52 protein-coding genes (2 of these 52 cut by a window edge) are annotated in these 57,671 nt (G+C 67.3%); 17 read left to right on the top strand and 35 right to left on the bottom strand.

Annotation, left to right across the window (positions count from 1 at the left end):
• Window positions 1-813 carry the 5' portion of a replicative DNA helicase gene (gene dnaB / locus J2S35_RS05405; RefSeq protein ID WP_309850686.1) on the bottom strand. Its footprint begins 552 nt before the window's first position, so the window shows 813 of its 1,365 coding nt (coding positions 1-813); it begins with the start codon at window positions 811-813; its stop codon lies off the left edge, out of view.
• Between the two features lie 469 nt (window positions 814-1,282).
• Here dnaB and J2S35_RS05400 point away from each other — a divergent pair, with 469 nt between their 5' ends.
• Window positions 1,283-1,690: a VanZ family protein gene (locus J2S35_RS05400; protein WP_309850685.1), complete on the top strand. Its 408-nt coding sequence runs from the start codon at window positions 1,283-1,285 to the stop codon at window positions 1,688-1,690.
• A 478-nt stretch (window positions 1,691-2,168) separates the two neighbouring features.
• Here J2S35_RS05400 and rplI read toward each other — a convergent pair whose 3' ends face one another.
• The 4 genes from rplI to rpsF form a co-directional block, all read right to left on the bottom strand.
• Complete coding sequence (gene rplI / locus J2S35_RS05395) at window positions 2,169-2,618, bottom strand: 50S ribosomal protein L9 (RefSeq protein WP_309850683.1); 450 nt, start codon at window positions 2,616-2,618, stop codon at window positions 2,169-2,171.
• 20 nt (window positions 2,619-2,638) lie between these two features.
• Window positions 2,639-2,878, bottom strand: a complete 240-nt coding sequence (rpsR, locus tag J2S35_RS05390; protein WP_309850680.1) for a 30S ribosomal protein S18 — start codon at window positions 2,876-2,878, stop codon at window positions 2,639-2,641.
• Window positions 2,879-2,968: 90 nt separating this feature from the next.
• The gene (locus J2S35_RS05385) at window positions 2,969-3,526 is read right to left on the bottom strand and encodes a single-stranded DNA-binding protein (protein ID WP_309850677.1); all 558 of its coding nucleotides are present in this window, start codon (window positions 3,524-3,526) and stop codon (window positions 2,969-2,971) included.
• Window positions 3,527-3,560: 34 nt separating this feature from the next.
• Window positions 3,561-3,872 (bottom strand): 30S ribosomal protein S6, encoded by a 312-nt coding sequence (gene rpsF / locus J2S35_RS05380; protein ID WP_309850674.1) that lies wholly within the window; start codon window positions 3,870-3,872, stop codon window positions 3,561-3,563.
• Between the two features lie 205 nt (window positions 3,873-4,077).
• On the opposite strand from rpsF, the gene ppk2 reads away from it, so the two are divergent.
• Window positions 4,078-5,013 (top strand): polyphosphate kinase 2, encoded by a 936-nt coding sequence (ppk2, locus tag J2S35_RS05375; RefSeq protein ID WP_309850672.1) that lies wholly within the window; start codon window positions 4,078-4,080, stop codon window positions 5,011-5,013.
• A gap of 135 nt (window positions 5,014-5,148) precedes the next feature.
• Here ppk2 and J2S35_RS05370 read toward each other — a convergent pair whose 3' ends face one another.
• The 15 genes from J2S35_RS05370 to J2S35_RS05300 form a co-directional block, all read right to left on the bottom strand.
• Entirely contained in the window at window positions 5,149-5,406 is a 258-nt protein-coding gene (locus J2S35_RS05370) for a hypothetical protein (protein ID WP_309850669.1), read from the bottom strand.
• Between the two features lie 101 nt (window positions 5,407-5,507).
• Complete coding sequence (locus J2S35_RS05365; protein ID WP_309850667.1) at window positions 5,508-6,695, bottom strand: hypothetical protein; 1,188 nt, start codon at window positions 6,693-6,695, stop codon at window positions 5,508-5,510.
• A gap of 86 nt (window positions 6,696-6,781) precedes the next feature.
• The gene (locus tag J2S35_RS05360) at window positions 6,782-8,098 is read right to left on the bottom strand and encodes a M18 family aminopeptidase (RefSeq protein WP_309850666.1); all 1,317 of its coding nucleotides are present in this window, start codon (window positions 8,096-8,098) and stop codon (window positions 6,782-6,784) included.
• 75 nt (window positions 8,099-8,173) lie between these two features.
• A complete protein-coding gene (locus J2S35_RS05355; protein ID WP_309853056.1) occupies window positions 8,174-8,833 on the bottom strand; it encodes a response regulator transcription factor in 660 nt (219 codons plus the stop codon).
• Window positions 8,834-8,928: 95 nt separating this feature from the next.
• Window positions 8,929-10,206 (bottom strand): sensor histidine kinase, encoded by a 1,278-nt coding sequence (locus tag J2S35_RS05350; RefSeq protein ID WP_456151909.1) that lies wholly within the window; start codon window positions 10,204-10,206, stop codon window positions 8,929-8,931.
• A 59-nt stretch (window positions 10,207-10,265) separates the two neighbouring features.
• The gene (locus J2S35_RS05345; protein ID WP_309850662.1) at window positions 10,266-11,276 is read right to left on the bottom strand and encodes an ABC transporter permease; all 1,011 of its coding nucleotides are present in this window, start codon (window positions 11,274-11,276) and stop codon (window positions 10,266-10,268) included.
• A gap of 2 nt (window positions 11,277-11,278) precedes the next feature.
• Entirely contained in the window at window positions 11,279-12,208 is a 930-nt protein-coding gene (locus J2S35_RS05340) for an ABC transporter ATP-binding protein (RefSeq protein ID WP_309850660.1), read from the bottom strand.
• A 282-nt stretch (window positions 12,209-12,490) separates the two neighbouring features.
• Window positions 12,491-13,624 carry an ABC transporter permease gene (locus J2S35_RS05335; protein ID WP_309850658.1) on the bottom strand — a complete coding sequence of 378 codons (1,134 nt, stop codon included), beginning with the start codon at window positions 13,622-13,624 and terminating at the stop codon, window positions 12,491-12,493.
• Entirely contained in the window at window positions 13,611-14,291 is a 681-nt protein-coding gene (locus J2S35_RS05330) for an ABC transporter ATP-binding protein (protein WP_309850655.1), read from the bottom strand. Before J2S35_RS05330 ends, J2S35_RS05335 begins: the two co-directional genes overlap by 14 nt.
• Complete coding sequence (locus J2S35_RS05325; RefSeq protein WP_309850652.1) at window positions 14,284-15,426, bottom strand: hypothetical protein; 1,143 nt, start codon at window positions 15,424-15,426, stop codon at window positions 14,284-14,286. Before J2S35_RS05325 ends, J2S35_RS05330 begins: the two co-directional genes overlap by 8 nt.
• A gap of 115 nt (window positions 15,427-15,541) precedes the next feature.
• Entirely contained in the window at window positions 15,542-16,060 is a 519-nt protein-coding gene (locus tag J2S35_RS05320; RefSeq protein WP_309850650.1) for a hypothetical protein, read from the bottom strand.
• 375 nt (window positions 16,061-16,435) lie between these two features.
• Entirely contained in the window at window positions 16,436-16,789 is a 354-nt protein-coding gene (locus J2S35_RS05315; protein ID WP_309850649.1) for a hypothetical protein, read from the bottom strand.
• A gap of 883 nt (window positions 16,790-17,672) precedes the next feature.
• Window positions 17,673-18,902: an MFS transporter gene (locus tag J2S35_RS05310; protein WP_309850647.1), complete on the bottom strand. Its 1,230-nt coding sequence runs from the start codon at window positions 18,900-18,902 to the stop codon at window positions 17,673-17,675.
• A complete protein-coding gene (locus tag J2S35_RS05305; RefSeq protein WP_309850645.1) occupies window positions 18,899-19,546 on the bottom strand; it encodes a response regulator transcription factor in 648 nt (215 codons plus the stop codon). The genes J2S35_RS05310 and J2S35_RS05305 overlap by 4 nt, the downstream gene beginning before the upstream one ends.
• Window positions 19,547-19,581: 35 nt before the next feature.
• A complete protein-coding gene (locus J2S35_RS05300; protein WP_309850642.1) occupies window positions 19,582-20,850 on the bottom strand; it encodes a sensor histidine kinase in 1,269 nt (422 codons plus the stop codon).
• A gap of 269 nt (window positions 20,851-21,119) precedes the next feature.
• Between J2S35_RS05300 and J2S35_RS05295 the strand changes: the two genes are divergently transcribed.
• From J2S35_RS05295 to J2S35_RS05285, 3 genes are all read left to right on the top strand, one after another.
• The gene (locus J2S35_RS05295) at window positions 21,120-22,181 is read left to right on the top strand and encodes an ABC transporter permease (RefSeq protein WP_309850640.1); all 1,062 of its coding nucleotides are present in this window, start codon (window positions 21,120-21,122) and stop codon (window positions 22,179-22,181) included.
• Window positions 22,181-22,861, top strand: coding sequence for an ABC transporter ATP-binding protein (locus J2S35_RS05290; protein ID WP_309850638.1), 681 nt, complete (start codon window positions 22,181-22,183; stop codon window positions 22,859-22,861). The genes J2S35_RS05295 and J2S35_RS05290 overlap by 1 nt, the downstream gene beginning before the upstream one ends.
• A gap of 63 nt (window positions 22,862-22,924) precedes the next feature.
• The gene (locus J2S35_RS05285) at window positions 22,925-23,506 is read left to right on the top strand and encodes a hypothetical protein (RefSeq protein WP_309850634.1); all 582 of its coding nucleotides are present in this window, start codon (window positions 22,925-22,927) and stop codon (window positions 23,504-23,506) included.
• A 273-nt stretch (window positions 23,507-23,779) separates the two neighbouring features.
• On the opposite strand, the gene J2S35_RS05280 is transcribed toward J2S35_RS05285, so the two are convergent.
• The 7 genes from J2S35_RS05280 to J2S35_RS05250 form a co-directional block, all read right to left on the bottom strand.
• Complete coding sequence (locus J2S35_RS05280; RefSeq protein ID WP_309850632.1) at window positions 23,780-25,195, bottom strand: glycosyltransferase family 87 protein; 1,416 nt, start codon at window positions 25,193-25,195, stop codon at window positions 23,780-23,782.
• Window positions 25,195-26,418, bottom strand: coding sequence for a glycosyltransferase (locus J2S35_RS05275; protein ID WP_309853055.1), 1,224 nt, complete (start codon window positions 26,416-26,418; stop codon window positions 25,195-25,197). The genes J2S35_RS05280 and J2S35_RS05275 overlap by 1 nt, the downstream gene beginning before the upstream one ends.
• Before the next feature lie 154 nt (window positions 26,419-26,572).
• Window positions 26,573-26,731, bottom strand: a complete 159-nt coding sequence (locus tag J2S35_RS05270) for a hypothetical protein (protein WP_309850631.1) — start codon at window positions 26,729-26,731, stop codon at window positions 26,573-26,575.
• A gap of 352 nt (window positions 26,732-27,083) precedes the next feature.
• Window positions 27,084-27,212, bottom strand: a complete 129-nt coding sequence (locus tag J2S35_RS05265) for a hypothetical protein (RefSeq protein WP_309850628.1) — start codon at window positions 27,210-27,212, stop codon at window positions 27,084-27,086.
• 212 nt (window positions 27,213-27,424) lie between these two features.
• Window positions 27,425-27,862 (bottom strand): hypothetical protein, encoded by a 438-nt coding sequence (locus J2S35_RS05260; protein ID WP_309850625.1) that lies wholly within the window; start codon window positions 27,860-27,862, stop codon window positions 27,425-27,427.
• A 177-nt stretch (window positions 27,863-28,039) separates the two neighbouring features.
• Window positions 28,040-28,663: a histidine phosphatase family protein gene (locus J2S35_RS05255; protein WP_309850623.1), complete on the bottom strand. Its 624-nt coding sequence runs from the start codon at window positions 28,661-28,663 to the stop codon at window positions 28,040-28,042.
• On the bottom strand, window positions 28,660-30,180 hold the full coding sequence (locus J2S35_RS05250; RefSeq protein WP_309850621.1) for a CCA tRNA nucleotidyltransferase: 1,521 nt from the start codon (window positions 30,178-30,180) through the stop codon (window positions 28,660-28,662). Before J2S35_RS05250 ends, J2S35_RS05255 begins: the two co-directional genes overlap by 4 nt.
• 116 nt (window positions 30,181-30,296) lie before the next feature.
• Here J2S35_RS05250 and J2S35_RS05245 point away from each other — a divergent pair, with 116 nt between their 5' ends.
• The 5 genes from J2S35_RS05245 (at window position 30,297) to trxA (ending at window position 36,284) form a co-directional block, all read left to right on the top strand.
• Window positions 30,297-30,830, top strand: a complete 534-nt coding sequence (locus J2S35_RS05245; RefSeq protein ID WP_309850618.1) for an NUDIX hydrolase — start codon at window positions 30,297-30,299, stop codon at window positions 30,828-30,830.
• Between the two features lie 31 nt (window positions 30,831-30,861).
• Window positions 30,862-32,967 (top strand): murein biosynthesis integral membrane protein MurJ, encoded by a 2,106-nt coding sequence (gene murJ, locus J2S35_RS05240; protein ID WP_309850616.1) that lies wholly within the window; start codon window positions 30,862-30,864, stop codon window positions 32,965-32,967.
• A gap of 62 nt (window positions 32,968-33,029) precedes the next feature.
• A complete protein-coding gene (locus tag J2S35_RS05235) occupies window positions 33,030-34,865 on the top strand; it encodes a hypothetical protein (protein WP_309850613.1) in 1,836 nt (611 codons plus the stop codon).
• Window positions 34,866-34,954: 89 nt separating this feature from the next.
• Complete coding sequence (trxB, locus tag J2S35_RS05230) at window positions 34,955-35,917, top strand: thioredoxin-disulfide reductase (protein WP_309850610.1); 963 nt, start codon at window positions 34,955-34,957, stop codon at window positions 35,915-35,917.
• Between the two features lie 37 nt (window positions 35,918-35,954).
• Window positions 35,955-36,284, top strand: a complete 330-nt coding sequence (gene trxA, locus J2S35_RS05225; RefSeq protein WP_309850608.1) for a thioredoxin — start codon at window positions 35,955-35,957, stop codon at window positions 36,282-36,284.
• A 128-nt stretch (window positions 36,285-36,412) separates the two neighbouring features.
• Here trxA and J2S35_RS05220 read toward each other — a convergent pair whose 3' ends face one another.
• Complete coding sequence (locus J2S35_RS05220; RefSeq protein WP_309850606.1) at window positions 36,413-37,513, bottom strand: ParB/RepB/Spo0J family partition protein; 1,101 nt, start codon at window positions 37,511-37,513, stop codon at window positions 36,413-36,415.
• 3,251 nt (window positions 37,514-40,764) lie between these two features.
• On the opposite strand from J2S35_RS05220, the gene J2S35_RS05215 reads away from it, so the two are divergent.
• A complete protein-coding gene (locus J2S35_RS05215) occupies window positions 40,765-41,961 on the top strand; it encodes an IS110 family RNA-guided transposase (protein WP_309850603.1) in 1,197 nt (398 codons plus the stop codon).
• 3,129 nt (window positions 41,962-45,090) lie between these two features.
• Here J2S35_RS05215 and J2S35_RS05210 read toward each other — a convergent pair.
• The 7 genes from J2S35_RS05210 to rpmH all read right to left on the bottom strand — a co-directional run bounded on the left by J2S35_RS05210 (window position 45,091) and on the right by rpmH (window position 49,511).
• Window positions 45,091-45,993 carry a ParA family protein gene (locus tag J2S35_RS05210; protein WP_309850600.1) on the bottom strand — a complete coding sequence of 301 codons (903 nt, stop codon included), beginning with the start codon at window positions 45,991-45,993 and terminating at the stop codon, window positions 45,091-45,093.
• Window positions 45,994-46,158: 165 nt separating this feature from the next.
• Entirely contained in the window at window positions 46,159-46,914 is a 756-nt protein-coding gene (gene rsmG / locus J2S35_RS05205) for a 16S rRNA (guanine(527)-N(7))-methyltransferase RsmG (protein ID WP_309850597.1), read from the bottom strand.
• Window positions 46,911-47,645, bottom strand: a complete 735-nt coding sequence (locus tag J2S35_RS05200) for a Jag family protein (RefSeq protein ID WP_309850594.1) — start codon at window positions 47,643-47,645, stop codon at window positions 46,911-46,913. Before J2S35_RS05200 ends, rsmG begins: the two co-directional genes overlap by 4 nt.
• Complete coding sequence (gene yidC / locus J2S35_RS05195) at window positions 47,645-48,613, bottom strand: membrane protein insertase YidC (protein WP_309850591.1); 969 nt, start codon at window positions 48,611-48,613, stop codon at window positions 47,645-47,647. Before yidC ends, J2S35_RS05200 begins: the two co-directional genes overlap by 1 nt.
• On the bottom strand, window positions 48,614-48,979 hold the full coding sequence (gene yidD, locus J2S35_RS05190) for a membrane protein insertion efficiency factor YidD (protein WP_309850588.1): 366 nt from the start codon (window positions 48,977-48,979) through the stop codon (window positions 48,614-48,616).
• Window positions 48,976-49,332 (bottom strand): ribonuclease P protein component, encoded by a 357-nt coding sequence (gene rnpA / locus J2S35_RS05185; protein ID WP_309850585.1) that lies wholly within the window; start codon window positions 49,330-49,332, stop codon window positions 48,976-48,978. Before rnpA ends, yidD begins: the two co-directional genes overlap by 4 nt.
• A gap of 41 nt (window positions 49,333-49,373) precedes the next feature.
• Entirely contained in the window at window positions 49,374-49,511 is a 138-nt protein-coding gene (gene rpmH / locus J2S35_RS05180; RefSeq protein WP_309850582.1) for a 50S ribosomal protein L34, read from the bottom strand.
• Window positions 49,512-49,832: 321 nt separating this feature from the next.
• Between rpmH and dnaA the strand changes: the two genes are divergently transcribed.
• From dnaA to gyrB, 6 genes are all read left to right on the top strand, one after another.
• Entirely contained in the window at window positions 49,833-51,461 is a 1,629-nt protein-coding gene (dnaA, locus tag J2S35_RS05175; RefSeq protein WP_309850578.1) for a chromosomal replication initiator protein DnaA, read from the top strand.
• 443 nt (window positions 51,462-51,904) lie between these two features.
• Window positions 51,905-53,032: a DNA polymerase III subunit beta gene (gene dnaN / locus J2S35_RS05170; RefSeq protein WP_309850575.1), complete on the top strand. Its 1,128-nt coding sequence runs from the start codon at window positions 51,905-51,907 to the stop codon at window positions 53,030-53,032.
• Between the two features lie 80 nt (window positions 53,033-53,112).
• Window positions 53,113-53,994: a phosphogluconate dehydrogenase (NAD(+)-dependent, decarboxylating) gene (gene gnd, locus J2S35_RS05165; protein WP_309853052.1), complete on the top strand. Its 882-nt coding sequence runs from the start codon at window positions 53,113-53,115 to the stop codon at window positions 53,992-53,994.
• Between the two features lie 18 nt (window positions 53,995-54,012).
• Complete coding sequence (gene recF / locus J2S35_RS05160) at window positions 54,013-55,200, top strand: DNA replication/repair protein RecF (protein WP_309850573.1); 1,188 nt, start codon at window positions 54,013-54,015, stop codon at window positions 55,198-55,200.
• Window positions 55,197-55,787, top strand: a complete 591-nt coding sequence (locus J2S35_RS05155) for a DUF721 domain-containing protein (RefSeq protein ID WP_309850571.1) — start codon at window positions 55,197-55,199, stop codon at window positions 55,785-55,787. Before recF ends, J2S35_RS05155 begins: the two co-directional genes overlap by 4 nt.
• Window positions 55,788-56,013: 226 nt before the next feature.
• On the top strand, window positions 56,014-57,671 hold the 5' portion of the coding sequence (gyrB, locus tag J2S35_RS05150; RefSeq protein WP_309850569.1) for a DNA topoisomerase (ATP-hydrolyzing) subunit B. Its footprint extends 364 nt past the window's final position; the window shows 1,658 of its 2,022 coding nt (coding positions 1-1,658); the start codon lies at window positions 56,014-56,016; its stop codon lies beyond the right edge, outside the window.

Below are 57,671 nucleotides of genomic sequence, written 5' to 3'. Positions count from 1 at the left end.
TCCCTTGCGCAGGTCCTGGAGGGGGATGGAGGCCTCTGCGGAGAGGAGGCGCATGGCGATCTCGTTGCGCCCCATTTCGAGTGAGAAGAAGACCGTGGTCATGTTGTGGCGGATCGCGGCGGACCGCGCAAAGTCCAACGCGAACGTGGACTTGCCGACGGCGGGCCTGGCGGCGATGACGATCATCTGGCCGCCGTGCAGGCCGTGGGTCAGCTCGTCGAAGTCGTAGAACCCCGTGGGCACGCCGGAGACTTCCTCTCCGCGGGCGCCGGCCGCCTCGATTTCGTCGACCGCCCCCTCCATGAACTCGCTCAACCGGACGTAGTCCTCCGTCGAGCGCCGCTCGGCCACCTGGAAGACCTCTGCCTGCGCGCGGTTGACGATGTCCTCGACCTCGCCGTCCTGGCCGTAGCCCATCTGGACGATCTTGGTGCCGGCCTCCACAAGCTTGCGCAGGACAGACCGCTCGCGGACGATCTCCGCGTAGAAGTTGGCGTTGGCGGCCGTGGGGACGGACTGGATGAGCTCGTGGAGGTACGGGGCGCCGCCGATCTTCGAGAGCTCCCCCGTCTTCTGGAGCTGATCCGCCACGGTGATGGCGTCCGCAGGCATGCCGTGGCCGTAGAGGTCGATGATCGCGTCGAAGATCGACTCGTGCTTGGGCAGGTAGAAGTCATTGCCGCGGAGCACCTCAATGACGTCCGCGATGGCGTCCTGGGACAGGAGCATGCCGCCGAGCACCGAAATCTCCGCGTTGAGGTCCTGCGGCGGCTTCCGTACGGCTGAGGCGCCGCCTTCCCCATACTCGCTCATCGGTGCCCTCCGCTGCTCGCCTGAAAGCTCGGGGGCATGCCGCCCCTTCGCCGTGGATGTCCTCTCATTCTAGGGCGGCTGGCAGGCCCGAAGAGAGGCGTTCAGCCGAACGTGGATAACTCGACAGCCCCCATCTCAAGGGAGTTATCCACACTCGCCGAGGGCTGATTGTGCATATCGCGGCGTGTCGTGTGGGCAAGTCCGGGACGACAGTGTGGACAGCGGTGGGACAAGCCGAGAAATCCCCGTGATTCCGCGGTTCTTCGCCGTCTAACCATGTGGATAACGGCCGTGGCATTTACGCGGATTCCATGCCGTGTTCACCAGGAAACGCCCTCATCCCTCCGCATCGCCCCCCTTGCGCCCACGTTATCCCCACTTATCCACAGGTACTGTCCACAGGGCCTGTCCACAACTCCGCCCCGGCCCGACATCTCGCGGGTCTGGGCGTCCCGCATAGACTGGACCAATGCGCCATTTCCTCGCGAGCCGCTCTGTCTCCCAGCGAGTCATGCTGGTTTTCGGCCTCACGGCAGTGCTCCTGCAGCTCCGGTCCCTGTACGGGGAAGTCAACGGGAGCTCCCCCTTCCCGGGCCTGCCGGTGGACAAAGCCGTGCACTTCACGATCTTCGCGCTGCCCGTGTTCTTCCTCCTCCGGGCGGGCCTCAACCGTCTTGCGGTCCTGGGCGCGTTCGTCGTCCATGCGCCGCTCTCGGAAGTCCTCCAAGGGATGTTCTTCCCCGGCCGCTCGGCCGATCCTCTCGACGCGGTGGCGGACTTCGCCGGGATCGCCGTCGCTCTCCTGTCCGCCAGCTGGCTCTCCCGGCGCCAACAGCGCGAGGCGAGCGCCCCGCCGCCCCGCTCCCCCGGCGCATAGCGCCTCGCGCCCTCGCGCCCCCTCGGCGGCTCGGCCTCGACCACGACCTCCACCTCGGCCTCGGCCTCGGCCTCGGCGGCACGTGCGCTCATCTGATCTCGCCAGGCAACCCGAAGGCCACTCCCATCCGGGACTCACCCAAACCTCAGCCTCGCGCCATAGCGTGAAGAGCACGACGACGGCCCGCCGCGGTGGCCCCCCAGGTCTTCGCAAGGATCGCCTCACGGCATGATCCCCGCTGCGCGCCACGTCGAATCGCCCCGAGAGCCCGCGGCAAGACTGCGCCGCGGGCACCGGGGCCCGCCTCCCCCGCCGCATCGCCCTCATGACCCGTTGCGAGGCGGTTTTCGCACCAAGGACCGCCCATTTCCGTGCGAACATCACCCCGCAACGAGGGGGGGAGGGTTAACGAAAAGCGCCCCTCCTCCCCGAAGGGAGAAGGGGCGCCGCCGCAGCCTCGCGGCCGCGACTCGCTGCCTTACTTGGCGGCGATGACGTTGAGCTTGATCGTGGCAGACACGTCCGAGTGGAGACGGACGGTGGCCTCGTGGGTGCCGAGCGACTTGACGTCGTCGAGCTCCACGGAGCGCTTGTCGAGCGTGCCGAGACCAGCGGCCTCAACTGCTGCGACAACGTCGGATGCCTTGACCTTGCCGAAGAGGCGGCCGGACTCGCCCGCCTTCACGGAAAGGCTGATCGGGGCTTCCTGCAGCTTGGCCGCGAGAGCCTGTGCCTCCTCGAGGGACGCAACGGCGCGAGCCTCGCGAGCGGCGCGGAGCTGCTCGACCTGCTTCTCGCCGCCCTTGGTCCACAGGAGAGCGAAGCCGCGGGGCAGAAGGTAGTTACGGGCGTAACCGTTCTTCACCTCGACGATGTCGCCGGACGTGCCGAGACCCGTGACTTCCTGAGTCAGAATGAGCTTTGCCATAGTGGTTCTCTCCCTCTCCCTTAGCCGCGGCCTGCGCCGGAGTACGGCAGAAGGGCGACTTCGCGAGCGTTCTTGATCGCGAGGGCGATCTTGCGCTGCTCCTGGACCGTCACGCCAGTGACGCGGCGGGCACGGATCTTGCCGCGCTCGGAGATGAACTTGCGCAGAAGTGCGACGTCCTTGTAGTCGATGACGGTGACGTCAGCGGCCTTCAAGGGGTTGGACTTTGGTTTGGGCTTACGGAGTTCAGCCTTAGCCATCGTGGTGCTCCTCAATCGTGGTGGAGCCCGTGAAACTGTGTCCACGGGATGGTGGACGGGTGCCTCTCAGGCGCCCGTTTGAAAATGGTTTTAGAAGGGAGGCTCGGACATGTCCGGGCCACTGCCCCAGCCACCGGAGTTGTTGCCGGGGGCCGCCCAGGGATCCTGGGACTGCGGGGCCTGGGACTGCTGCTGGGGTGCGCCCCACGAGGAGCCGCCTCCCTGAGCCTGTCCGCCGCCCTGCTGCTGGCCGCCGCCGAACCCGCCGCCGCCGCCAGCGGACCGCTGGGTGCGCTTGACGGATGCGGAGGCGTAGCGGAGCGAGGGGCCGATTTCGTCGACATCAAGCTCCATCGACGTGCGGCGCTCGCCTTCCTTCGTTTCGTAGGAGCGGGACTTCAGCCGGCCCTGGGCGATGACGCGGGTGCCCTTCGTCAGGGTCTCCGCGACGTTCTCAGCGGCCTCGCGCCAGATGGATGCGCGGAGGAACAGGGTCTCCCCGTCCTTCCACTCGTTCGTCTGGCGGTCGAAGGTCCTCGGCGTCGACGCGATCGTGAAGTTCGCGACGGCAGAGCCCGAGGGGGTGAACCGAAGCTCGGGGTCCCCGGTGAGGTTGCCGATGACGGTGATTACAGTCTCGCCTGCCATGGAATGCTCCTACGTGTGTCGGTGAACGGGAAGATCAGGCCTGCTCGGCAGTGATCTTCTGGTCCTCCGGGCGGATGATCTTCGTGCGCATGATCATCTCAGACAGGGAGAGCTGGCGATCAAGCTCAGCAGCCGTTGCCGGCTCCGCGGTGAAGTTGACGACCACGTAGATGGCCTCGTTCTTCTTCTGGATGTCGTACGCGAGGCGACGGCGGCCCCAAACGTCGATCTTGTCCACAGTGCCGCCACCATTGGTGACGACGGTGAGGAACTTCTCGATCGTCGGCTGGACTGTGCGCTCGTCGACCTCGGGGTCGATCAGGGTCATGAGCTCGTATGCACGCATGTGAACCCACCTCCTTCGGGCTGAACGGTCGCGGTCTTTCCGCAACAGGAGGTTCATGGTGTGCTGGCGCTTCGCCCGCAGGCCATGGGACATGCGGGAGACGCGAACGCGCCGATCTCCAAGTCTATCAGGCGATCAGGGTTTGGCTCCCGTTCACCGGTGGCTCCTAGGCTGGGCTCAACACCGGAGACCAGGAGGGCCATCCATGAAGAAGTCAGACCTGAATAACGCGCAGCTTGGCGTCAACTCGAAGAAGGAGAACCTTCGCGAGTTCATCGACAAGATGTTCAGCGAGGGCTACACGGTGGCGGAGGGGCACACGAACGACCCCGACCTCATCGACCCCATGGGCCGCGCCGTCGAGACGTGGCAGGAGGGGTACCCCTATGGCGAGCGGATGGGCCGCGAGGAGTACGAGCTCGAGAAGTACCGGCTCCAGATCGAGCTCCTGAAGTTCCAGTACTGGGTGGAGGACACGGGCCAGAAGCACATCATCGTCTTCGAGGGCCGTGACGCCGCGGGCAAGGGCGGCACCATCAAGCGCTTCACGGAGCACCTCAACCCGCGCACGTCCCGTGTCGTGGCCCTCAACAAGCCGAGTGACCGCGAGCAGGGCCAGTGGTACTTCCAGCGCTACATCCAGCACTTCCCCACAGCCGGCGAGATGGTTCTCTTCGACCGCTCTTGGTACAACCGCGCGGGCGTGGAGCGCGTCATGGGCTTCTGCACGGACGAGGAATACGAGACCTTCATGGAGCAGGTGCCCCACTTCGAGCGCATGCTCGTGGAGTCCGGCATCCACCTGACGAAGTTCTGGTTCTCGGTCACGCAGAAGGAGCAGCGCACTCGCTTCGCGATCCGCCAGCTTGACCCGGTGCGCCAGTGGAAGCTCTCCCCCATGGACCTCGAGTCCCTGGACCGCTGGGAGGACTACGGCGAGGCCAAGGAGCAGATGCTCTTGCGAACGGACACGGACCACGCCCCCTGGACCACCGTGAAGTCCAACGACAAGAAGCGCGCCCGCCTCAACGCCATGCGCCACTTCCTCAACCAGTTCGACTACCCGGGCAAGGACACGAGCGTCGTCTTCCCGGCGGACCCGCTCATCGTGGACCGGGGCCGCGACTCCGTCGGGGACTGACCCTCCCCGCGCCTGCCTCGTGCGGCTGGCTGCTGCGGTGCACGACGACGGCGGCTGGCGCCCCCCAAGACGCGCGAACGGCCCGTCACCCCGGTTCGGGGTGACGGGCCGTTCGCGCGCGTGCGGGTCTGACTCTTAGACGACCCGGGGGCCGGGCTCGCCGAACTGGCGTCCGCGATTCTCGTCCTCGGCCGGCATGGTGCCGGGCTGGCCGAGCTGCTCGCCGTCCCGCGGCGCCCGCTCGTCGTCGTTCTCATCCATGCCCCCAGGCTGGCCGAACTGGCCGGCGCCGAGAGCAAAGCCCATGCCGTTGCCGTGCGTGGGGCGCTCCTCGTCCTGACGCTCTGCGTCCGGGCTGACGGCGTCCGGGGCGGTCTCCTTGTCAGAAGTCATCGCTTCGATCCCTCCTCGTGAAAGCCGCGGCGTTCGCACGGCGTTGGACAGCACAGTAGCGCACGAATCCCGCAGGCAGCTGGGCTGCGCGGAGCGCGGGATCAGTAGAGCTTGAGCTCTTGGACCTTGCCCTCGGGGGACATCGTGGCGCTGCCGGAGATGTCGAGGTCGCGAGAGGCCTGGACGGGCTGGCCGTTGAGCTTGGCGTCGTAGTCCATCGTGCCCTTCGTCGTCGTCGAGATGGTGAAGCGGTTCGGGCTGGACGAGCCGGCCGTGGCCTCGATGACCGGCATCTTCGCGATGGTGACCTTGAGGCCCTCAAGCTTGCCCTGGCTGCTGTAGGCGTTGAACTCGCGCCCGCAGGTCTTGTGGTCGAGCTTGGCGGCGCACGTCTTCATGGCCTCGGTCACTGCGGTGACGACGGTCTTCTGGGCCTCGGCGGTGGGCTTGACCTCGAGCTTCGACGTGCCGCTCGAGCCTTCCTTGCTGCCGTCCGCCCACGCCGTGGCCGTGACGGGCTTGGTCGTGAAGTAGGTGTTGTTGATGCTGGAGATCTCGTAGTCGCCGGGGAGCGGGTTCTTCATGCTCGTGGCGGAGGTCGAGGAGGAGTCCGAGACGCTGACGCCGTTGACGGTGACGGGGAACTTCGCTCCGCTCGCGTACACGTGCGGAAGGGACACGTAGCTGGAGCGGGGGGCGACCTTCCACTCGCCGCCGATCCGGCGGACGTCGTACTCGACGGGGAGGTCGCGGCTCTTCTGCTTGACCGTGCCGCTCACCTTGTACCAGTCGTCGCTGACGCGCTTGGAGTCAGTCCGGGAGAAGCCCTCGGGTCGGTTCTTCGCCTTCGAGTAGACCTCGTCCTTGTAGTACGGCTGGTCCGGGTCCAGGCCGACCATGTCCGTGTCCATCTTCTTCAGGGCGTCCTGGGCCTTGCCGTCCCGGAGCGCGTCCACATAAGTGGAGACGGTCTTCTCCGCCTCGCCCTGGTCTCCCTTGGAGTAGGACTGGCCGTCCGACGACGTCGAGGACGCGTCCTTCGAGGAGCCCTTGCCGACGACGTTCATGAGGTTGGCGATGAGGGCGATGATGAGCCCGAGGACAACGAGTCCGCCGAGCACGAGGCCGACGATGAGGCCGGTCTTCTTCTTGGGGCCGCCGCTGCCCGGGGCCGGCGAGCCGCCGGCGTGACTGCCGAAGGGGTCCGAGGCGGGCTGGTTGTAACCCTGGCCTGCGGGCTGGCTGTACCCCTGGCCCTGCATTCCCTGGGGGTTCTGCTGATATGACATTCGGCGTTCCCTTCACGTGAGCTTGTCACCTCGACGTTCGATGCCAAGCCCCGCGAGGTGCTTCACTCACAGAATACCCATGAAATTCACAGCTTTACACAGAAAGCCTCAAGAATTCGGGTCAGCGCCGCGTAGTCATTCACCGCGAGCATCTCCCTCGCCGAGTGCATCGATAGCAACGGAACGCCGACGTCCACCGTGCGGATTCCCAGCCGCGTGGCCGTAATGGGCCCGATGGTCGAGCCGCAGGGCATCGTGTTCTTGGAGACGAACTCCTGATAGGCCGCGCCGGACTCGCGGGCGAGGCGGCTGATGAGCGCCGCGCCGACGCCGTCCGTGGCATACCGCTGGTCAGCGTTGATCTTGAGGAGCATGCCCCCGCCGAGGACGGGGCGCACGGCGGGGTCGTGCCGCTCCGGGTAGTTGGGGTGCACGGCGTGGCCGGCGTCCGAGGACACGTGGACCGAGCCCGCGATCATCCTCGCGAACTCCGGGCCCCTGCTCCCCACGATCCGCGTGAGCACGTCCTCGAGGAACGGCCCCCCGGCGCCTGAGCGGGTGCCGGAGCCGATCTCCTCGTGGTCAAACGCGGCGAGCATCGTGACGCGGCGACCGCGTGCGGCGGCTGCGTCGTCGCGCTCTCCCTCCCCAGGAGAGGACGACCACGGGGCGCCCGCCGCCCGAATGAGGGCCGTGAGGCCCGCGTGGACGCTCGTGAGGTTGTCGAGGCGGCCGGAGGCGAGGAACTCCTCCCCCGCGCCGAAGAATCGGGGCTCCTGGCCGTCAGCGACGACGAGGTCGTACCCGGCGATCTCCGAGGCCTCCACGCCGGCCAGCTCGGCGAGGTGGGCCAGGATGTCCGCGTCCGCCGCGTCCCCGAGCCCCCAGATGGGCTGCGTGTGCTGCTGGCGATCCAGCTTGAGACCGTCCGCGTTGACGGCGCGGTCAAGGTGAACGGCGAGCTGCGGGATGCGGAGGATGGGCTCGGTGGCGACGAGGCGCTCGGTGCCGTCGGCGAGAACGAGGCGGCCGGCCAGGCGCAGCTCGCGGTCCAGCCACGAGTTGAGGAGTGGCCCGCCATAGACCTCGACGCCCGCCTGGAGGATGTTCGCCGAGCCGGTCGTGGGCTTCGGCTTGAGCTTGAAGCCCGGGGAGTCGGTGTGCGCGCCGACGATGTCAGCGCCCTCGAGGGGGCCGTCGCCCTCGGGCAGGAGGAACGCGATGAACGCCCCGTCCCGCCGGACCACGTAGGCCCCGGGGGCAAGGTCCCAGACCTTCGTCTCGTCGAGCTCCCGGAACCCGGCCGCGGCCAGGCGGCGGACCGCCTCCGCGGCGGCGTGGTAGCTCGAAGGGGACGCGGTGACAAAGCGCGCGAGGTCCTGGGCGTGATCGTGAGCACTCATGGTGCCACTCTATCGAGCCGCTCGGGATGGGGACGGGGCAGCTGGGGAAGATACCCAACGGGGCATATAGCCGATCTAGCCCTCGCGGCCTCCCGGGCGGACCAGCCCGTTCTCGTACGCGAAGATCACCGCGTGGACCCGGTCCCGCAGGCCCAGCTTGGACAGCACGCGGCCCACATGGGTCTTCACGGTAGCCTCCGAGACGAAGAGCCGGGAGGCGATCTCCGCATTGGAGCAGCCCGAGGCGATCGCCTCGAGCACCTCGACCTCGCGGGGCGTCAGCTCGCTCACGCAGGCCGAGTCCGCCGGGGCCGCGCCCGCCGCGGAGCCCCGCACGAACTCCTCGAGAAGGCGTGAGGTGACCCGGGGCGCGACGACCGAGTCGCCCTCCGCCACGACCCGGACGGCCCGGGCGAGCTCCTCCGGATCGGCGTCCTTGAGCAGGAACGCAGAGGCCCCGGCTTTAATGCCCTCAAAGGCATATTCATCGAGGTCGAAGGTCGTGAGAATGACGACCTGAACGCCTGGCATCTCCGCGCAGATCTGGCGCGTCGCCTCGATACCGTCCAAGACGGGCATGCGGACATCCATGAGCACGACGTCGGGGCGGAGGTCCCGGGCCGCCGCGACCGCCTCCTCGCCGTTGGACGCCTCCCCGACAACCTCCATGTCCTCCTCGCCCCCGAGGATGAGACCGAACCCGTACCGGATGAGCGGCTGGTCATCGACGAGCATCACGCGGATGCGGCGCCGTCCGGCGAACTCGCGAGCCCCGGCCTCGGAGGGTGCCTGGGTGTCCGTGCTGTGCGGCGCGGCGGGGTTCTCGTGGCTCATGATGACCTTCTCTCAAAGTTCGGCGGGAAGACCGCCTCAACAATCCACCCCTGGGCGGGGCCCGGTCCGGCACGGAGCGTGCCGCCGAACGCATGGGCCCGGGTCCTCAGGCCCTCCAGGCCGTTGCCCGTGCCCGGGATCTGGCCCGGCTCGGTCCTGAGCCCCTCGCCCCGAGAACGCCTCTGGGCGCTGCGCTCGGGAGCGACGCCAAGCCCGTTGTCGGCGACCCTGACTCTCACGCCCTCGCCGTCGCTGTGCGTCTCAACAATGACCTCTGACGCGCTTTTGGCATACCGGAGAACATTCGTCAGAGACTCCTGGATGATGCGGAAGACGGTCTGAACAAAGGCGGGGTCCTCCGGAAGAGAATAGCCGCTGTGAATCAGCGTGACCGGCACTCCGGCCCGCCGGAATCCGGCGACGAGCTCAGCGAGCGCCTCCCGCGCGGCGATGGGGGCCCGCGCCGCCGCAGGCTCGCCGTCGACCTTGAGGATGCCCAGCACCCTCCGCATGTCCGCGAGCGCGCTGCGCCCCGTCTTGGACACCTCCCCCATGACCTCCGCAGCCTTCTGCGGGTCCGACTTGGAGAGCACCTTGGCCCCGTCCGCGAGGGTGATCATGACGGTGAGGGAGTGGGCCACGACGTCGTGCATCTCCCGCGCGATGCGGGACCGCTCGGCGAGCTGCGCGCGCTCACGCTGGTCCACCGCCCACGCGTTGAGGTCCTCCTCGTGGAGGCGCTCCCGGCGGACAGCCATGCCCACGAGGACCACGCCCGCCCCTCCCGCATAGATGGCCGCAGTCCCCGAGGCCAGGACGAAGATCAGCACGGGGAAGGACGTGTCCTCCTGGAAGAGGACGAACGCGAGAAAGACGGCTGTGGCGGTGCACTGGACGAGCATGCACGTCCAGGAGACGCGGGGGCTGCGCCACTTCGCCACGGAGTAAAGGGCGACCGCCCCGGCGAAGGATCCCGCGACGACGTTGGGCGTGGAGGCCGTCACCAACAGAGCGCACGCGGCAAGGTCCATCGCGAAGACGGCAAGGAAGACGCCGAGGGGCCAGCGGTTGCGCCAGAGGAGGCCGACGAGCGGCAGGACGGTGAGGATCGCGAGCACCCAGGCCCGCCACGGCTCAATCCCGTACTGGCCGGAGCGGGCCAGGCCCGGCATCTCCACGGCCACCCACAGTCCGAGCAAGACGAGGATGATCGCGGTGCGCGTCCTCGGGTGGTCCGCGAAGAAGCGGAGGAACGGGTTCCTCCGCCGGCGAATGAGCTCCGCGAGGGGGGCCTCCGAAGAGACCCCCCTCGCGGGTGTTGGTGCAGTGCGGATCAGACGTCCCGCTTCTGCGCCGTGATCATGCCCAGCAGCCAGATGACGCCGGACTCGAGGGCGAGCCAGAGGGCCGCCTCATTCCACTTGATCGGGGTGGGGGTGTTCGAGCCAGCGGACTCGGCACCCGTATTGGGCGCGGCGGCGTCCGTCACAGCGCCCATCGTCTGGCCGAGGTTGCTCGGGAGGAAGCGGGCAGCATCTCCAACCCAGTCCACCATTCCCCCGAAGATCCCCGAGATCAGGGGCAGGGCGAAGAGGATGCCGACGATCGTGACGATGCCGCCGGCCGCGTTGCGCGTGAGCAGGCCGAGACCGAAGCCCATGAGGACCACGAGCACCACGTAGAGCACGGTCATGAGGATGGACCGCATGACGTTGCCGTCGCCGAGGCCGAAGTGGACCTCACTCGGGGTCATGACCTGGCCCAGTCCATACGAGGCGAGGAAGGCGAGGAAGGCGACGACGGCCGCGACGAGCAGCGTCACGAGCAGCTTGGCGAGGAGGGCCGGCCAGCGCTTGGGCGCCGCCGTCATCGTGGAGCGGATCATGCCCGTGCCGTACTCGCCGGCAATCGTCGTCACCGCCCAGGCGCCGAAGACGAGGATGCTGAAGAACGCACCGACGATCGGCAAGTGCATCGCCACCTCACGGGCTGCGTCCATCGTGGAACCCATGCCAGGGGGCATGCCCTCCGGCGGATTCTTGACCGAATCGACGGTCGAGTTGACCGCAATCGTGAACAGAGCCGCGAAGCCCACCGTCAGGGCGAACGCGATCCCGAGGAGCCAATACGTGCTCCGCAGGGACGTGATCTTGATGAACTCGCTCTTGACGAGCTTGCCGAAGCCGACCTTGTTGCCGGAGAAGCGCGAGGAGAACTCCCGCACCGGCGCGCGGCGCTCATCCGTGGCGGAGCCTCCCTGCGCGCCGTTCGTCTCGACGGCGTGGCGGGGGGCCGAACCCTCCCCCGCGGCGCGGTTCTGGGGTGCAGACAGCGAGTGAGACATGGTTACTTGACCTCCTGTGCGCCGTTGAGCTCGGCGGAGTGGTATTCCACGGCACCCTGCGTGAGGCGCATGTACGCCTCCTCGAGGGAGAGCTCGCGGGGAGTGAGTTCGTAGAAGAAGATGCGCTCCTGGAACGCGGTCTCTGCGATCTGGCGCGGAGAGACACCGGAGATCTCCACGGAGTTGGCGTCCAGGGTGGAGATGCGGACGTTGTGCCCGGCGAGCGCCGACGTCAGGGCCTCCACGTTGTCCGTGCGCACGAGCGTGCGGACCTCACCCTGACCCGCGATGATGTCCGTGATGGGGCCCTGGGCGATGATCTGTCCCTTGCCGATGATGACGAGGTCGTCAGCGGTCTGTGCCATCTCCGACATGAGGTGGGAGGACAGGAACACGGTGCGGCCCTCGGAGGCGAGGTAGCGGCACAGGTTGCGGACCCAGGTGACGCCCTCGGGGTCGAGGCCGTTGACGGGCTCGTCGAAGATGACCGTCTTGGGGTCGCCGAGGAGGGCGGAGGCGATGCCGAGGCGCTGGCCCATGCCGAGCGAGAAGCCGCCGACCTTGCGCTTGGCCACCTGGTCGAGGCCCGTCATCGAGATGACCTCGTCCACGCGGGCGTTGGGCAGGCCGTGCGTGGCCGCCATGGCGCGCAGGTGGCTCCGCGCGCTGCGGCCGGTGTGAACGGCCTTCGCGTCGAGGAGCGCGCCCACGGAGGAGAGGGGGGACGTGGCCTCGCGGTACGGCTTGCCGTCCACGAGCGCCCGGCCGGCCGTCGGGGTGTCCAGCCCGAGGATCATGCGCATCGTCGTCGACTTGCCCGCGCCGTTCGGCCCGAGGAAGCCGGTGACGCGGCCGGGACGCGCCTCGAAGCTGACGTTGTTCACCGCCACCTTGTTGCCATACCTCTTGGTGAGGTTTTCTACCTGGATCATGAATCTCCCTCTAGTCCTGTCTCGGGATCGTCGGGATCGACGTTATGCATCCAGTCTAGAAATCGGGCCCCGGGCGGGTCATCCCCCGTGCGGGGGACATTGTGGAGCCCTGCGCATCATCCTTGAGGATGAGTTCGCGCCCAGCGGCCCCGTCGTCGCCCCCCCCTCCTCAGGTGCCTTTCAGTTCCCTCAGGAGGCCGACGCCGGCTCCCGCTGCGCCCGGGTCACGCCCGCAAGAAGAAACGCCGGATGCTCTCAGCGGGCCTGGGTCTGATTGCCCGGTTACTCACGCAACAGCTGGGCTGGGTCTACACGACTTGCTCCAACGGCCGGAAGCAGGCCCGAGATCGCCCCGATCACCGCCCCCGCACCCGGCACGACGACCACCCACCAGGGCAACAGATGGGGCCATCCTTGGAGAGCCGCCACGCCCGCACCCACCAGAACCCCCAGGCCTGTTCCGGCTAAGCCCCCCAGCCCACCGGTCAGGGCCGACTCGAAAAGGAATAGCCCCGCTATCCGCCCCCGGGAAGCCCCAAGCGCACGGTCCAGGCCGATATGGCGACGGCGCTCCCACACCGCCGTCTGCATCGTGGAATACACGCTGAAGACTGCGGATACCGCCAGCACCAGCATGGTGACCAGCACCATCGTCTCGGATTCGCGCAGCAACCCGGTGGAGAGGGACTCCGCACTGACGGGCCTGGTGATGCGCGCGTGCTCCGGCTCATAAGGCCAGGCCGCCAAACGCAACTGTTCTTCGGGCACTGCGTCCGGGACGGACGCCTCGAGAACGATGTTCCGGCTGACCGTCGGCTCAAGGGAGGCGGCCTTCGTGGGCGGGAAGATCACCGCCTCGTTAAGAATGGCCGCGTTCCCAGTCCCCTGGACGACGCCGACGACGCTCCACCAGCGGTCGCCGATCTTCACCTGGTTCTGGCCCAACTCCGGAGCAACGCCCAAAGTCTCGGCCACCCGCTGCCCCACGAGCATTTCGTGGGAACCCGCGCTGGGCCAGCCGCCAGCCACCACATGCCCGCCCATCACCCTCAGGCCCGAATCGGACAGAGCCACAGAGACTGCGTCGGCATCTCTCGTACGTGCCGTGGAGACAGGAGTGCGCTGGCCGTCGTTGAGAACGGTGAACGTGCCGGCCTCTTTCACGCCAGGCTGACGCAGGAGCCGTTGCCGTAGGCCCTCCTCCCCCTCTGCCCATCCGGCAGGCCCGGCGGGCAGAGAGACAGTGAGCATTCCGCTGGACAGCGCAGCCAGGTGCTCAGCCGAACGGTAGGCAGAGCCCCGAGTGACGGCCAACATGGTCACGAGCGTCGCGGCGCCAATCACGATGGTCAGCAAGCTGAAGGCGGTGCGGTTCCACCGACGGGTGACATTCCTCCACGCCTCACGCAGCAGCATGGTGCACCCGCCCATCCAGCACACGGATGGTGCGGTCGCACCGGGCGGCGAGTTCAGGGGAATGCGTCACGATGACGACTGCCGTCCCGGCGTCGGCTTGGGCCAGCAGCAGCTGCAGAACAGACTCCGCGGTGGTGGTGTCGAGGTTTCCCGTGGGCTCGTCGCACAACAGCACCCGCGGCTGCATCGCCACGGCACGAGCGATGGCGGCCCGCTGCCGCTCACCCCCGGAGAGAGTGCCGGGCTTGGCATGCGAGCGGTGCTGCAGCCCCACGCTTCGGATGGCCTCCGTTGCGGCCGTGCGAGCGGCACCGCCGCTGACTCCCCGGATCTGGAGCGCGTGAAGGACGTTCTCTGTGACGGTCAAGTGCTCAAGCAGGTGGAAGGCCTGAAACACAAAAGATATGTGGGTTCGGCGCAGGCGGGTGAGCTCACGTTCCGAGGCAGTGTCCGTATCCAGCCCGGCGATGACCCGCCGACCCTCGTCCGGATTCTCCAGCAGCCCGAGCATCGCCAAGAGTGTGGACTTGCCTGAGCCGCTGGGGCCCACAATCGCCACGGACTCCCCCGCAAAGATCTCCACAGAGACATCCTGAAGGGCTCGGGTGGCGGGCGGATAGCTTTTGGACACTCCGATGAGCTGCAGCTCCGGGCTGGTCTCACCCACCGTCGGAGGCTTTCTTCGCCGCGCCGGTGATGATGACGCTTTCGCCGGTGCTGAGCCCCTCCTCAGAGGCGCTGGCTGGGCGCACAACGCACCGGCCCTGGACGCACAGACCAACAGTGACATCCACCCGTGCGCCGCTTTCTTTCTCCACCCAGGAAGTGCCGGAAGCCGCTCGAATGGCCGTAGAGGGCACCAGTAGCGACTCGGCTTCACTCTGGGAGAAGATCACCGTGAGGGGCATGTCTCCGCTGCCGGGTGCCGGAAGCTCGGGAGCGTCCTTGAGCACGATTGCGTAGGACTTGGAGCCGCTGGGGTCCGAGTCTGGAGCGGTATTTGTGGCACCGCGGCCTGCCGCCGGGGCATTTGACTGCGAGGCGGATTCCGTCCCACCAGCACCCTTGGTGCCATTCTGGGAGGACGATGTCTGATTGCTGATGTTCTTCGTCGAGGCAGGGCCATTGAGGGCACCCGAGTAGGTTTTGCCGTCGGGGAAGACCACGCGGATGTTCTCGTGTCCCTTGATGCGCTGAGCATCGGCAGTGGGGATCGTGGCAATGAGAGAGGGCGCGCCCGTCGTGACCTCACACAGCGGGCCTTCCACCAACAGACGGTTGGTTCCGCACGCTCCGGCCGCCTTCACCGGGAGCACGGGCGCAAAGTACCCCTCGCCCAGAACCAGAGCCGCATTGCTTCCGGACCTCTCGGCGGGGATCACCGAGCCGTCCACCGAGACTGCCGGGTAACCCAAGGTGCGAAAGAGCGCAGCCAGGCCTCGAGCGGTTGAGTCATCGAACGTGCCCAGGCTCAGGCCAGATTCGTACCCCAGAGCGGCCAGGCTCTGCTGCAGCTGGGCGACGTCCCGCCCGGTGGCGCCCTTGGACAGGGTGCGGTAGGCGGCGACTGGGCCTTGGAGAACTATCACGGGACGTTCGTTCACCTCTGCCAGAACTCGCCCCAGGCCTGCTTCTGACCCAGCGGCAAGACCATCAGCGGTAAAGCGGGCCCCCTCCTTGGCGGGGAGGGAGACAGCCTCCGTGCGGGTGACGATGCTCGTCGCGGTGCCCTGCGCCTCATCGGAGAGAGCACCCGTCTCGACCTGGGCAGTAAGAGCAAGCTCGGGCATATTCTGGTTCACGGCGGACGCTTCTTGGTTCTTCACTGCACTCCAGCCGAGGAGCAGGAGACCGATAGCCAGAGCAGTTCCGATGAGCAATGACAGCACCTGGCGGAGAACAGTCCAGCGGTGGCCCTTACTTGCCACTGAGAATCGCCTGAGCTCGCTTCTTCGATTCAGCTCTGATTTCAGCCAGCTTTAGGATTTCTCCCTCGTTGTCTTGCGCCCAGGCACCCGCATGATCAAAGAAATTTTCCTGGAGTTTATTAATCAAGCCAGACTGAGCTTGACATCCTGCGTCAGCCTTGGCCAACGCCGCTTCCTCAACTGAGGGCACTTGCCCCTGTGCCCGGTACACTCCCCACCGTTGCTTCGCAAACTCGCCGGCCTTGCCGGGGCCCAGTGCATATCCCGAGTCATTCATGCACTTGCTGTAGTCCGGAGAAATTTCATCAATTACATTCTTCACCCCGTCCCGCGCGCCAGCACCTGCAGCAAGGATTTCGTTAGGAAAGTTATTCACTTTCAAAGAATTTTCAATGGACCCATAGACGGCAATCCGAGACTTCGCCGCACAACCGTCCTTGGGCGTCGCGATCTGAGCCCCACTGGGAGTATTGACCACAGCCATTTTGTCTGGATTCTGGTCACCCATGATGACCTTCTCCTGAGCGGGAGTAAGTCGCATAGTCTCCGGGGAGGTGCGCCTATCCACAGTCTCTTCGTACCCACGCTTTGCCGCCATCTCGGGGTTGCCAAAGAGTCCCACCTCTCCCGTGAGAGAAGAAAGGTCGAACGTAAATGGACGCGCCTCATGAGGGATGCCAGCCTTGCGAGCGCACTCATTTTCCAGCTTTTGCACGGCTGAATTTATATCGGAATCCGACGTGGCAAGCGAGGCAACGCTCCTCTTGACATTGTCAGGCACATCGGCCGATTCGTTAGCGCTGGTGCAACCACTCAAGGCGAGTGCAACGCATGCCGCCGAGGTGAAAGTTAACCTGAAATTTTTCATGAGGCCCTAGTAAGACTAAAAAGTCAGTCCCGATTCGAAGAAATCAATTTGGTTGGGGTGGTCGATATATTTGTACAGGGTATTGGGGGCGAATTGTCCAGCTTGACTTGAAAACGACCATAGACCAGTGTAGCTTCGGCCCGTCACATAGCTATAGCGCTCATTCCAGACCGACTCAACTCGATCGTCCGCAACATTAATATCCCCGCTGCCCCAGTCATCAACCAGGCGAGTCAAGTGCGTCCCGGGTCCATCCCACGCGCGAAACCGTTCTGCACTGGCAGGGGCGGCGGTTGTAATACAAATAACTCCAAGGCCAAGAATACTCAGCGCGAATCTAGCAAAATTTCTATTCATCATCAGTTCCATTCTATTTTTCGAACTTGCTCACGCGCGGCAGTCGAAGTAGTCAATCATGTTGGGGTACCCGATCTTAGACTGCAGAATTCCAGACCCAAAAAATCCTGCGTGTGAAGTGAATCCCCACAGTCCGGCGTAATTACGTCCTTCCATGGTGCAAGAAGTCTGATTCCACACCGACTCCGCGCGGTCGTCAACGATATCCAGTGTTGACCTATCAGTGTACGAATCAATCAAGAGGGGGCCATGGGTCCCCTGGTAGTCCCACGCTCGAAAGCGGGCTGCTTGTGCCGGCGCTGCGCCTGCCACGACTCCAGTCAGGCAGACCGCCAGAACTGTCGCTGACCTTAATGCAGTGAGTTTCATGCTTCCTCGGTAATCTAGAGATTGTCATTCGTTCCCGGGCCCAGACAGACTCGGTGAACAGAACCCTAGCATGCGTTCAAACCCCTAGAAGGCCATTCTGAGCCCGCCGTGGACATTCCCCTCGATGTGACCTGTCTCCCGAGGCTGATGGCGTCCTCGACTGCACCAAGGTCCCCTAACTGCGGGACTCTTCCCGTGCAGGGCAGGCACCCCCGTTGCCGCACCGCGATTCCCCCGGCATTCCCGCTCAACAACCAGCTGAGGAAGCCCGCACCTCGAACTTGAAGCGTCTAAGACTTCGATGCACTCCCGGGCCTCAACCTCAGGTCTTTGAAATCGTGGTACATCACGAGATGTGAGGTCAGTTTCTAACAGAGCTCAGTGCTTGGAGCGAGGCTGGGTGAAGGACTCGCCTTGTGAAGTCATGGCCTCGTCTGTCGGGTCTCTCGCCCCAAACACGGACCGAAATCAGGCGCAGGCAGCGCAAGCCCGTCGTCGCCCTCTGCTCAGGTGCCTTTCAGTTCCCTCAGGAGGCCGACGCCGGCTCCCGCTGCGCCCGGGTCACGCCCGCAAGAAGGAGCGCCGCGAGGATGGGAACCGCGATGACCGCGAGCGCGTGCCGGATGGTCCACGCCTCAGCCAGCCAGCCAAGGAGCGGCGGGCCGAGGAAGAACGCGGTGTAGGCGATCATCGAGACCGTGCTGACGCGGGCGGCGGCGCGAGCGGGCTCGTCGGACGCGGCGGAGATGCCGAGCGGGAAGCCGAGGGCAGCGCCCACGCCCCAGAAGAACACGCCGACCGCCATGACCCAGCCGTTCGGCGCCAGGACATACGTGGCCAGGCCGAGCAGGGACGCGGCGAGGCAGACCCGCAGGCACGCGACACGGCCGAACCGGTCCACAAACCCTGTGCCGAACCAGCGGGTCAGGGTCATGGCCGTGACGAAGACGGCGAAGATCATGGCGGCGACGCTCTCGGACACGTGGATGCCGTCCACGGCGCCCTTGGCGACCCAGTCCATCGCGGAGCCCTCCGTGAGGGAGCACGCCATGACGACGACGCCGATGAGCAGGGTGCGCGGCTCGGTCCACGGGGAGCGCGGCTTGACCGCCGGGGCGCTCGTCGCGGCGGCGGCAGCGCTGGCGGGGTCGGCGCCCTGGCCTGCGGGGACGGGCTCGAGCGCGGGGCCGCTGTCGAGGAAGCGGGGCGTGACGAGGGCGACGACCACGAGGGAGACGAGACCCGCGCCGATGAGCCCCACGGCAATCGGCACCGACGCCGCCGCGAGCGCGGCACCGAGGACGGCACCGGCCACCGTGCCCACGGAGAAGCCGGCGTGGTACCGCGGCATGACGGTGCGGCCGAGCTCGTGCTCGACGTGCGCCCCCTCGACGTTCATGGCCACGTCCCACACGCCCATGCCGACGCCAAGGACAAGGAGCGCCGCGCCGGCCCAGACCGGGCTCTGCGCCCCGAGCGCCGCCGAGAGCCCCACGAGGCCGAGCACGCCCACGACGTTGCCCCCGCGGGCCGTGGTGCGCGTGCCGAAACGGGCGAGCAGGCGGTCCGCCTGGGACATGGACAGGATGGAGCCCACGGCCACCATGAGGAGAAGCAGGCCCAGCTGGGCGTTGTCCACCTTGAGCGTGGCCGCGGCTCCGGGAATGCGCGCGGTCCAGGCGGTGACGATGAAGCCGTTGAGGAAGAAATGGAGGAAGGTCGCCCGCGAGGCCGCCTCAGCTCGGAGATGTGTCATACGAGTCCTTCTTCGTGGAGGGCGGCGACGGCGGCCGTGCGGTTCGTGGCGCCGAGCTTCCGGTAGACGTGGATGAGGTGGGTCTTGACCGTGGCCTCCGAGATGAAGAGGGCCTTGGCGATCTGTCTGTTCCCCGCGCCGGTGGCGAGGAGGCGGGCCACGTCGAGCTCGCGCTCCGTGAGGAGGGCCTCCGGCTGGGTGGTTCGGCGGACGGCTGCCGCGAGGGCCGCTGCGGCGCGGGGCGCGTAGTACTGGCCCCCGCCCGCCACTGTGGCGAGCGCCTCCCCGATCACAGCTGGCTCGCTGTCCTTGAAGAGGTACCCGCGGGCGCCGGCGTCGATGGCGGAGACGACGTCGGCCTCCGCGTCGAACGTCGTCAGGACGATGACGCGCTCCGGCCCCCCGTCCCGCGTGAGCGCACGGGTGGCCGCGATCCCGCCGAGTTCGGCGCTCGTGGAGGGCATGTTGAGGTCCATGAGGACGATCTGCGCGGGCTCCCCGGCCGCGCGCAACTCCCGCACCACGGTGAGCGTCTCCTCCGCGCTTCCCGCTTCTCCCACGACGTCCGCGCCCTCGACAAGGCTCACGAGCGCGCGCACGCCGGCACGGACCACGGGGTGGTCATCGGCGAGGACGATGCGCATGGGGCCTCCTGGGGGTGCGACGGGGTGAGGTGCAGTCAGGGACTGTCTGGGGTGGTGATGCTGGAGGGCGCGGCGCGCCCCGCGCCTGTGGGGCGGGCCGGGACGGTCACGTTGACAGCGGTCCCCTCTCCCGGCTCGGTCTCGACGACGACGCTGCCGCCGAGCGCCTGCGCCCGCGCCGAGAGCGAGGCCAGGCCGAACCCGTCCGGGGTGGTCTTGCGGTCAAAGCCGCAGCCGTCATCCACGACATCCATGGCGAGGAGCCCCTCTCCCGGTGAGCCTACCGTCAGCACGGCTCGCCCCGCGCCTGCGTGCCGGGTCACGTTGGACACGAGCGAGGACGCGGCGAGGACGAGGAACCGCTCCACTTCCGCGTCCACGGGCTGGGCGCGCTGCTCTTGCGAGCGCTCGTCCCGCACCGTGAGGTTCAGCGCCCCCGAGCTGATACGGGCCACCGCAGCCTCGATGTCCTCCGCGAGCGCGTCCCGCCTCCCAGCCCCGGCCGTCCCAGTGGCGCCCCGGAACATCTCGCGGGCCTGCTCCAGGTTGGCGGACGCGAGGTCGACGACGGTGCGCAGGGCGCCGCGCTCATCTGCCCCCGCCAGGCCCGCGCGTGCCGTGAGGACGATGGCGTTGAGGCCCTGCGCGAGGGTGTCGTGGACTTCGGCCGCGAATCGGTCCCGCTCGGCCGCCATGCCTGCGGAGCGGTGGGCGGCGGCGAGCTCTGTCCGCGCGGCCTCGAGCTCGGCGAGGGCGCGCCGCTGGGCGAGGGAGTCCCTCACGAGCGCCTCGTAGACCACGAAGACGACCACGGAGAAGGCAGCCCCCACGCTCGGTCCCACGATGGCCCCCGTGCCGGCCTGGCCGCCGCGGCTCAGCGCCGCCACGAGGAGGACGAGCAGAACTCCCACCCCGGCCAGGCCCGCGGGCAGGGGACGGACAAGGTGCAGGACCACGAAGAACAGGGGGAAGACGCAATAGGAGAACGCGCTGTGCTGCGCCACCAACACGGCCCACAGGGCGGTCACGGCCGCGAGCCACGGGGCCCAGACCACCACGGGGATGACCGGCGAGGCGCCGTACCCGGCCCGGACGGCGAGGCGCCGCTCCACAGCGGTGCCCGCCACATACACGGCGGCCAGCGCCGCGCCGACGGCGTAGATCCCCCACGGCGCGGCGTCGTCGTCCCCGTCCAGCGAGACGCTCACGAGCGCGAAGGCGAGGAGCAGCGCGAAAGCCACGTGGACGCCCAGGCGCAGACCCCTGACGAGGAGGTCTGTGGCGCTGTCCGGCGTGGGTCTCATCTCTCCAGCGTAGTGCTCGCCTCGCCGCCGCGCAGGGGGATGTGGACAACGTGGACGTCGCCGTCGCGCGACGCCCGAGGCGCCGCCGACGCGGCCCCGCACCACCCCGTCTCAACCCCGCAGATCCGCGCCAAGACGCGGGAGTCAACCGTTCGGTTGAGGGGGAATCAACCCCCTGCGGGACGGCGCGGAGCCCCTCCCGGGGAGGAGTGTGGAGACATGCTCACCCACGGGGCCGCCCAGCGGACCCGGAACTCAAGGAGGTCCCCATGCTGCTCGCCCGCCGGGACGTCGCCTTCGCTCGAGGCCGCTTCGCCCTCGTCGGAGGGGTCGTCGCTCTCCTCACCCTGCTCGTCGCCCTCCTGTCCGGGCTGACGGGCGGGCTCGGGTCCCAGTCCACCTCGGCCCTCTGCGCCGCGGGGAAAGCCGGCGCCGCCCGGGTCCTCCTCGCTGGCGACGCCGTGGGCCTGTCCTCCGTGACGGACGCCCAGCTCAGGAACGCCACGGCCCAGGACGCCGACGCGCTCCCGCTGACAATCGGCATGGTCCGCCTCGAGGCCGGCCCGGGGAACGGGGCCGCGAGCGCCTCGCCCCGTGCCTCGTCTGGCCCCGTCCAGGCAGCCGTCTTCGCGGCCCCGCGCCCCTCGGCCTGGGTGCCGTCCGTCCCCGACTCCGGCGTGGCCCTGCCCTCGGCGGTCGCAGATGAGCTCGGCGTGGGCGCCGGGGACACGGTCACCCTCAACGGCATCGCCCAGAAGGTCTCCAGCGTCTCGGCTCCGGGGCTCAGCTACGCGCACGCCCCCGTCGTCGGCCTCCCGGAGTCCGCCACCCGAGAGGTCCTGCATACCCGCACGCCCAACGCGATCCTCTCGGCTGACCCGGCCCTCACGGTGGAGGGGCTGACGTCCGCGACCGTCAAGGAGGCGTTCAACGCCGTGCCGGGGTACCGCTCCGAGCACGGGTCCCTGCTCCTCATCCAGGTGATCCTGTACGTCATCGCGGGGCTCGTTGTGGCCGCGTTCCTGACGATCTGGACGCTGCAGCGCACCCGTGACCTCGCCCTGCTGCGGGCGCTGGGCGCCTCGGAGGGGTTCCTTGTGCGGGACGGCCTGGCACAGTCCGCCATCGTGGTCCTCGGCGGCGTCCTGGTCGGCGCCCTCTCGGGCTGGGGGCTCGCGGGCCTGGCCTCCCGCGCCGTCCCGTTCGAGGTCAGCATGGCCACGATCGGCGGCCCCGGCCTCCTCGTCCTCGCCGTCGGGCTCCTCGGCTCCCTCGCCGCTGTCACCCGCGTCCGCTCCATCAACCCGCTCACCGCGCTCGGAGGAAACTGATGCCCACCGCACTCGACCTCTCCCACGTCACCCTGACCTACCCGGACGGCGCCGGCCGCCTCACCGCCGTGGACGACGCCTCCCTCACCATCCGCAGGGGCGAGCTCGTGGGCCTCGTCGGCCCCTCCGGCTCCGGCAAGTCCTCCCTCCTCTCCCTCGCGTCCACCCTCCAGCGGCCGACGACGGGCGAGGTCACCGTGGACGGCACCCCCACGTCCGCGCTCTCGACGCGGGAGCTGTTGACGCTGCGCCGCGAGAAGATCGGCATCATCTTCCAGCAGCCCCAGCTCATCGAGTCCCTCACCGCCCGCGAGCAGCTCCTCATCACGGAGTCGATCCGCGGCGGGAAGACCCGCGGGGCCCGGGGGCGGGCGGACGAGCTGCTCGACCTCGTGGGCCTCAGCGGCCAGGCCGACCGCCGTCCGGGCCAGCTCTCGGGAGGGCAGCGCCAGCGCGTCAATATCGCCAGGGCGCTCATGGGGCAGCCGGCTCTCTTGCTGGTCGATGAGCCGACGAGCGCGCTGGACCGAGAACGCTCGGCGTCCGTCGTCGCTCTCCTGGAAAAGGTGACCCGAGAATTCGAGACGGGCACGCTCCTCGTCACCCATGAAACGGAGACTCTCGGAAACGCAGACCGCGTCCTGCATATGGAGGACGGGCGCCTCTCGCCTTCCCTTTAAAGCATCCGTTCTCTAAGCTGGGATTGTCAGTCTCTCAATCAGTCACTCGACGAAGGACGTCTCATGGCTCACACTCCGAACGAATCCAACGGCTTCCCCCAGGCTCCGCAGGGCGGTTTCAACGACGGCGCTCAGGGGGCAGGCCAGGCACCCGTGGCCCCCGCCGCCAACGGGTACGGCACCAACCCGGCCGTCGCCGCAGCCCCGAAGCAGCACGGCCTCTCCGTCAAGCTCCTGATCGCGAGCCTCGTCCTCAGCCTCATCGCCAACCTCGTCGGCCTCATGGGCATCGACGGCGCCGTTGACGAAGCGATCCGCCAGAACCCTGAGGCGAACGTCAACCGCGAGACGTTCAAGTCCTCGCTCATGGTGGGCGCCATCATCGGCCTCGTTCTCGGCCTCCTCATCAACGGTCTCTTCGTCTTCTTCTGGGCCAAGGGCCACGGCTGGGCGCGCATCGTCCTGACGATCCTCGCGGCCTTCTCCCTTTTCGGCCTGTTCGGCACGTTCGCGAACTTCGCCGCCATGCCCATCCCCTCGATCCTCTCGATCCTCACCGCCATCGTCTTCATCGCCGGTGTCGTCATCGCGTGGAACAAGGAGATCACCGCGTGGCTCCAGGCTCGCAAGGCTGCCAAGTTCTAAGGCGCCCTGCAACGCTCCGGCGCTAGAGCGCACGTCGGCTCGGGCACGGGCCAGCTCGCCCTCGTGCGGGCCCACCACCGCCCGAGCCACTCACTACAGAAGCCCGGCACGCTCCCTCACGGGAGGTGCCGGGCTTCTGCGTTGCCTGGGGCGCCCTCCTTGCGGCCGTTTGCCCCCTCGACTGGCAAGGGCCCCCCGCAATGTCAGGGGCACATGCCAAAACAGGGGGCAAACCCCGGGACGCAGGGCAAACCCCGGGACGCAGGGCGAGGCTCAGAAGGTCCGGGCCGGGCGTGCGCCCGCAGAGCGCAGAGGCTGCCCCTGCTGCGGCTCGGGCGAGGTCCACCCCCGCACGCACACCCACGCCATCAGGGCGCCGAGGGCGAGCATATGTGCGATCACCGCCCAGGAATATACGTCTTCAGCCATGAAGTGCTGGGGGTTGGCATTGGGCGTGGACCAGCGGGCGAGCGCCTCCCAGACGGCCCACCAGTGGAGCACCTCGACCGCCTGCCAGGCGAGCAGCCACCGCCACGGGATGCCCGCCAGGGCGGCAAGGGGCACGAGCCAGATGACGAACTGCGGGGAGTACACCTTGTTCGTCAGGACAAACGCCGCCACGATGAGGAACGCCAGCGCCGCCGGCTGGATCGGCCTCGGGGACAGCCAGGCGAAGACAACAATGAGCGCAAGCATGACGAGCAGCGAGATCATGCCGAGCCGGTTGATCTGCTCGGCGCTCAGCACCGAGTCCCAGCCTCCCCCGCCAAGATTGATGACGAACCACAGGGAGGAGAACCCCGCGCCGCGCTCCTTGGTGAAATCCAGGAAATACCGCCACTGGGTCATGTCCACAAGCATGGCCGGGACGTTGACCGCGAGCCACGAGACGACGGCGGCCACCGTCGTCGTCATGAAGGAGACCCACGCACGGGAGCGCCGGGGCGCGCGGACAGCCATGAGGAACGCAACGCCCAGCAAGAGGATTGGGTACAGCTTGAACGCCGTCCCCAGCCCAATGAAAAGACCGGCGAGGACCCAGCGCCGCGTGACAATTCCCCACAGTCCCACCGCGGCCAGAAGCACCGCGTAGACGTCCCAGTTGATGAAAATCGTCGTGATGATCGCGGGAGAGAGGGCCACGACGGCGCCCCGCTCGATGCCCGTCCCCCAGCGCGGTGCCGCCGCCTCGGTGCCATCGAAGGCGCCCTGAGCGCGCAGATGCCGCGCCGTGGCGGCCGTGACGAGGACGAGAGCGCCCCAGGCCACGGCGGCGGCGACCGCATTGATGTTGAAGAAGTCCATCGAGCGCTCGTGGCTCAATCCGCTGCCCGGAGTCACCGCCGCAAAAAGGCCGGCCGTGAGCGCCAGAAGAACAGGGTATTCAACCCGGCTCTCCGGGGACAAGAAAGGAAGAAGACCGTCTGCGAGGCCGCGCTGGGAGAAAATCACGGGCCAATCGGAATAGCAAGCACGAGAAAAGACCTCGGGACTCGCCCAATTGATTCCGAAACAGGGCTGTTTGATGGCGTACGCGAGCATAGCGGCGAGCGTCGTCAGAATGAGCAGCACACGGCTGGGCGTGAACCACGCGAGGGCGCCGGCGCGGCGGCCCTCCCGCTGGCCCCGCGGGCCTCCCACGGTCTCCGCGGCGGCGTCCCACACGGGATCGGTTCGGGTCTGGGGCATCACAGGGTCCTCTGAAGGCGAATAAAACCGTCAACGGGGTTCTCGACGGCGCGTCGGTAGGCGGTCAGGGTCAGCTCGGCCGTGTGGGCCCAGCCGAATTCTTGAGCGCGCTGGGCTGCCCCGTCCGCGAGGCGCTCCCGGACGTAGTCGTTGAGGGCGAGGCGCTCGAGCGCCGCGGCCCAGTCCGCCGGCCGGTGCCCGCTCACCAGCACGCCCGTCTCCCCGTCCGCCACAGCGTGCGGCAGGCCCCCGACATTCGCGGCGACGACGGGCGTACCGCAGGCCTGCGCCTCAAGCGCCACCAGCCCGAAGGACTCCGCGTAGGAGGGGACGCCGACGACGTCGGCCGCCCGGAACCATGCCGCGAGCTCCTCCGCCGGCACGGGCGGGAGGAAGTCCACGCGCTCCTCGATCCAGAGCTCGCGCGCCAGATCCTCCAGGCCTTCGGCGCCCTCACCGGACTGGGCGCCGAGGATAACGAGCCGGGGGCTCGCGGCGCCGGTCATGGCCGCCAAGGCCTCAACGAGCACCTGGGGCCCCTTGAGGCGCTGGAGCCGTCCTGCGAAAAGAACAAGGAAATCCGTGTCCTTGATGCCGAGCCCGGCGCGGTCTGCGGTGGGCCCATCCGGCGAGAACACGCCAAGGTCCACCCCCGGCGGCACGACGACGACCCGGGCGGGGTCAGCCCCGTAGAGGCGCGCGACGTCCTCCCGCTCAGCGTCCGTGTTGACGATGACCGCGTCCGCCTCCGAAAGGAGGCGTGTCTCCATGGCGGCGCGCCCGGGGGTCTCCCCGCGGCCGCCGATCCTGGCCCGGTCCTTGGCGAGCGCGAGCGTGTGCATGGTGTGCACGAGGGGCGCGCTCCAGGCCTCGGAGAGGATCTCGCCGACCATCCCGGAGAGCCAGTAGTGGGCGTGGACCACGTCGTAGGGCCCGTGGCCTTCCGCGAGGAGGCGCTCCGCGAAGGACGGCGCATGCGGGGGGAGGTCGTCCTTGGCCACGCCCACGGCCACGTCGAGACTGATGACGCGCGCTCCGGGGCCGATCTGTGTCACGCCGCCCGGCGCCCCTGGGTCAGCCCGCGTGAAGACGTCCGCCCTGACGCCGAGGCGGCCCAGCTCGAGGGCCAGCGCCCGCACATACACGTTCATGCCGCCCGCGTCGCCGGCACCCGGCTGGTGAAGGGGCGAGGTGTGCATGGAGATGAGCGCGACGGACAACACTGGGCTCAACGGGTCAACGCTCCTCAAACAAACACTGGGTTCCGAAACAACAAACCCCCACACCTGACCATACAGGGGCGGGGGTTTGGTGAGAGGTCCAGGACGGCCTCGCTGTCTTGAGGTCTGCGTCCCGGTGCCGCGAACGGCGCCATGGCTAGCGGATGCTGAGGTGGCTGGCGGGCATGGCGCCACCGTGGCGCCCGCTCTCGATCCACGCCTGGTGCTGGGCGGCGACTTCCGCACGCTGCTCGCGGCGAGAGTAGGCGTCACGGGCGGCGAGGTCGGTCTTGCCAAAGCCGAGAATCTTGCGCATGCTTAGGTCTCCTTTAGGGGTTCGAGGGGGTCAGGCTGGTGAGGGAGCCGGCCATGATGAACTCCCCGGTGCGCGGGGGGCTCACGGCTGTCCGGCCTGCACCGCTGGGGCGGTACGTGGTCTGCTCTCGTCCGGGCATGGAGGATTCAGGCCCAGGGCGGCAAGGGGCACTTGCCTCTGAGAGGCGTGGTTGGGATGCGAGCTGCACGAGTTGGTCTCCGGTTCACGATGTCTGGCACATGTGCCCCCGTGCGAAGAGGGCGGGAGGCCCGGGACTGTGGCGGCAAGGGTGCCGCGCGATGTCAGGGCTGTGGCTCGGCGGTCCTGAGAGATGAGGACCGGGACTGCTCCGTTAGGAGGCGTCCTTCCAAGCGAAGGCGAAGAGATTGGCAATGCCGGTGGGACGCTTGCGCCGCTTGACTGCGGTGCCGAGGGATCCCTGCGGGACGCCTGCCAGCGCGTTCGGTGTGTTGTTCATCATCTTCGCCTCCTTTCCCCGTGCGTGGAGCGGGGGTGAAACCCGCTCAAGACAGTGCGGCCCAATGAGGTCCGCGCGTGAATACCAGTGGATTCCCCTGGACTGAAGCCTTCCCGGCTCCGGGCCAGTTGGGAAAAACCAACCGATGAATTAAGAGTACCCCATCATCCAGGAGTCCGCTACCATATATGGCCCAGATGTGACGGACCGCTCCGTCACGTGTCGCGGACCACCGTCGTGAAGTGCTCGCAGACGACGGCAGACTGCTCGCTGACGCCGGAGTTGGCGACGGTGGAGAAGGACACCCGCCGCTCCTTCCCGGGCTTCACAGCGAAGGACTGCGCCACCGAGCCGTACACGGCCCCGCTCTCCTTGTTGGCCACCGTGACGGAGAGGCTGTAGTGACTCGTGTGCTTCGTGGAATTGCGCAGCACGGCCTTGAAGGACCAGGAGCCCGAGGGCGAGCGCTCGCACGTCGCGTCCACGAGGTCCGCGTCACCGGCCATGGCGTTGCCGCTCCCGGGTGCGGCCGTGGCATTGGCGGTGAAGGCCTGCGGAGAGGCGGACGAGGACTCCCCGGGGCTCGAGAACGCGCAGCCCGCCGTCGCCATCACGGAGAGGAGGCACGCGCCGACGAGGGAGCCCCGCCTCATGCGGCGCGCTTCCCTGTCCCCTCTCCGGGCGCACCTGACGGCGCGGACGCGACTGGACGGCATCGGTCTCCTCCTCCTCACGGCCCGCCCGCGCGGACCGAATCCTCATACTCGAGTATGACCCGGCCTCGTGAGACTTCCCTGCGTAAAAGCCGAGTCTTCCGTGTGGACGGGGGGCTACAGCCCCCAGCCGACGACGGCGGGGTCCCGCTTGTCCCACCCCAGCTCGCACAGCCGCGCCGTGCCCAGGAGGAAGTTCCGGCCGTGGATGGGGTCGAGACCCAGCCACCGGGCGGCAAGGATCCTGGAAAAGTGGCCGTGGGAGACGAGGATCGCCGAGCCGCCGCCCGCAAGCTCACGGCGCACGCGCTCCACGATCCGGTCCGCACGCGCACCCACCTCAGCGAGAGTCTCGCCATTCGGCACGCCGCTGTCCCAGAGCACATAGGAGGGGTCCTTGAGGCGCAGGTCCGCGCTGCACAGGCCCTCGTAGTCCCCGTAGTCCCACTCCTGGGCGTCGTCCACGATCTCCGGGGTGCCAAGCCCCGCCAGGGCCGCCGTCTCCCGGGCGCGGCGCCTCGGGGAGGACATGACCAGGTCGAACGTCACACCCCGCTCGGCGAGGCGCTCGCCCGCCGCCGCCGCCTGCTCCCGCCCGTGCTCCGTGAGCTCGAGGTCCGTGCGGCCCGTGTACTGGCCGGACGCGGACCACTCGGTCTCACCGTGGCGCAAGAGCCAGAGAGTGGGGAGGACGGGCGGAGTCGCGGCAGAGGACGCGGGCTCGGCGGTGGGGGTGGTCATCGGCTCGTGGCCCTTTCGTCAGTGTCAACAGGTTCGGCGGCGGAGCCGGCGGATCCCGGCGAGGAGGCCTTCGCTGCCCCCGCCGCCGCGCTCTCCGGCTGTTCTCGCCACCACGCCTCGAGGCGGGCGCGCGCCTCCTCGGCGCCGAGCGGCCCCTCCTCCAGGCGCAGGTCCAGCAGCCACCGGTACGCCTTGCCCACGAGCGGGCCCGGGCGCAGGCCCAGGATCTCCATGATCTGGCCGCCGTCGAGGTCCGGGCGGATCGCGGCCATCTCCTCCTGCTCGGCGAGCTCGGCAATCCGGGCCTCAAGGTCGTCATACGCCTGGCTCAGCCGGGCAGCCTTGCGCTTGTTCCTCGTCGTCACGTCTGAGCGGGTCAGCCGGTGCAGGCGCTCCAGGAGAGCGCCCGCGTCCGTGACGTACCGCCGCACAGCCGAGTCCGTCCACGCCTGATCCTTGTACCCGAAGAAGCGCATGTGCAGCTCCACGAGCCGGGAGACGGCCTTGATCGTGTCGTTGTCGAAGCGCAGCGCGCGCATCCGCCTGCGGACAATCTTCGCGCCGACGACGTCGTGGTTGCGGAACGTCACCGCGCCATTGCCCTCAAACCGGCGCGTGGAGGGCTTGCCGACGTCATGCATGAGGGCCGCGAAGCGCAGGACAAAGTCAGGTGAGGGGACGGGGCCGTCGTCGTCCGTCTCCGTCTCACACGCCTGCCGCAGGACCGTCAGGGAGTGCTGGTACACGTCCTTGTGGCTGTGGTGCTCATCCGTCTCAAGGCGGAGGGCGGGCACCTCGGGGAGCATGATGTCCGCGAGGCCCGTGCGCACCAGGAGGTCCACGCCCGTGGCCGGGTCCTGGCCCTTGATGAGCTTGACCAGTTCGTCGCGGACGCGCTCGGCGGAGATGATCGACAGGCGCTCGGCCATGCCCGTCATCGCGGCCTCGACCTCCGGCGCCACATCCACGCCCAGCTGCGAGGCGAACCGGGCTGCCCGCATCATGCGCAGCGGGTCGTCAGAGAAGGAGTCCTCGGGGCGGCCGGGGGTCCGAAGACGGCCTGCGGCGAGGTCCCGGACGCCGCCGAACGGGTCCACGAGCTCCAGCGAGGGCAGGCGCAGCGCCATCGAGTTGACGGTGAAGTCGCGGCGGAACAGGTCGTCCTCAAGCGTCTCTCCAAAGCGGACCTCTGGCTTGCGGGAGCCGGCCTCGTAGGCGTCGGCCCGGTAGGTCGTGATCTCGATCGTGTACCCGGCCTTCGCGAGGCCGATCGTCCCGAACGCACGCCCGATCTCCCACGTCGAGTCCGCCCAGCCGCGCACCACGTCGAGGATGCCGTCCGGTCGCGCGTCCGTCGTGAAGTCAAGGTCGCCGGACACCCGCCGGAGGAAGAGGTCACGCACGGGCCCGCCCACGAGGGACAGTTCGTGGCCCGCGTCCTCGAAGCGCCGTCCGAGCTCGTACACGACCGGGGGCAAGAGGTTCTCGTCCGCCGCCATCTGGAGAATATTGGCCATAGTGTCTCCATTGTCCCAGACGGCGGACAGGCCCTCCCCGAGGCCCGGCCCGAGCCCCGGCCCGAGCCCCGGCCCCGACTCCGCGGCCCCTTCCCGCGCACCGCTAGAGTGGGACCATGCACAGGCCTCCCCACTCCGCGCAGCGGCGCACTCCGCTCACGGTGCATCGGGGCCTCGCCACCAACCGTGCCCCTGGTGTCTCCGGCCCCGCCGTCCTCGACGAGATCTCCGCCGGCGGTGTCATCCTGGACTTCTCCACGCGCACCCTGAACGTCGCCGTCATCGGCCGCCTCAACCGCGCCCAGCGCCTCGAATGGTGCCTGCCCAAGGGCCACCCGGAGGGCTCCGAGGACCTCCGCGCCGCCGCCCGCCGCGAAATCTTCGAGGAGACCGGGATCGAAGGCGAGATCCTCCAGGCCCTCGGCAGCATCGACTACTGGTTCTCCGCCCAAGGCCGCCGCATCCACAAGACGGTGCACCACTATCTTCTGCGGGCCACCGGCGGCACCCTGACCACCGAGAACGACCCAGACCACGAGGCCGTGGACGTCGCCTGGGTGCCATTGCGGGACCTGGGCTCGCGCCTGTCCTTCCCGAACGAGCGGCGGATGGCGGACCACGCGCGGGCCGTCCTCCCCCAGTACCTCTGACCGCCCCGAAGCCTCCCTGAGAGTACAGATCATGAGCCACTCCTTCCCCCCGATCATCGGCGGTCGTGCCCGCGCAGAGTGGGAGGTCGAGCGCCCGTCCCGCTTCCGGCTGGACGAGGACACCGACATGGTCCAGGGGTACCGCGCGGCTCCTGCCGGCGTGCGGGCTCCCGGGGACATCTGGGAAGACGACGACGACGCAGCCGCCGGGACCGACCCCGCCGCGTCACCCGCGGGCGCCGAGCACGGCAGCCCCCCGCGGCGGGCCGCAGCAGCACCGGGCCCGCGCCGCGCAGGTAGGAGCCGCCCCACGGGCACACGCACCGGTGGAGACCGGGGCACGGGCGGCGAGGAGGCGGGCGGCCCCGTCGTCGTCGGCTCAGGGAGCCCCGAGTCCGCCGGCAGCCGGGCAGGAAACCACACCGAAGACGGACTGGCCGCCCCCGAGGTGGCCGCCGCGGACGAGCACGAGGCCGCCCAGGCCGCGCCCCAGCGCTCCGTCCGGGCAGGCATGCTCATGGCCTCCGGCACGATCGCCTCGCGCGTCCTGGGGCTCGTGCGCACGTTCCTGCTCGCGTCCGCGCTCGGCGTGGGCGGGGCCATCTCCGACATCTGGGACCTCGCGAACGTCCTGCCGAACCAGATCTACGCGATGATCGCCGGCGGCGTGTTCAGCGCCATCCTCGTGCCCCTCATCATCAAGGCAGCCAAAGCAAAGGACGGCGGGCGGGACTACCTCTCACGGCTCGTGACGCTCCTGACCACGTTCCTGCTCCTCGTCACAGTCGCCTCGACCCTCGCCGCGCCGTGGATCATCAAGGTGCTGGGGCGGGACTACAGCCCGGACCAGCTGCACGTGGCCACCCAGCTCTCCTACTTCCTCCTGCCCCAGATCTTCTTCTACGGCATGTACGCGATCTTCGGGCAGATCCTCAACGCCAAGGAGTCCTACGGGCCGTTCATGTGGTCGCCCGTGCTCAACAACGTCGTCGCGCTCGCCACCCTCACGCTGTTCATGCTCATGTTCGGGGCGGAGAGCTCGGGGAGCCACCACACGCTCGAGAACTGGACCTTCGAGAAAAGCCTCGTGATCGGCCTCGGGTCCACCCTCGGAATCGTCCTCCAGGCGCTCATCCTCATCATTCCTCTGCGCAAGCTGCGACTCGGTCTGCGTCCAGACTTCCGGTTCCGGGGCGTGGGCCTGCGAGAGGCCGGGAGGCTTGCGGGCTGGGCCGCCATGACCATGGTCATCGGCAACGTGCCCTTCTTCGTCTACAACTGGGTGGAGGCCTCCATCGCGGCCTACCGCGAGTCACTGCGCGGCACCCCGGACTACACCAACATCCCCGGCGCGGCCGTGCTGACGAACGCCTCGATGCTCTCGATCCTGCCGCACGCCGTCATCGCCGTGTCCCTCGCGACAATCCTCGTCAACCGGCTCTCTCACGCGAGCGCCGACGGCGACATCCCCCGGCTGGCCCGCACCCTCAACTCCGGTCTGCGGACCGTCGGTCTGCCCATGATCTTTGCGTCCACCGCGCTCATCGTCGTGGCCGGGCCTCTCGGGTTCGTCTTCGCGGGCGGCTCCAAGCCGTTCGGCGTCTTCCTCGGCATCACCCTCATCATCCTCATGCTGACGGCACCGGTCTTCTCCGCGACCGTCTTCCTGGGGCGCACCTTCTACTCGATGAACGACGCCAAGACGCCGTTCTGGGTCACCGTGGCCATCGCGGGCCTCTCCATCGCGGCGGCCTTCGGCTCCCTCCTCGTGGACCCCCACATCCGCATCTACGTCATCGCGCTCATCACCACGGTCACCAACGTCATCGGCGCCGTCATCAACCACGTGTGCCTGACGCGCAAGATCGGCTCGTACCGCCTCCGGTCCATCTTCGACTCCTGGGCCCGATTCACGGCCGCGGCGCTGCTCTCCGCGGTTGTCGGCGTCGGCCTCCTCTGGCTGCTGGGCGGCTACAGCCTGGACGGATTCGCGTGGTCCGGGCGCTTCCAGGCCCTCTTCGTGGCCGCGCTCGTCTCCGCCGTCATGGGCGTTGTGTATCTCGTCATTCTCCGGTGGTGGAAGACGAAGGAGCTCAATGACGTCCTGGACCCCGTGCTGGCCCGCTTCCGCCGGTAGCATGGGCTGAAGATCAACGCCCGCACCCCCCGGGCTCATGGATTCACCGGAAGGCATGACTCGTGACCAATCCCATCGACGTCGGAACCATCATCGGCGGCCGCTATAAGGTCACGGGGCTCATCGTGTCCACGGAAGAGGGCGACGACGTCCTTGCGGGACTCGACCAGGTCCTCAACCGCTCGGTGAGCATCCTCGTTGCGGCGAAGAAGAACGCCAGCCAGGCGGCCCAGTCCGGGCGCGAGCTCGCCACGGGTGAGCGCGCCGGCTCCGTCCAGGTCCTCGACATGGTCATCATGGACGGCCGCCCTGCGCTGATCACCAACCGCTCCCGTGCGGACGAGCTGCTCGACCTCCTCGTCAGCCAGGACAAGCCGTACGTGGAGCCGTTCTTCACCGAGTCCCTCGGGTCCGAGATCTTCGGCCAGCAGCGCGAGGCCACCCCCGAGGACGACCTCGAGTGGGACGAGCACTACTACGACCTCCGGGACGAGAAGCCCCTCATCGACCTCTCCTCCATGTCCGAGCGCGCCCGGGCTCGTGCCGCTGAGCGCGCCGCCGCCCGTGACGCGGCCGCCGCCCAGCGTGCCGAGGCCGCCCGCCTCAAGGCCGCCGAGTCCCGCCGGACGCAGGATGCCTCCGAGAGCGCCTCAGCCGCGTCGAGCCGTTCTGGCGGCTCTGCAGGGGCCGGGACTGGGGGCGCTGGGGCCGGCGCGGGTGCCGCCGGTGTCGGGGCCGCTGGGGCCGGCGCGTCGGCCCTGCTCGGTTCCGGATCCGAGCCCGCCTCCTCCCCTGTTCGCCCGAGCGTCCGCCCGCTCGACTCTGACAATTCCGCCGGGCCCTCCACGCAGGCCGTCCCCCAGGTTGACGCCCAGGATGAGAGCCGGGATACGCGCCAGGCCTCTTCCTCCCGCGGCTGGTTCCGCAGCTCCGAGCCCCGCAGCGGTGCCGGACACGCCCCCCAGGCCGCGTCCACGGGGAGTTCCGTCGCCGAATCGAGCCCCTCTGGCGCCACCCAGGCCGGTGCCGCGGCGGGTGCAGCCGCGGGCCTTGGCGCGGCGACGGGCGTCACCGCACACCGTCCGTCCGTCCGCCCCCTGGGCCCCGACTCAACAGCGACTGCCGCCCAGCCCGAGCTCTCCGCGCCGACGAACGGCCCCGAGACGCGGGCATTGTCTCACCCTGTGGATGATGAGTACCAGAATGCGGACTCGGCCTCCCTTCGCGAAGACCTCTACGACGAGGAAGAGCCGGAGGACGAGAGCAGCCGCAAGGGCTCCCGCGCCCTCGTCGGAGCACTCCTCGCACTCCTTCTCATCGGCGCCGTCGTCTTCGCCGTGACCCAGCTGAGCTCACTCTTCACCGGTGGCGGCAGCAACAACGCGCAGCCATCGACGTCGTCGGCATCCCCGAGCGCCAGCAGCACGCCCTCCCAGGCGCCCGCCGCTGCCCCCGCGATCTCCAGCGTCTCCCGGCTGGTCCCGAGCAACCCCACGCTGGACGCGGGCTCGGACGTGAACCTCGGGCGGATCATCGACGGCGACCCGGCGAGCGCGTGGGGCAGCCTCGTGTACACGAACCCGCAGTTCGGCAACCTCACGCAGAACTTCGCTCTGGTCTTCGAGCTCAAGAGTCCCGCGGAGCCCAAGCGGTTCAACCTCACGCAGCGCTACGGCTCCGGGGGCGCGTACGAAATCCTCGTCAACGACTCGCCCAGCCTGACGGGTGCGACGAAAGTCGGCCAGGGCACGTTCTCCTCGGCGGACGTCTCCCTCGATCTGACCTCGGCAGGCGCCAAGAAGTACGTCATCATGAACGTCACTGAGCTCCCGCGCCTGACCGGCGTGCAGACGGTCTACCCGTGGGGCATGGTCATCGCTGAAGTCACCGTCAAATAGCCGCCCCTCCGGGAATGCCCGCCGCCCGTTGAGCGTTGTCCTATGCACAGCGCCAAATGGGCACCGAAGGAACAGACAGAAAGGTCTCCATGAGCACCGCAGCGTTAGCGTCCGAGACAATCCATGATGTCATCATCATCGGCTCAGGCCCCGCCGGGTACACCGCCGGCATCTACACCGCCCGGGCCAACCTGAAGCCCCTGATCCTGGCATCCTCCGTCAAGGCCGGTGGCGAGCTCATGAACACCACCGACGTCGAGAACTTCCCCGGGTTCCCCGAAGGCATCATGGGGCCGGACCTCATGGCCAACCTTGAGCAGCAGGCAGAGCGGTTCGGAACCCAGATCGAGTTCGAAGACGTTGCGACCGCCGAGCTCGAGGGCGAGATCAAGGTCCTCACCACGGGCAGCGGCGATGTCTACAAGGCGCGCGCCGTCATCGTGGCCACTGGCTCCGCATACCGCGAGCTGGGCATCCCCCGCGAGAAGGAGCTCAGCGGCTACGGCGTCTCGTGGTGCGCCACGTGTGACGGGTTCTTCTTCAAGGACCAGGACATCGCCGTGGTCGGCGGCGGCGACTCCGCCATGGAGGAAGCCACGTTCCTCACGAAGTTCGCTCGCTCCGTGACGATCATTCACCGCCGAGACGACTTCCGCGCCTCCCGCGTCATGGTCGACCGTGCGCGGGCCAACGAGAAGATCCGGTTCGAGCTCAATGCCGAGGTGACCGAGATTCTTGGAGATTCCAAGGTCGAGGGCGTTGTCGTCCGCAATACAGTGGATGGCACTACTAAGCAGCTCGATATCACGGGCCTGTTCGTCGCGATTGGCGCGGACCCGCGCGTGGACCTCGTCAAGGGCCAGCTCGATCTCACCCCCGAGGGCACCATCGCCGTGCAAGGCCGCACCTCGCGGACAAGCCTTCCCGGCGTCTTCGCCGCCGGCGACGTCATTGACCCGATCTACCGGCAGGCCATCACCTCGGCTGGATCGGGTTGTGTGGCCGCCATCGACGTCGAGCATTACATTGCTGGGCTGAACGACGCCCACTGAGCGCCTACCGTCACACCCCAACGAACGGAGAACCAACATGAGTGCAGCACGCGACGTCACCGACGCAACTTTCGCCTCCGAGGTCCTGGAGAGCGAGACCCCCGTCATTGTCGACTTCTGGGCCGAGTGGTGCGGTCCCTGCCGCCAGGTGGGCCCCATCCTCGATAAGATCGCGGAAGAGAACGAGGGCAAGGTCAACGTGGTCAAGGTCAACGTTGACGACAACCCCGCTACGGCCGCCAAGTACGGCATCACGTCCATTCCTATGATGATGGCGTTCAAGGACGGCGAGATTGTTGCGAAGTCCCTCGGCGCCAAGCCCAAGCCTGCCCTTGAGGCAGACTTCGCCGCCGTCCTCGGAGGCTAGCCATCCGAGGCTGATGCCCCATCAAGCCCGTCCCGCTGGCTCACCCCAGTAGTGCGGTGCTGAATCGCCGTCAGGAAAGAAGGCCGACGAGACCCAGTCTCGTCGGCCTTCTTGTCTCTGCGGACGGGCTATCCGTTGCCGAGGATGTCCATGATGCGGTTCAGGTCCTCGACGGACGCAAAGTCGATCTGGACCTTGCCCTTCCTGGCACCGAGCGTGATCTTCACGTTCGTGTCCAAACGATCTGAGAGGGAAGTCGCCAGGTAGTCAAGACGCTCGTGACGGGGATTCTCTCGGGACGTCTTCTTCGGTTCATCCGTCAGGAGGGCATCCTGCTGGGAGACGAGTTCCTCCGTGGACCGGACTGAGAGGCCCTCGCGGATGATCCGGTCGGCCAACGGCGCCGCCATGGACGGGTCCTTGAGGCCTAGCAGCGCACGGGCATGGCCCGCGCTGAGCGTGCCGGCTGCCACCTTGAGCTGGACCTCCGGCGCAAGCTTGAGGAGGCGAATGGTGTTGGAAATCTGCGGGCGTGAGCGGCCGATCCGCTGCGACAGCTCATCCTGGGTGCACCCGAACTCGGCCATGAGCTGCTGGTAGGCCGCCGCCTCTTCCAGCGGGTTGAGCTCGCTGCGGTGCAGGTTCTCGAGGAGCGCGTCGCGGAGGAGGTTGTCGTCCGTCGTGTCCCGGATGATAGCGGGAATAGCGTCAAGACCCGCCGCCTGGGAGGCCCGCCAGCGGCGTTCTCCCATGACCAGCTCGTACTCGGCCTCCCCCGTGGTGTCTGGGCGCACCACGACGGGCTGGAGAACACCAATCTCGCGGACCGAGTGGACGAGCTCGTCCATGTCCTCTTCGTCAAAGACGGTTCGAGGCTGCTTGCTATTCGGACGAATGGACGTCACCGAGAGCTCTGCGAAGCGGGCACCCGGCACAGCGACCAGAGTCTGGCCGTCCGTGGGGCCCGACTGGGACGAAGCCTCAGCTTCCGAGGAGGCCCCTCGTGGACCCGATTCGGCCCTCTGGGCTATGGATGCATCCGCCGCCTGTGTCCGGCCGTGCCGTTCCGTCGAGGAAGGCTCTCCATCGGAGAATGTCGTCGCGACGCCTGAATTGGCGTCCGAGGCTCCGTGCACAGCAGATCCCGGAGCAGTATCGGCCACATCAGGCTGAGAGGCGCCAGACGGGGCTGTCGCGCTTCCAGACGCCGTGGTGGGCTCGATACCCATCGAGGACCCTTCAGGGCGCCCAGAGGGGCCCTCAGGCACGCCTGAGGGGGCATCCTGAGGCTGCCGCTCGGCTACAACGTTGCGTGCGGCCTTCTTGCGGGTGGTGGGGCTCTTCTTCGAAACCCGAAGGCGGTCAAGATTGATGCCGGAGGAGCTGATCTCCGCGTCGGCCTCCTCCTCTTCGGCCCGGCGCCCCGGCTGGAAGAAGAAGTCGACCGGGCGGGTGCCCTTGGCGCGCTGTGCAGCCCGCGCCTCCGCGCCCCTAGCGGTAGGCGGCTTGTTGTCTTCGGAGGTTGCTTCCTCCGCCCCTACTTCGGCCCCTGCAGAAGACCGAAGCGCTCCGGCCAACCCACGAGGATCGTCAACCGCAGTCCTCTTGGCCGGGCGGTTTCCTGAAGAGCGGACGCTGCGGGTGCGAGTGTTGTCGCCTTCCGCGTCGAGCGGGCCATGGGCCTCCACTCGGGTATCTGCCGCTTGTCCCCCAGGAGCCACAGCAATCTCCGGGGACTCGTCCGGGGAGTTCTTCGCCTTGTGATTTTTCTTGGTGGCGGTAGCCGGGGCCGCCTTGCCCGAAGAGGCCGTCCGATCCGCCTTCGCGCCACTGGCTGTCTCCGCCGGCGAGGTGGAACCCTTCTTGCCGCTAGGCGTTCCCGCAGCCGTTCCTCGGGACCCGCCTCCGGCGCCATCGGCCTTGACCTGCGGCGAAATGACGGACGGCGCGTCGGTAAGGTTACTGCTGCTCGGGATGAGGGCTCCGAGGCCCCGCCCCAGCCCGCTACGGCGTCGTTCGCTCATGGTCTGCACAGTCTCCCAGGGTGTTTCACGTGGAACGAAGGGGTTCCCCGTCGTCAGAAGGTCCTCATCTACATCTTAGGTCCTGGCACTCGAGTTCCACGTTGGATGTGGATAACTTCTTCGTACGCGCCGCGTCCGGTTCTCCGAAGAGGCATACACCCCACCCGATCCCCTTACCGGACCTCGACTTACTTCCTCGCGCCTCTCCCCCGCCTGGCCCCATGACTGTTGCACAAATGCACGCTCCGGTCTGCCTACGGCCCTTCGTCCTCCAGGACCCGTAGAGACCGTGACATGACGAGCTATTGGCTCCCGTTTCACGTGAAACACTTCAGCCCTTCTCGTCTGCTCAGGGATGCGGACCCGCATGCAAGCGATGAGGCGACGGGGTGACGGGACGAGGGCGTGAGGGTATGAGGGGTGACGGGGCGACGAAGCCACGATCCAACGAAGTCAAGTGGATGAGCCGAGTAGGTTAGGTGAGCCAATGGGCCACCCATGCCAATGAGCCACTGAACCAATGCGCTAAGTAAGTCGAGTGAGCCGATAGACCCATGAGCCCATGAAGCCAGCGCTATGCCGGCTATGCGCGCCTAAGGATTGAATCTGGCTCCCGAGAGCCTGACTCTCCCAGAGTCTCAGGGGTTCGGCCCGGGCGACGCGCAGCCAACTGGCATGACCTCCCGCGCTGCCAGACCTCCCCCCAATCAACTACGAGGCCCTTTGGAGACATTCCGGCTCCTGGGCTTCCCACCCCTCGCCGCCCCAGGCGCAGAAACCGGCCCGGAATCGCCCTGTTTCACGTGAAACATGCCAGCTCCGCTCAACGCAGACCTGGTGCATCTAATGACCTCCGTGTCTGAACCCCCACTCCCTTCGCATAGGGAGCACCGAACCGCCCCCGGGATGCGGGCCACCAATCCCTCCCCCCTCCTGCGACCGGAGAACAACTCATCCCGCCCGGAATGCACACCACTGTCACGATCCCTCTTCGAGAGCACGGAGAACACCGTAGCGCCTGCGGGATACGGTTCACTGCCGCGATCCCTCTCCCTGCGCCAGGACCGCCCCAACGCCGCCCAAGATGCAGGCCTTCCACACCACCCCCCTCTCTCTGCACCCAGGGAAGGCCCCATAGAGACGCGTCGTGCCGGAGTGATTGCCCCGGCACCGCGGCGGTGGTCAGCTCTTGGCCACCGAGAGTCGGCTGTTTCATCAGCCGGCTCGGAAGGCATCGCTCAGCTGTCGCAATTGCGACGGTCTCCGGCGAGGAACGCTGCCCATGAGATGTGCGTTTCACGTGAAACAAGCAGTGTTGCTCCTAGTCGATGCACATGGGACCCCGGAGTCTTACTAACCCACTGGGGCTCACCCTGAGCCTGCAGGACGCACCCGCCCCACCATGTCTGCTGATCCCTGGTCCCAGCCCCCAGCCACCCCTTGCCACGTCCACCCGGGGAACCTCCCGCGAGGAGCCCCCTGGCATTCACGACTACTTCCCCCCTCTGGCGCCGGGCTCCTTGCTGCCTTCCCCTCGGCCTACTCGCCGACCTGCCCACATTGGCCCCCAAGAGCCCGCTGTGGGACTGTCCAAAATGACCTCTGTTCTGTCCCATGAATAGGTATCGAGCCAGGCGTGCGCCGAGCGAGTTGATCAATGATTCCCTATCCGCAACCGTCGGCGGGTGGATGGTCACCTCCGGCTCTTCCTAATGTCGGGGCTGTGAATCCACGACAGATTCTTCGGCAGCTCAGCTTGCACATCCCCGCACCCCGTGCCAGGGTCCAGCGACACCCGGGTCTGCCCCCTTAACGTTCTACGTTCTAAGCTCTGCTCCCTGCGATCTGTGTTCGCTGTCTTGTGCTCTGAGCCCTGTGCTCTGTCCTGTGCCCTGTGCCCTGTGCCCTCGACATCCTGCATTCTGCGCTCGGCGCCCGGTAACCTTCGTCCGGCGTGCCGCGTTCTACCTAGTACAAGAAGCTTTCAGCGCCCGCTATTCGAGAACCACACGCAGTTCGCTCCTGAGTCACGGGTTATGCGCCACTCCACGCGGTGGAGGCATCGAGCAGGTTTCACGTGAAACAGGGAGCAGCCTCGCCCACTGCACCGTGGCGAGCAGGCCGCTAACCCCCTGAGTTTCCCGTCCATCTCGATCCACCTGTTTCACGTGAAACCAACCCTGCCAGTCCTGTCTCAGCCGCCCGTCGCCCCCGTTACCTTCTTCGTGGGTCCTTCCTCCGCGATGATGGAAGGACGAGCAGCCAGCCGGTCCTGGCATGATCGCTGCCCCCAGTCGCAGTTCATGATCCGGGGGGTGTAGTCACCAGGACCGGCGAGGTCACCACGGATCGCTAATAGAAGCCCGCTTCACCTCAAGGGTCTTTGTAACGTGGATGTGAACGAGGTGACCCTCTGGCTGCTCTCAGCAAGACAGTCAGACCCCAAGGTGAGCACCATGACCTACCAGCTCTACATCGGACTCGACGTCGGCAAGGGCGAGCACCACGCCACCGCGCTGCTGCCCGACGGCACCATCGTTCACGACAAGCCGCTGGCCCAATCAGAGCCAAAACTCCGGGACCTCTTCACCGACCTCATCGCCCAGCACGGCACCGGGCTCGTGGTCGTTGACCAGCCCAAGACCATCGGGGCCCTGCCCGTGGCGGTTGCCAAAGACGTGGGCCTGGACGTCGCCTACCTCCCCGGACTAACGATGCGCAGGGTCGCGGATCTGCACCCCGGGCAAGCGAAGACGGACGCTCGGGACGCGTTCATCATCGCTGACACCGCCCGCACCATGCCCCACACGCTGCGCTCGATCACGGTCACGGAGGAGAACATCGCCGAGCTGACGATGCTCTGCGGCTTCGATGACGACCTCGCCGCTCAGACCACGCAGGTCAGCAACCGCCTCCGCGGGCTCCTCACACAAATCCACCCGGCCCTCGAGCGCGTCATTGGACCTCACCTGGACCACAAGGCCGTGGTTGATCTGCTGACCCGCTACCCCAGCCCAGGAGCCCTGAAAACAGCAGGACGAGGCCACGTGAGGGCACGGTTGAGGAAGCTCGCCCCGCGCCTGGCACCCCGCCTCACGGAGGAGATCTTCGAGGCTCTAGCCGAGCAGACCGTCGTCGTCGCCGGGACGGGCGCGGCCGCGAAAGTCATTGGACGCCTGGCTGAGCAGCTCGTCCAGCTGCGTCGGCAGCGCGATGACATCGCCGAAGAGATTCTGGCGGTGGTCGATGCGCACCCTCTTTCCCCTGTCCTGATGTCCATGCCCGGGGTGGGCGTCAGGACCGCAGCGCGACTGCTCACAGAAGTGGTCGGTAAGACGTTCAAGTCCGCCGCGCACCTCGCCTCATACGCTGGAATCGCACCCGTGACGCGACAATCCGGTTCGTCCATCCGTGGCGAGTCGGCCTCACGTCGTGGGAACAAGATCCTCAAACGAGCCTTGTTCCTCTCAGCATTCGCGGCCCTGAGCGACCCGGCCTCGCGGGCGTACTATGACCGGAAACGAGCGCAGGGCAAGCGCCATAACCAGGCCGTCATGGCGCTCGCCCGCCGTCGTTCCGATGTCCTGTTCGCGATGCTCCGAGACGGAACCTTCTACGAGTCTCGTCCTCCGCGAATGGCTCTGGTGGCTTGACGAAAACCATAGAAGCACCCCCCCGCGAGCACTGGCGGCAGTCCGCATTCTCGGAACGTAGTCGTCGGTGACTGTTCCATATGGGCATCCGCTGACTCTACGGACCGGACGCCCGCCCGGGGACTTCCGCATGCAAGTCTTGCGGGACGCATGGACGTGTAATCCCCCTATCCGCGGGTCCCCATCTGGGCCCAGGCGTGGACCGGCAGTTCGCAGCAGCAGTTCTGGGACCCGCCTCAAACCACGCTCCCTGGTTAGACCGTGGCACCCTGCTCTGTCATGTAGGCCGGAGGGGAAACGGTATCGCCCTCCATTCGGACCGCGCCTGCGCAAGCAGCACGAGTGGGGTCAGGCACCGAAACCCGTTGATACGCACACACGGCCACACACGCCGCCCTCGAGTCTCGGTCATCGGGCAACCCTATGGCGGCCCAGAAGGCTCATCAGACTGGCCTGCCGCAACTGCCCTACCAGGTTCCAGCTGGCTTCCCTGGATCAACACCCCAAACAGGCCCCTCCCCCGAAGCCCCAGCATCCAGCACCCAGCACCCAGCACCCAGCACCCAGCACCCAGCACCCAGCACCCAGCATCCAGCACCCAGCACCCAGCACGGGAGCCTAAGGCGCCCGGCCCCAGCGCGGGCCACTAAGGCACCCAGGCACCCCAGCGCGGGCACTAAGGCACCCAGGCGCCCCAGCCCGGGCTCACAGCCGCCCTAACTCCCTGCCTTCTGGCTCATAGCCTCCCGGTCTCCCCTCCACCCCAGATTGCTGGCCCCCAGTTCAGCGTCTCCCCGGCTCCGAGTCGTCAAGCCCAGTCCTCAGGCTCCCGGGCTCCCGGCCCCTAGGCCCCCTAGGCCCCCTAGGCCCCAGGCAGCCTCCCTCGATACGCGACCCCACCTGAGCATGCGGCATTCGCATTGGTGGTTGAACGGAGGACCACAGGCCCTACGCATGCTCCCCAGGTCCAACGGGCCCGGGAGTGACTGCCTGCGGTAGCGGTCGGCACGAGGCCCCAGGCCAGCGGGAACGGGGGCCATTGTCGGGCGTTTCACGTGAAACAGGATCGACTCATCCGAGGTGGTGGCGCCGCGGGGGGTGCAACATCTATCGGGTATGCAGCACACCACCCGCGTCGTAAAGGCTTCCCATCCCCCAGGCGGCGCTCAGAGCGCGCCCACAGGCCATGACCTCCAAGACCTGTGCCACACATGCAGGCCCACTTGGGTCACGTCTGCTGGATTCCCCATCAACATCCCCTCGCCACCACCGGACCGACTGGGTACGCACGGAGTCACCCCGTCTCACCGGGGTTTGGGATTGAAGCCAGAGATATGACAGCGGACAGCCCACGAACCCCATGGTGTGGTCGTGTCCGCAGCCGGCAGCCACATTGGCCTCCGCCACTGTTGTAGCGACCGCGAACCTCGCACAGGGGCTTCAGCGGACGTCGTTCTGGCCACACGGGAGGGGCACCCTGGGCCGATGTCCGGCCGCCCACAGGACCCATCCGACCACACCGGGCGCTGTTTCACGTGAAACCTGAGCGTAGCTGGACTGGCGATACGACCAAATCCAACACAGCCGAGCGGCTGTGTGTCCAGGGGGCAATTCGTCTTGGTTTGTAATCCAACGGTCGAGCCTGCACAACATGAGGCAACTAGGCCGGCCAGGGACGCTGCGGCGCCCGATCTAGCCATGTACGCTTCCTGAGGTCTTTGTACGAAGGCCCGGTTTCACGTGAAACGGGTCGTCTCCGATCTGACGAGCGCCCAGGCACCCACGAACGGAGACGAGAGCATGCACTCCAGTTCCCTCTCGATGCCTATGCGGCCCGCGGCCAGTTCGCGCCACCCAAGGGCACCCACCCATCGGATCTCCTCGACCTTCCCCGCCACTGACTCCGGTAACAACCTCGGATGTTTCCCGTGAAACTACTATCGCAAAACTCTTCCTGGCGATGGCACGCGGGCACCTGCCACCCACACCCTGCCCGTCAGGTCATCGCGGATTCAGCCCAGCAAGGGCGACTGGCCAGCTTACTGACTAGCCCACCCACGGACGGAGACTGGCTGTAAACGGACAGGCCAGGCGCGCCCACTGAGGGCGGCTAGTGGTCCCTGAGGCTCCGACCCTGGACTTCGACCCCCTAGATGCTCCGAAGGGCCTCCGATCCCGCCGGGATCATCGCCACACTTCCAATGATCCGCCTATCAGTCTCGACATTCTCAGCGGTCCACGCGCAAACCCAGCGACGCGCCCTTAGCCATGATCAGGAGCCGATGATCCGTGTCCGCTACCTAAGCCCGGTGGAAGCTGCAGACTCTCGATGGGTGACGACATGGGGTAGATGTCGAGGGGTCTTGTGCACTGTGAAGTTCGAGTGTCCACCTTTGCGACGCCATTCCGTTCGGGCCTGGACCACGCAGGAAATGCATCACCGGCAGTTGCCTCCCGGCTACACGCTGGCACGCGGCGCCCACGCCGCTCTCAACGTCTAGACACACCGAGGCCACCAGCCCCGTTTGTTTGTCCGCCACGGAGGCCGGCGTGCGCACCCGGCCCCAAAACACATCCCAACGCAACCGGGCGCGTTTTACACAGGGAAGCCGCCTCCCTGCACTCCTGCAGTGGCCGACTCAGCGACGTCGTTAGGGCCCGTGGCGCCATCGACCGCTTGCCCCAACGGACAGGTACGACGCTACGTCTCCCACTCCAGGTGGCCGGCGTTACGGGCAGCGCCTCTGCTCAGGGAGCGCCGCAAGGGGTCTCCCCGCTCGGGCATTCGCACGTTCAAGCAATCCACACAGTTTCACGTGAAACATGTCATTCACCCCGCCAGCCGGATCAGGCCCGCCAAGAACATGCACAAGCGATAGAGGGTACGCGATCAGCCCCGCATAATCCGGGGCACTTCATGCCGCTCACAGGGCCTGGTCCGCAGATCAATGTGCCAGTCGAGGTAAACCGGAACGCGGGTCGAATCCCACTCTGACAAGACCGCGCGGGCGCATGACCACGTCCAATATGCACACCCAGGAGCCTCACTGCAGCCCCAGAGCGCGCAGTCCCAAAGGAGCGCTTACCGCCTAAAGAGGGGCCCGCCTCGCTCAACAAAGACGGAGGAAACTACTCCGACGTGGTCTTTGCCCGCTCAGCGATCTCGGCCGCCGCTTCCAGGTATGAAAGGGCACCAGTCGAGGACGGGTCGTAAGAAATGACCGTCTGCTGATAGCTCGGCGCCTCTGAGATGCGAACAGAGCGCGGAACTACCGCATTAAGCACTTCATTCGGGAAGTGCTCTCGAACTTCCTGCGCCACCTGCGCCGCGAGGTTCGTCCGCCCGTCGTACATCGTCAGGAGAATGGTCGACACGACCAGGTCGGCATTCAGGTGCTTCTGAATCATCTGAATGTTGTTGAGCAGCTGGCTGAGGCCCTCGAGAGCGTAGTACTCACACTGAATGGGAATCAAGACCTCGCGCGCTGCCACGAAGGCGTTGACCGTCAGGAGACCGAGGCTCGGCGGGCAGTCGATGAAAATGTAGTCGAGGCGAGGGAGACCCTGCTCCTCGCGCGTAGCCGAGTACTGGTCAATGGCCCGGCGGAGACGCTGCTCCCGCGCCACGAGGGACACGAGCTCAATCTCAGCGCCGGCAAGGTGAATGGTGGCCGGGGCGCAGACGAGGTGATCCATATCGGGGCACGTCTGCACGACCTCGGCCAGGGGAACGTCGTCGATCAAGACGTCATAGATGCTGTCCACATCCGCATGATGCGCGATACCGAGTGCCGTCGAGGCGTTGCCCTGAGGGTCGATGTCGATCACAAGGACTTCCATGCCCGACTTCGCCAGCGCGGCCGCGATGTTGACGGTGGTTGTTGTCTTGCCCACGCCGCCCTTCTGGTTACTGATCGTGAAGATCCGCGTAGCCTCGGGGCGGGGCACTGCCTTGTTGCTCAGCTTCTTTCGGCGCTTGGTCTCGCTCGCCAACTGTCGCGCGAGCGGCGTCGATTCGTCCATCGCTTCCATGAATTCCTATGCTTTCCATCTGCTGCGGTCCGGCCACGCGGACAGCGCCCTGGGTGATGTCATGCGTGCGCCTACCGGCCCTCGCGCGGTAGGCAATGGGCCTCATGATCCTCGGAAACTGACCGGACGGGCCGGCCGGGCAGAGCATCAGCCACTCCCCCAAGCCTATCGCGTGGGGTCTGCCTCAACCGAGCCGGTGTGGACATCCTCGCGGAGGACTCCCTCGACCGATCCGACGTCAACTCGCACGAGGGTGGTCGGTTCCGCCAGGACGTCGTCGCCCACAGTGAAGACGCGGGGGTCCCGGCCGCCCAAGGAGGAGATCTTCTTGGCCGCCTTGGCTATCTCCTCAGCAGCGCTGCGCCCCTTGAGAGCGAGGAGCACGCCGTTGCCACTCAGGAGCGGCAGGGTCATGCCCGCGAGGTTCGTCATGGCGGAAACGGCCCGCGCAGTCACGACGTCCGCGGTGACCTTGCCGAAGAATTGCTCGCTGCGTCCGCGCAGGATGGTGACGTTCTCGAGGGCGAGGTCATCGATGACTTCCTGAAGCCAGACGCACCGCCGCTCCAACGGCTCGATGAGGAGGAATTCGACACCGGGACGCGCGATCGCGAGGCAGAGCCCGGGCAGGCCCGCGCCAGATCCGACGTCCGCCACGGTCGTTCCGTCCACGAGGAGCGGTGCCGGTGCCGCGCAGTTGAGCACGTGGCGCTCCCATAGCCGCGGAACCTCTCGGGGGCCAATGAGTCCGCGCTCGATGCCGCTCGTCGCCAGGTGCTCAACATACGCCTCCGCGACCGGGAGGCGGTCTCCGAAGAGGGTCTCGGCGGCGAGGCGGTCGGCGTCCTGAAGCGGCGCGGAGGACCCCGTTGCTGCCGGGTCCTGGGAGGCCTCCCCGGGCTGGGGCACCGCGGTGCTCACGATTCCTTCGCGAGGATGACGACGTGGCGGCCCGCGCCCTCTCCCTCAGATTCGCTGACGAGCCCTGCCTCTGCCACGAGGTCATGGATCTGCTTGCGCTCGTACGCGCCCATGGGCTCGAGGGCCACGGGACCGCCCGTCTCGCGGATCTCCGAAACGGCCTTCTCCACAAGCCCAACGAGCCGCGACCCTTGACGGGCCCTGTGTCCCGCGATGTCAAGGATGAGCCGGGAACGCTCGCCCGTCTCAGCGAGCACGGCCAAGCGCGCGAGCTCCTGGAGGGCGTTGAGCACCTCGCCGTTCTCCCCGACGAGGATGTCCAGCTCGCTCTCCTCGTCAGCGGTGTCCTCGCTCACGATGGACAGGTACGTGCGGCCGTTCTTGACTTCAATGTCGATGTCGCCGTCGAAGTCCGCAATGTCCAGCAGCTCTTCGAGGTAATCGGCCGCGATCTCGCCTTCGTCGCGGATGTCCTCGTCCTCAAGGTCATCCTCCTCAGCGGCTTCTGCGGCGTCCGCCTCTTCCGGAGTTGCCTCGGAGAGGTCGACGACGCCGGCTGGCGCGGTCACGTCCGCCGCCTGCCCGGCGCCCTGGGTCACGACCTGGTCGCCCGCGGGCTCGGGGGCTTCCGGGGCATCGTCGGCCTGGGCGGGGGCCTGAACGGGCTCGGCCTGCTCAGCCGCGTCCTGCCCGTCAATGCGCTCTGCGGGAGCGTCTGCGCCGTTGGGCATTACTTCTTCCTCCTGTTGCGACGAACGGGCTGGTTGCGGACCGGCTTCGGGGCGAGGACGTCGGCGTCCGCGGCCTCGGTGCGGCTCTTCGGCGTTCCCAGAAGGACCTTCTCCGGGAGGCCCTTGGCGGCGCGGCGGGCGGCGAGGTCCTTGGCGGCCTGCGAGCCGGGGGTGGGCATGCGGCGGATGACGTACCACTGCTGCCCGAGGGTCCAGAGGTTGGTCACGGTCCAGTAGATGAGAAGCGCGATCGGGAAGTTGATGCCGCCGATGCCGAAGACCACGGGCAGCACGTAGAGGAGCATCTGCTGCTGGCGCATGAAGGGGCTGTTGAGCGCCTCCTCCGTCATGTTCTTGGACATGATCTGCTTCTGCGTCACGAACTGCGTGATGATCATCGCCGCGATCATGAGGATCGAGAGGATGATGACGGAGAGGTGGTTGTCACCCTCCTGCGGGTGAAGCAGCGCGGAGGAGAGGAAGGCGTCGAAGATCTTGGACTCGTCGAACTGGCGGACCTGGTCCGCCGTGAGCATCTGGATACCCTCGCCGGCGTCGCGGCTCTTGGACACGGAGCTCAGGACGTTGAACAGCGCGAAGAAGAACGGCATCTGGATGAGCAGCGGGAGGCACGCTGCGAACGGGTTGGTGCCGTGCTCCTTGTACAGCGCCATCTGCTCTTCTGCCATGCGCTGGCGGGACACCTGGTCCGTCTTGCCCTTGTACTTGGCCTGGAGCTTGAGGATGTCCGGCTGCATGGCCTGCATGCCGCGCTGCGCCTTGATCTGGTAGAAGAACACCGGGATGAGGAGCGCACGGATGACGATCACGAGGCCGATGACGGCGAGCGTCCACGTCCATCCGTTGGCCGGGTCCATGCCGATGGCCGTGAATGCCTCATGGAACACCCAGAGGATCGCGGACACCAGCCATTTGAAGGGCCACAGGATGGTATTGAGGAAGTCCATTTATTGCTCCTTGGCGGCCGACTGGCCGTCGATGTAATCGTCGATCCGCGCGTGGTTGAGGACCACGATGCGGGGAAGCTTCTCGCGCGTCCACCGGCGGGTGCCGCGCGGCACATGGTCCACCCCTCCAGGATTGAAGGGGTTGCACCGGAGAACTCGCCACGCAGTCAGCCCGGAACCCTTGACGGCCCCGTGAACTGTCACTGCCTCCAAAGCATATGCCGTGCAACTGGGATAGAACCGGCACACCGGTCCGTAGAGGGGTGAGATGACAGCCCGGTAGGCCTTGAGGAGGCCAATGAGGACAAGGCGTGGGAGGTCGACGACGAATCGCGCCGCCCGCACCGTGCTCCGCCGGAGGTTCATCGCCGCCTCGCGTGCTTGCTGAGGCTTCCCCTGACGGTGGCGTCAAAGTCAGCGCTGAGGGCGTCCCAGTCCAGCGACGCGGCGCCGGGCAGCGCTCGGACGACGAGCGCCTTCCCTGTGCTGTGCTCCTCGATGACCGAGACAGCCTTGTCCCGCAGGCGGCGCTTGACGAGGTTCCGTGTGACGGCGTTTCCGACCTTCTTGGAGACGAGGAAGCCCACGCGGGTGGGCTCGTCCTCGGACGCGAGGGCGGCCGTGAAAACGACTAAGTTCCGGCTCCCATAGCGGGCGCCGGAACGTAGTGTGGTGCTGAACTCCGCGGGTGTGCGGAGTCTGTGCCGTCTGGGAAGCATGTCAGAGCGGCCGCGGACGGCCAGTCACGCTGAGAAAGGACTCAGGCAGAGAGCTCTGTGCGACCCTTGGAGCGACGGCTCGCGAGGATCGCGCGACCTGCACGGGTGCGCATGCGCAGACGGAAGCCGTGCTTCTTGGCACGACGGCGGTTGTTCGGCTGAAAAGTCCGCTTGCTCACGGTGAATCTCCAAAGACTTGTGGGATGGGGTCCGCGAAACGCCTGGTTCGGCGGGCCGCTCCTTGCTCGACTTCAACACACACAATGAGTGCGCGCTGACACTGCAGCGGGCTGCAGGGCGCGACGGTGCGCAAAAGACACTTGTAGGACTGAATAACACTAGGTCACGGCGAGGGGCCCGGTCAAGTCGCCTCCTCCGCGTGGGGAGCCCTGGGGGCACAGGATGCCAGTTGCCCACAGCTGGGGACAACTGTGAATAAGCCTGTGGATAGTCCTATACTGGAGGACCTATCCCCAGCCGGATCCCGAAGGACTCAGCCCGTGCCCGAAGAACTCGTCGACGACCTCGGCAACCAGTGGCGTACTACCGTCCATTCACTGGAGCAGCACATTTCCCCGCGGCAATACGGGAACCTTCTGCTGACCAAGGCGCAGGGCCTCGTGGGCCACACGCTCCTTGTCGCCGTCTCGAACGAGAAGACCCGGGACTTCCTCCAGATGCAGCTCAAGGAGATCCTCGACGAGAAGATCCGGGCTGTCTTCGGCCAGGAGCTCCAGTGCGCGTACGTGATCGACCCCTCGATCGAGCCCATCCAGCGCATGTCACCGGCTTCCAGCCAGGCTCACTCCGAGCGGCCCCCGTCGTCGCCCGCTCCGCAGCCCCGGCTGGACGCTGAGCCTCAGGGGCGCCCGGCCGCCCCGCGCTTCGAGGACGCCCCCGCCTCCACGCCGGAGGAGCACGACGACGCGCCCGCCGCACCCGCACCCTCTCGCTCCTTCGGCACGTCCGGCCGGGACGCCTCGGGCGAAGACCTCTATTCCCCGAGCCTCTACACGCTCGGCGAGGAGGACGAGTCGCCGCGGCGCCCCGGCGACGCCCCGACCCCGAAGCCGCCGAGCACGAGCCAGGAGTTCGGACGCCTCAACCCGCGGTATGTCTTCGACTCGTTCGTCATCGGGGCCTCGAACCGTTTCGCTCACGCCGCCGCCTTTGCCGTCGCTGAGGCACCTGCCAAGGCATATAACCCGCTGTTCATTTACGGGGACTCGGGCCTTGGAAAGACTCACCTGCTCCACGCGATCGGCCATTACGCGCGGAACCTGTACCACGGCATCCGGGTGCGGTACGTGAACAGCGAGGAATTCACGAACGACTTCATCAACTCCATCAAGGACGACGAAGGCTCGAGCTTCAAGCAGCTCTACCGCAACGTGGACATCCTCCTCATTGACGACATCCAGTTCCTGGCGAACAAGGAGGGCACGCAGGAGGAGTTCTTCCACACCTTCAACGCCCTCCACAACCACAACAAGCAGATCGTCATCACCTCGGACCTCCCCCCCAAGAAGCTCTCCGGCTTCGAGGACCGCCTGCGCTCGCGCTTCGAGTGGGGCCTCATCACGGACGTCCAGCCGCCGGAGCTCGAGACGCGCAGTGCGATCCTCCGCAAGAAGGCCATGGTCGAGGGCCTCGAGGTGCCGAAGGAGGTCCTCGAGTACATCGCCTCTCGCATCTCCACGAACATCCGTGAGCTGGAAGGCGCCCTCATCCGCGTCACCGCGTTCGCGTCGCTGACACGACAGCCTGTCGACGTCGCCCTCGCCGATCACGTGCTCAAGGACCTCATCACGGACTCCGGGGCCGAGATGATCACGATCCAGCAGATCCTCGCGGCGACGGCCGAGTACTTCGGTCTCACGGTGGAGCAGCTGTGCGCGAAGTCCCGGAAGAAGAACCTCGTCGACGCCCGGCAGATCGCCATGTACCTGTGCCGGGAGCTCACTGACAAGTCGCTGCCGGACATCGGCACGGCCGTAGGCGGAAGGGACCACACCACGGTCATTCACGCCACGCGGAAGATCAGCGGCCTCATGGCTGAGCGCCGCCAGATCTTCGACCAGGTGACCGAACTGACAAACCGGATCAAGCAGCAGCAGCGCAACGCCTAGATTCTGGGCTTCCCCAGGGTTATCCACAGAATTGTGGACAACGACGGGGACAACTCGCTCTGGATGGGGACAAACGACACGAACGTGTGATGATCGCTCGAGGCCGGTTTTGCCGTCCACACGCCATGAACACCGTGCAACGGGAGCGACTCACACCTCGCACACACCCCCGCCGAGCCCCGATCCCAGACCTCGCCCGACATCCGTGTACTTATCCACAGAACCAACAGGGGTTGTTAACACTCCCCTCCCTCAAAGAAGCCCTTCCAGATAACATGAAACCTCGTCCCGGGCCTTGTGGTTCGCCCAGCCCCTGACCCCTGTTCAGGGGACTCGTCCTTCGTCCTCCACACCCCTGCACGGTGTTCGAGACAGGGCTAAGCTGGACTCTGCACTCTTCATCGTCCTCGCGGTCTCATCCGCGCTCGAAAGGCGGAACGCGCGTGAAATTCACTGTCGAACGAGACGTTCTCAACGACGCAGTCTCCTGGGTCGCAAAGTCTCTCTCCCCTCGCCCCCCGATGCCCGTTCTCTCAGGCATCCTCATCCAGGGCTCCCAGGGGCTTCTGACGCTCTCGAGCTTCGACTACGAGACCAGCGCACGCCTTGAGATCGAGGCTGACGTGACGGAGGAGGGCACCATCCTCGTTCCCGGGCGCCTCCTCGCGGACGTCGTTCGCAGCTTCCCCACCTCGGCAACCGTCACTGCGGCCACCGAGGGCTCCAAGCTCCAGCTCTCCTGCCGCTCCAGCCGCTTCGCCCTTGCCACGATGCCCGAGGCCGAATACCCGGAGCTTCCGCCACTGCCCGCCGTCAGCGGCTCAGTCGACGGCGCCGAGTTCGCCACCGCCATCTCCCAGATGACCGTGGCCGCGAGCAAGGACGACACCCTCCCGATCCTCACTGCAGTGCGCCTGGAGTTCGAGGACGACAAGATCACCCTTCTCGCCACGGACCGCTACCGTCTCGCCATGCGCGAGCTCTCCTGGCGCCCGACGACGCCGGGGATCAGCACCTCCGCCCTTGTGAAAGCGCGGACCCTCGACTCCGTGGCCAAGAACCTTGCCCACGCCGGCAGCCTCTCGATTGCCCTGGAGAACGACGCAGACCTGATCGGCTTCGAGTCCTCCTCGCGCCGCCAGACGAGCCTCCTGGTCGACGGGGACTACCCGAAGATCCGTTCGCTCTTCCCGGAGTCCACGCCGATCCATGCCGTGGTCAGCACGAGTGAGCTCGTGGCAGCAGTCAACCGCGTCAAGGTCGTTGCCGAGCGCAACACGCCCATCCGCCTCGCCTTCACCGACGGCGCCGTCAGCCTCGACGCAGGCACGGGTGAGGACGCCCAGGCGTCGGAGTCCATCTCCGCTCGCCTCGTGGGCGAAGAGATCACGGTCGCCTTCAACCCGACCTACCTCAGCGAGGGTCTTGGCGCCATCTCGACTGACTTCGTCCGCTTCTCCTTCACCTCCGCGCCGAAGCCCGCGATGCTGACGGCACAGGCTGAGCTCGAAGGGGAAGACGAGGACACCTACCGGTACCTCGTGATGCCGGTCCGCCTGCCCAACCAGTAAGACGAGCAGGACCCCTTCCCACTCCCCCGGGACCATCCGGTCCTGAAACCATCCCCAATCGAAGAAACGCGGTGCTCCTCGTGCAACTCGGACTGATCGGCCTCGGCAAAATGGGCTTCAACATGCGTGAGCGGCTCCGCCGCGGCGGCATCGACGTCGTCGGTTTTGACCGCAACCCCGAGGTGAGCGATGTCGCCTCCATCGACGAGCTCATCAGCCGCCTCGAGGCGCCCCGCGCCGTGTGGGTCATGGTGCCGGCCGGGATTGTCACCGACTCCGTCGTGACGGAGCTCGGCGAGAAGCTGGAGGCCGGCGACATCATCGTCGACGGCGGCAACTCCCGCTTCACGGAGGACCAGAAGCACGCGGGCTACCTCGCCCCGAAGGGCATCGCGTTCGTAGACTGCGGCGTCTCGGGCGGTGTGTGGGGCCTGGAGAACGGCTACGGCCTCATGGCCGGCGGCACGAGCGAGGACATCGAGCGCCTCATGCCCATCTTCGACGCGCTGCGGCCCGAGGGCGAGCGCGCTGACAGCTTCGTACACGTCGGGGACGTGGGTGCAGGCCACTACGCCAAGATGGTCCACAACGGCATCGAGTACGGGATGATGCAGTCCCTGGCCGAGGGCTTCGAGCTCATGGAGTCCAAGGACATCATCAAGGACGTTCCGGGCACGTTCAAGGCGTGGCAGAAGGGCACGGTCGTGCGCTCGTGGCTGCTCGACCTGCTTGTGCGCGCCCTCGAAGAGGACCCGCACTTCGACGGGATCAAGGGCTATGTCGAGGACTCCGGCGAGGGCCGCTGGACCGTCGAGGAGGCCCTGGCGCAGGCTGTGCCGCTGCCGGCCATCACCGCCTCGATCTTCGCCCGCTTCGAGTCCCGCCAGGAGGACTCGCCCGCGATGAAGGCCGTCGCGGCCCTGCGGAATCAGTTCGGCGGCCACGCAGTCAAAAAGGCCTAGGCATATAACCAGGACGGCATGTACATTGATCGCCTCTCCCTCACGGACTTCAGGACGTACGCGCAAGCCGACGTGCGCCTGGGGCCGGGCGTCAACGTCCTGGTCGGCCCCAACGGAGTAGGCAAGACCAACATCGTCGAGGCCATCGGCTGCCTCTCCACCCTGTCCTCCCATCGCGTCTCCACGGATGCTCCCATGGTCCGCTTCAACCAGGAGCGGGCCGTGGTCCGCGCGCGGATTGTCCGCGGGGGTCAGCAGAGCATCCTCGAGCTGGAGATCGCGCCAGGCAGGACGAACCGCGCGCGCATCAACCGGTCGGCCCCGATGCGGGCGCGGGAGATTCTGGGGATTGCCCGCACCGTCCTCTTCGCCCCGGAGGACCTGGCCCTCGTCAAGGGCGAGCCCGGCGGCCGACGTCGTTTCCTCGACGACCTCGTCGTGACCCTCTACCCGTACCTCGGCCAGGCCCGCGCTGACTACGAGAAGGTCCTGCGCCAGCGCAATGCCCTCCTCCGCTCGGGGCGCCGCGGCTGGAACGAGGGGCACGAGTCAACCATCGACGTCTGGGACCAGCAGCTCGCGACCGCCGCCACCGCGCTCACCGCAGCCAGGCTCGGTGTCCTGAGGGATCTCGACCCCCACGTCGAGACCGCCTACGGGCGCCTCACGGACGGCGGCAAGCCTACGGAGATCGTGTACATCAGCTCGCTCGCGGGGGATGTGGACGCCCAGCGCCTGTCCCCTGACGCCAGCGGAGCGGGCGAGCTGGCGAGCCTCTCTGCGCCCGAGCTCTACCGCCGCTATCTCGAGGCCCTCGCCGGGGCCCGGCAGCGGGACCGGGAGCGGGGGACGACGACGATCGGCCCTCACCGCGACGACGTGGCTCTCATCCTCGGCGGCGCCCCGGCCAAGGGATTCGCGTCCCACGGCGAGAGCTGGTCCTTCGCGCTCGCGCTGCGCCTGGGGGCCTTCGAGCTCATGCGCCAGGACGATCCCTCCGAGGCCGCCTGTCCCATCCTCATCCTCGACGACGTCTTCGCCGAGCTGGACGCGCGCCGCCGTCAGCGCCTCGGGGCCCTGGTCCAGCAGGCGGAGCAGGTCATCATCACGGCCGCGGTCGGCGAGGACCTCCCCGCGGACTTGGCCGGGAGGACCCTGCGGGTCTCCCCCGGCACCGTCACCGATCCCCAGGGAGAGCGGGCGTGACGGACGGCCTCGAGTCCGGCGCGGCTGCGTCGTCGTCCTCTGAGAACGACGACGTTGACGCCGCCTGGGCGCTCCTCAACCGACTCCGTGCGGGCGCCGCGGAGCGAGGCGACCGCCGCGTGGACGCGAGGCAGGTTGCCCGCTCGAGGGCCCGCGCCAAGGACCGCGAGCTCTCGCGGGAGGGAAAGGCCGCTGACCGCGCAAGGCGAGGGGAGGCGGACTCCTACTACGGGAGGGACCCGCAGGGGATCTCGCGCATCTTCGACCGCTTCCTGAGCGAGCGCGGCTGGAAGCAGCCCATCGCGGTGGGGGGCGTGCTCGCGCGCTGGTCCGAGCTCGTGGGCAAGGACATCGCCGAGCACTGCCGCGCCGAGTCCTTCGAGAACTCCACGGTCCACGTCCGCTGCGACACGACCGCCTGGGCCACGAATCTCCGGCTCATGGCCCCGGAGATTGTGCGGCAGCTCAACGAGCGCCTCGGGGACGGCGTCGTCACTCGCCTCGAGATCGCCGGGCCGGCCGCTCCGACATGGCGGCGCGGATACCGCACCGTCAAGGGGCGCGGACCCCGCGACACCTACGGGTGAGAAGCGCAGAGCCCCAAACGCGCTAGACGGCTCTCTGGCCGCCTGGAAGCCCTGGAGATGAATCGGTGGACATGACCCCCGCCGAGAGGGCCCCCTATGCGGGAGATTCGCCGTCCCAAGGCATGATCAGGGGCACGATTCTCCCGTGGTGTTGGTAGAATCGGAGGGATTGACCGAACGTCGCCGTGTGGCGTTCGCCGAGACTTCCCAGGAGTTTGAGCCGCCAGTGGCAGAGAACAAGAACGAGGCGCCGTCCAACGGCGTGGTCCAGAACGAGTACGGCGCAAGCGCCATCACCGTCCTCGAGGGCCTTGAGGCCGTCCGAAAGCGCCCCGGCATGTACATCGGTTCCACGGGCCCCCGCGGCCTCCACCACCTGGTGTACGAGGTGGTCGACAACTCCGTGGACGAGGCCCTGGCCGGTCACGCGGACACGATCGACGTCGTCCTCCAGGCCGATGGCGGCGTCAAGGTCGCGGACAACGGCCGCGGCATCCCGGTGGACATCCACCCCACCGAGGGCAAGCCCACGGTCGAGGTCGTCATGACCATCCTCCACGCCGGCGGCAAGTTCGGCGGCGGCGGGTACGCGGTGTCCGGCGGCCTGCACGGCGTCGGCATCTCCGTGGTCAACGCTCTTTCCCGCCGCGTGAGCACGGAAGTGCGCCGCCAGGGACACGCGTGGCGGATGGAGTTCGCCAACGGCGGTGTGCCGCAGGGCGAGCTCGTCAAGGGCGAGGCCACGGAGGAGACGGGCACCACCCAGACCTTCTACCCGGACCCGGACATCTTCGAGAGCATTGAGTTCGACTTCGAGACGCTCCGCGCCCGCTTCCAGCAGATGGCCTTCCTCAACAAGGGCCTGCGGATCCGCCTGACGGACGAGCGCCAGGCGGAAGAGAGCGGCGAGGAGATCGCGGAGGAAGAGGACACGCCAGAGGGTCCCCTTGTCGTCGAGTACTGCTACAAGGACGGCCTCCTCGACTACGTCAAGCACCTCAACTCCTCGAAGAAGACGGAGCTCGTCCACGAGGACGTCATCGCCTTCGAGACAGAGGACACCAATCGCCTCATCTCCGTGGAGGTGGCGCTCCAGTGGACCACGGCCTACTCGGAGTCCGTCCACACCTACGCCAACACGATCAACACTCACGAGGGCGGCACCCACGAGGAGGGCTTCCGAGCGGCGATGACTTCCCTCGTCAACCGCTACGCGCGGGAGAAGAACCTTCTCAAGGAGAAGGACGACAACCTCACGGGCGACGACATCCGCGAGGGCCTCACCGCCGTCATCTCCGTCAAGCTCGCCGAGCCGCAGTTCGAGGGCCAGACCAAGACCAAGCTCGGCAACTCGGAGGCCAAGGGCTTCGTGCAGCGAGTCGTCACGGACCAGCTCGGCGACTGGCTCGAGCGCAACCCCGGCCCCGCGCGGGACATCATCCGCAAGGCGCAGCTCGCCGCCCAGGCCCGGCTCGCGGCCCGCAAGGCGCGCGATCACGCCCGGCGCAAGTCTCCGCTCGAGTCGTTCGGCATGCCGGGCAAGCTCTCGGACTGCTCCTCGAAGAACCCCGCCGAGTGCGAGGTCTACCTCGTCGAGGGTGACTCCGCCGGCGGTTCCGCCAAGCGCGGCCGGGACCCCCGCACGCAGGCCATCCTCCCGCTGCGAGGCAAGATCCTCAACGTGGAGCGCGCCCGCCTGGACAAGGCCCTCGGCAACATGGAAGTGCAGTCGATGATCACGGCCTTCGGCACGGGCATCGGCGAGGACTTCGACATCAGCAAGCTCCGGTACCACAAGATCGTCCTCATGGCGGATGCCGACGTCGACGGCCAGCACATCACCACGCTGCTCATGACGCTCCTCTTCCGGTACATGCGGCCGCT

Source organism: Falsarthrobacter nasiphocae (assembly GCF_031456275.1).
Lineage (GTDB): Bacteria > Actinomycetota > Actinomycetes > Actinomycetales > Micrococcaceae > Falsarthrobacter > Falsarthrobacter nasiphocae.
The sequence above is the reverse complement of the archived record's forward strand: the minus strand, read 5'-3'. Positions and strand labels throughout refer to the sequence as shown.

Coding starts and splice junctions, on each gene's coding strand:
- J2S35_RS05400 (WP_309850685.1), top strand. CDS start 1,283: ATGCGCCATTTCCTCGCGAGCCGCTCTGTCTCCCAGCGAGTCATGCTG.
- rplI (WP_309850683.1), bottom strand. CDS start 2,618: ATGGCAAAGCTCATTCTGACTCAGGAAGTCACGGGTCTCGGCACGTCC.
- rpsR (WP_309850680.1), bottom strand. CDS start 2,878: ATGGCTAAGGCTGAACTCCGTAAGCCCAAACCAAAGTCCAACCCCTTG.
- J2S35_RS05385 (WP_309850677.1), bottom strand. CDS start 3,526: ATGGCAGGCGAGACTGTAATCACCGTCATCGGCAACCTCACCGGGGAC.
- rpsF (WP_309850674.1), bottom strand. CDS start 3,872: ATGCGTGCATACGAGCTCATGACCCTGATCGACCCCGAGGTCGACGAG.
- ppk2 (WP_309850672.1), top strand. CDS start 4,078: ATGAAGAAGTCAGACCTGAATAACGCGCAGCTTGGCGTCAACTCGAAG.
- J2S35_RS05370 (WP_309850669.1), bottom strand. CDS start 5,406: ATGACTTCTGACAAGGAGACCGCCCCGGACGCCGTCAGCCCGGACGCA.
- J2S35_RS05365 (WP_309850667.1), bottom strand. CDS start 6,695: ATGTCATATCAGCAGAACCCCCAGGGAATGCAGGGCCAGGGGTACAGC.
- J2S35_RS05360 (WP_309850666.1), bottom strand. CDS start 8,098: ATGAGTGCTCACGATCACGCCCAGGACCTCGCGCGCTTTGTCACCGCG.
- J2S35_RS05355 (WP_309853056.1), bottom strand. CDS start 8,833: ATGCTCGTCGATGACCAGCCGCTCATCCGGTACGGGTTCGGTCTCATC.
- J2S35_RS05345 (WP_309850662.1), bottom strand. CDS start 11,276: ATGTCTCACTCGCTGTCTGCACCCCAGAACCGCGCCGCGGGGGAGGGT.
- J2S35_RS05340 (WP_309850660.1), bottom strand. CDS start 12,208: ATGATCCAGGTAGAAAACCTCACCAAGAGGTATGGCAACAAGGTGGCG.
- J2S35_RS05335 (WP_309850658.1), bottom strand. CDS start 13,624: ATGCTGCTGCGTGAGGCGTGGAGGAATGTCACCCGTCGGTGGAACCGC.
- J2S35_RS05320 (WP_309850650.1), bottom strand. CDS start 16,060: ATGGGTGACCAGAATCCAGACAAAATGGCTGTGGTCAATACTCCCAGT.
- J2S35_RS05315 (WP_309850649.1), bottom strand. CDS start 16,789: ATGGAACTGATGATGAATAGAAATTTTGCTAGATTCGCGCTGAGTATT.
- J2S35_RS05310 (WP_309850647.1), bottom strand. CDS start 18,902: ATGACACATCTCCGAGCTGAGGCGGCCTCGCGGGCGACCTTCCTCCAT.
- J2S35_RS05305 (WP_309850645.1), bottom strand. CDS start 19,546: ATGCGCATCGTCCTCGCCGATGACCACCCCGTGGTCCGTGCCGGCGTG.
- J2S35_RS05300 (WP_309850642.1), bottom strand. CDS start 20,850: ATGAGACCCACGCCGGACAGCGCCACAGACCTCCTCGTCAGGGGTCTG.
- J2S35_RS05295 (WP_309850640.1), top strand. CDS start 21,120: ATGCTGCTCGCCCGCCGGGACGTCGCCTTCGCTCGAGGCCGCTTCGCC.
- J2S35_RS05290 (WP_309850638.1), top strand. CDS start 22,181: ATGCCCACCGCACTCGACCTCTCCCACGTCACCCTGACCTACCCGGAC.
- J2S35_RS05285 (WP_309850634.1), top strand. CDS start 22,925: ATGGCTCACACTCCGAACGAATCCAACGGCTTCCCCCAGGCTCCGCAG.
- J2S35_RS05280 (WP_309850632.1), bottom strand. CDS start 25,195: ATGCCCCAGACCCGAACCGATCCCGTGTGGGACGCCGCCGCGGAGACC.
- J2S35_RS05270 (WP_309850631.1), bottom strand. CDS start 26,731: ATGCGCAAGATTCTCGGCTTTGGCAAGACCGACCTCGCCGCCCGTGAC.
- J2S35_RS05265 (WP_309850628.1), bottom strand. CDS start 27,212: ATGATGAACAACACACCGAACGCGCTGGCAGGCGTCCCGCAGGGATCC.
- J2S35_RS05260 (WP_309850625.1), bottom strand. CDS start 27,862: ATGAGGCGGGGCTCCCTCGTCGGCGCGTGCCTCCTCTCCGTGATGGCG.
- J2S35_RS05255 (WP_309850623.1), bottom strand. CDS start 28,663: ATGACCACCCCCACCGCCGAGCCCGCGTCCTCTGCCGCGACTCCGCCC.
- J2S35_RS05250 (WP_309850621.1), bottom strand. CDS start 30,180: ATGGCCAATATTCTCCAGATGGCGGCGGACGAGAACCTCTTGCCCCCG.
- J2S35_RS05245 (WP_309850618.1), top strand. CDS start 30,297: ATGCACAGGCCTCCCCACTCCGCGCAGCGGCGCACTCCGCTCACGGTG.
- murJ (WP_309850616.1), top strand. CDS start 30,862: ATGAGCCACTCCTTCCCCCCGATCATCGGCGGTCGTGCCCGCGCAGAG.
- trxB (WP_309850610.1), top strand. CDS start 34,955: ATGAGCACCGCAGCGTTAGCGTCCGAGACAATCCATGATGTCATCATC.
- trxA (WP_309850608.1), top strand. CDS start 35,955: ATGAGTGCAGCACGCGACGTCACCGACGCAACTTTCGCCTCCGAGGTC.
- J2S35_RS05220 (WP_309850606.1), bottom strand. CDS start 37,513: ATGGGTATCGAGCCCACCACGGCGTCTGGAAGCGCGACAGCCCCGTCT.
- J2S35_RS05215 (WP_309850603.1), top strand. CDS start 40,765: ATGACCTACCAGCTCTACATCGGACTCGACGTCGGCAAGGGCGAGCAC.
- J2S35_RS05210 (WP_309850600.1), bottom strand. CDS start 45,993: ATGGAAGCGATGGACGAATCGACGCCGCTCGCGCGACAGTTGGCGAGC.
- J2S35_RS05200 (WP_309850594.1), bottom strand. CDS start 47,645: ATGCCCAACGGCGCAGACGCTCCCGCAGAGCGCATTGACGGGCAGGAC.
- yidC (WP_309850591.1), bottom strand. CDS start 48,613: ATGGACTTCCTCAATACCATCCTGTGGCCCTTCAAATGGCTGGTGTCC.
- yidD (WP_309850588.1), bottom strand. CDS start 48,979: ATGAACCTCCGGCGGAGCACGGTGCGGGCGGCGCGATTCGTCGTCGAC.
- rnpA (WP_309850585.1), bottom strand. CDS start 49,332: ATGCTTCCCAGACGGCACAGACTCCGCACACCCGCGGAGTTCAGCACC.
- recF (WP_309850573.1), top strand. CDS start 54,013: ATGTACATTGATCGCCTCTCCCTCACGGACTTCAGGACGTACGCGCAA.